Source organism: Pseudoalteromonas sp. CF6-2 (assembly GCF_021729425.1).
In the GTDB taxonomy this organism is placed as follows: Bacteria; Pseudomonadota; Gammaproteobacteria; order Enterobacterales; family Alteromonadaceae; genus Pseudoalteromonas; species Pseudoalteromonas arabiensis.
In genome coordinates this window covers 2,479,051-2,536,721 of the sequence record NZ_CP091442.1, presented here as the reverse complement: position 1 = coordinate 2,536,721, position 57,671 = coordinate 2,479,051, and the positions used below count along the sequence as shown (strand labels likewise).

At 41.5% G+C, this 57,671-nt stretch carries 60 protein-coding genes (2 of these 60 only partly in view); 49 read left to right on the top strand and 11 right to left on the bottom strand.

Going from position 1 to position 57,671, the window contains the following annotated elements; genetic code table 11:
• Positions 1-811 carry the 3' portion of a sigma-54 dependent transcriptional regulator gene (locus tag L3Q70_RS11815; RefSeq protein WP_062569719.1) on the top strand. Its footprint begins 629 nt before the window's first position, so only the last 811 of its 1,440 coding nucleotides appear in the window; its start codon lies off the left edge, out of view; the stop codon is at positions 809-811.
• Between the two features lie 113 nt (positions 812-924).
• On the opposite strand, the gene L3Q70_RS11810 is transcribed toward L3Q70_RS11815, so the two are convergent.
• On the bottom strand, positions 925-1,512 hold the full coding sequence (locus tag L3Q70_RS11810; RefSeq protein WP_237114308.1) for a DNA-3-methyladenine glycosylase I: 588 nt from the start codon (positions 1,510-1,512) through the stop codon (positions 925-927).
• Positions 1,513-1,640: 128 nt separating this feature from the next.
• Here L3Q70_RS11810 and L3Q70_RS11805 point away from each other — a divergent pair, with 128 nt between their 5' ends.
• The 31 genes from L3Q70_RS11805 (at position 1,641) to L3Q70_RS11655 (ending at position 31,636) form a co-directional block, all read left to right on the top strand.
• Positions 1,641-2,753 (top strand): ATP-binding protein, encoded by a 1,113-nt coding sequence (locus tag L3Q70_RS11805; protein WP_062569721.1) that lies wholly within the window; start codon positions 1,641-1,643, stop codon positions 2,751-2,753.
• Positions 2,750-4,156 (top strand): sigma-54 dependent transcriptional regulator, encoded by a 1,407-nt coding sequence (locus L3Q70_RS11800; protein WP_062569722.1) that lies wholly within the window; start codon positions 2,750-2,752, stop codon positions 4,154-4,156. The genes L3Q70_RS11805 and L3Q70_RS11800 overlap by 4 nt, the downstream gene beginning before the upstream one ends.
• A 167-nt stretch (positions 4,157-4,323) precedes the next feature.
• Entirely contained in the window at positions 4,324-4,656 is a 333-nt protein-coding gene (fliE, locus tag L3Q70_RS11795) for a flagellar hook-basal body complex protein FliE (protein ID WP_062569723.1), read from the top strand.
• A gap of 20 nt (positions 4,657-4,676) precedes the next feature.
• The gene (fliF, locus tag L3Q70_RS11790) at positions 4,677-6,392 is read left to right on the top strand and encodes a flagellar basal-body MS-ring/collar protein FliF (RefSeq protein WP_062569724.1); all 1,716 of its coding nucleotides are present in this window, start codon (positions 4,677-4,679) and stop codon (positions 6,390-6,392) included.
• Positions 6,385-7,422: a flagellar motor switch protein FliG gene (gene fliG, locus L3Q70_RS11785; RefSeq protein ID WP_062569725.1), complete on the top strand. Its 1,038-nt coding sequence runs from the start codon at positions 6,385-6,387 to the stop codon at positions 7,420-7,422. The genes fliF and fliG overlap by 8 nt, the downstream gene beginning before the upstream one ends.
• 3 nt (positions 7,423-7,425) lie before the next feature.
• Positions 7,426-8,244, top strand: coding sequence for a flagellar assembly protein FliH (gene fliH / locus L3Q70_RS11780; protein ID WP_062569726.1), 819 nt, complete (start codon positions 7,426-7,428; stop codon positions 8,242-8,244).
• Positions 8,245-8,262: 18 nt separating this feature from the next.
• Complete coding sequence (gene fliI, locus L3Q70_RS11775) at positions 8,263-9,594, top strand: flagellar protein export ATPase FliI (RefSeq protein ID WP_062569727.1); 1,332 nt, start codon at positions 8,263-8,265, stop codon at positions 9,592-9,594.
• Positions 9,594-10,049: a flagellar export protein FliJ gene (fliJ, locus tag L3Q70_RS11770; RefSeq protein WP_062569728.1), complete on the top strand. Its 456-nt coding sequence runs from the start codon at positions 9,594-9,596 to the stop codon at positions 10,047-10,049. Before fliI ends, fliJ begins: the two co-directional genes overlap by 1 nt.
• Positions 10,050-10,141: 92 nt before the next feature.
• On the top strand, positions 10,142-11,971 hold the full coding sequence (locus L3Q70_RS11765; protein WP_237114307.1) for a flagellar hook-length control protein FliK: 1,830 nt from the start codon (positions 10,142-10,144) through the stop codon (positions 11,969-11,971).
• A gap of 78 nt (positions 11,972-12,049) precedes the next feature.
• Entirely contained in the window at positions 12,050-12,574 is a 525-nt protein-coding gene (gene fliL / locus L3Q70_RS11760) for a flagellar basal body-associated protein FliL (protein ID WP_062569730.1), read from the top strand.
• Between the two features lie 9 nt (positions 12,575-12,583).
• On the top strand, positions 12,584-13,675 hold the full coding sequence (gene fliM, locus L3Q70_RS11755; protein WP_062569731.1) for a flagellar motor switch protein FliM: 1,092 nt from the start codon (positions 12,584-12,586) through the stop codon (positions 13,673-13,675).
• 22 nt (positions 13,676-13,697) lie between these two features.
• A complete protein-coding gene (gene fliN / locus L3Q70_RS11750) occupies positions 13,698-14,099 on the top strand; it encodes a flagellar motor switch protein FliN (RefSeq protein ID WP_062569732.1) in 402 nt (133 codons plus the stop codon).
• Complete coding sequence (gene fliO, locus L3Q70_RS11745; protein ID WP_062569733.1) at positions 14,096-14,479, top strand: flagellar biosynthetic protein FliO; 384 nt, start codon at positions 14,096-14,098, stop codon at positions 14,477-14,479. Before fliN ends, fliO begins: the two co-directional genes overlap by 4 nt.
• A 4-nt stretch (positions 14,480-14,483) precedes the next feature.
• Entirely contained in the window at positions 14,484-15,224 is a 741-nt protein-coding gene (gene fliP / locus L3Q70_RS11740; RefSeq protein ID WP_062569734.1) for a flagellar type III secretion system pore protein FliP, read from the top strand.
• A gap of 39 nt (positions 15,225-15,263) precedes the next feature.
• Complete coding sequence (gene fliQ, locus L3Q70_RS11735) at positions 15,264-15,533, top strand: flagellar biosynthesis protein FliQ (RefSeq protein ID WP_062569735.1); 270 nt, start codon at positions 15,264-15,266, stop codon at positions 15,531-15,533.
• Positions 15,534-16,313, top strand: coding sequence for a flagellar biosynthetic protein FliR (fliR, locus tag L3Q70_RS11730; RefSeq protein WP_062569736.1), 780 nt, complete (start codon positions 15,534-15,536; stop codon positions 16,311-16,313).
• Positions 16,314-16,322: 9 nt separating this feature from the next.
• Positions 16,323-17,453 carry a flagellar biosynthesis protein FlhB gene (flhB, locus tag L3Q70_RS11725; protein ID WP_062569737.1) on the top strand — a complete coding sequence of 377 codons (1,131 nt, stop codon included), beginning with the start codon at positions 16,323-16,325 and terminating at the stop codon, positions 17,451-17,453.
• Between the two features lie 71 nt (positions 17,454-17,524).
• Entirely contained in the window at positions 17,525-19,636 is a 2,112-nt protein-coding gene (gene flhA / locus L3Q70_RS11720; RefSeq protein WP_062569738.1) for a flagellar biosynthesis protein FlhA, read from the top strand.
• A 20-nt stretch (positions 19,637-19,656) separates the two neighbouring features.
• Positions 19,657-21,138: a flagellar biosynthesis protein FlhF gene (flhF, locus tag L3Q70_RS11715; RefSeq protein WP_062569739.1), complete on the top strand. Its 1,482-nt coding sequence runs from the start codon at positions 19,657-19,659 to the stop codon at positions 21,136-21,138.
• A complete protein-coding gene (locus L3Q70_RS11710) occupies positions 21,131-21,991 on the top strand; it encodes a MinD/ParA family protein (protein WP_062569740.1) in 861 nt (286 codons plus the stop codon). The genes flhF and L3Q70_RS11710 overlap by 8 nt, the downstream gene beginning before the upstream one ends.
• Before the next feature lie 26 nt (positions 21,992-22,017).
• Positions 22,018-22,728: an RNA polymerase sigma factor FliA gene (locus tag L3Q70_RS11705; protein WP_062570035.1), complete on the top strand. Its 711-nt coding sequence runs from the start codon at positions 22,018-22,020 to the stop codon at positions 22,726-22,728.
• A 40-nt stretch (positions 22,729-22,768) separates the two neighbouring features.
• A complete protein-coding gene (cheY, locus tag L3Q70_RS11700) occupies positions 22,769-23,152 on the top strand; it encodes a chemotaxis response regulator CheY (RefSeq protein ID WP_016708035.1) in 384 nt (127 codons plus the stop codon).
• A gap of 17 nt (positions 23,153-23,169) precedes the next feature.
• Positions 23,170-23,937: a protein phosphatase CheZ gene (locus L3Q70_RS11695; RefSeq protein WP_062569741.1), complete on the top strand. Its 768-nt coding sequence runs from the start codon at positions 23,170-23,172 to the stop codon at positions 23,935-23,937.
• Positions 23,938-23,952: 15 nt separating this feature from the next.
• Positions 23,953-26,235: a chemotaxis protein CheA gene (locus L3Q70_RS11690; RefSeq protein ID WP_062569742.1), complete on the top strand. Its 2,283-nt coding sequence runs from the start codon at positions 23,953-23,955 to the stop codon at positions 26,233-26,235.
• A gap of 75 nt (positions 26,236-26,310) precedes the next feature.
• Positions 26,311-27,444 carry a chemotaxis response regulator protein-glutamate methylesterase gene (locus L3Q70_RS11685; protein WP_193987618.1) on the top strand — a complete coding sequence of 378 codons (1,134 nt, stop codon included), beginning with the start codon at positions 26,311-26,313 and terminating at the stop codon, positions 27,442-27,444.
• Complete coding sequence (locus L3Q70_RS11680) at positions 27,437-28,201, top strand: flagellar motor protein (protein WP_062569744.1); 765 nt, start codon at positions 27,437-27,439, stop codon at positions 28,199-28,201. The genes L3Q70_RS11685 and L3Q70_RS11680 overlap by 8 nt, the downstream gene beginning before the upstream one ends.
• 5 nt (positions 28,202-28,206) lie before the next feature.
• Positions 28,207-29,166 carry a flagellar motor protein MotB gene (locus L3Q70_RS11675; protein WP_237114306.1) on the top strand — a complete coding sequence of 320 codons (960 nt, stop codon included), beginning with the start codon at positions 28,207-28,209 and terminating at the stop codon, positions 29,164-29,166.
• A gap of 11 nt (positions 29,167-29,177) precedes the next feature.
• On the top strand, positions 29,178-29,948 hold the full coding sequence (locus tag L3Q70_RS11670) for a ParA family protein (protein WP_237114305.1): 771 nt from the start codon (positions 29,178-29,180) through the stop codon (positions 29,946-29,948).
• Between the two features lie 2 nt (positions 29,949-29,950).
• Entirely contained in the window at positions 29,951-30,700 is a 750-nt protein-coding gene (locus L3Q70_RS11665; RefSeq protein ID WP_062569747.1) for a chemotaxis protein CheW, read from the top strand.
• Between the two features lie 21 nt (positions 30,701-30,721).
• Complete coding sequence (locus tag L3Q70_RS11660; RefSeq protein WP_058586379.1) at positions 30,722-31,219, top strand: chemotaxis protein CheW; 498 nt, start codon at positions 30,722-30,724, stop codon at positions 31,217-31,219.
• Between the two features lie 15 nt (positions 31,220-31,234).
• A complete protein-coding gene (locus L3Q70_RS11655) occupies positions 31,235-31,636 on the top strand; it encodes a DUF2802 domain-containing protein (protein WP_062569748.1) in 402 nt (133 codons plus the stop codon).
• Between the two features lie 20 nt (positions 31,637-31,656).
• Here L3Q70_RS11655 and L3Q70_RS11650 read toward each other — a convergent pair whose 3' ends face one another.
• Together L3Q70_RS11650 and L3Q70_RS11645 are read right to left on the bottom strand one after the other, a co-directional pair.
• A complete protein-coding gene (locus L3Q70_RS11650) occupies positions 31,657-31,965 on the bottom strand; it encodes an EscU/YscU/HrcU family type III secretion system export apparatus switch protein (RefSeq protein WP_062569749.1) in 309 nt (102 codons plus the stop codon).
• A 1-nt stretch (position 31,966) separates the two neighbouring features.
• Entirely contained in the window at positions 31,967-34,267 is a 2,301-nt protein-coding gene (locus L3Q70_RS11645; RefSeq protein WP_237114304.1) for a flagellar hook-length control protein FliK, read from the bottom strand.
• 102 nt (positions 34,268-34,369) lie between these two features.
• Between L3Q70_RS11645 and ccmA the strand changes: the two genes are divergently transcribed.
• From ccmA to L3Q70_RS11595, 10 genes are read left to right on the top strand one after another with little or no spacing between them, the layout of a single operon-like run.
• Positions 34,370-34,990, top strand: a complete 621-nt coding sequence (gene ccmA, locus L3Q70_RS11640; RefSeq protein WP_237114303.1) for a cytochrome c biogenesis heme-transporting ATPase CcmA — start codon at positions 34,370-34,372, stop codon at positions 34,988-34,990.
• Entirely contained in the window at positions 34,990-35,676 is a 687-nt protein-coding gene (gene ccmB / locus L3Q70_RS11635; protein ID WP_062569752.1) for a heme exporter protein CcmB, read from the top strand. The genes ccmA and ccmB overlap by 1 nt, the downstream gene beginning before the upstream one ends.
• 1 nt (position 35,677) lies before the next feature.
• Complete coding sequence (locus L3Q70_RS11630) at positions 35,678-36,415, top strand: heme ABC transporter permease (protein WP_062569753.1); 738 nt, start codon at positions 35,678-35,680, stop codon at positions 36,413-36,415.
• Between the two features lie 2 nt (positions 36,416-36,417).
• Positions 36,418-36,621, top strand: a complete 204-nt coding sequence (ccmD, locus tag L3Q70_RS11625) for a heme exporter protein CcmD (RefSeq protein ID WP_062569754.1) — start codon at positions 36,418-36,420, stop codon at positions 36,619-36,621.
• Entirely contained in the window at positions 36,618-37,097 is a 480-nt protein-coding gene (ccmE, locus tag L3Q70_RS11620) for a cytochrome c maturation protein CcmE (RefSeq protein WP_062569755.1), read from the top strand. Before ccmD ends, ccmE begins: the two co-directional genes overlap by 4 nt.
• A gap of 1 nt (position 37,098) precedes the next feature.
• Entirely contained in the window at positions 37,099-39,054 is a 1,956-nt protein-coding gene (locus L3Q70_RS11615) for a heme lyase CcmF/NrfE family subunit (RefSeq protein WP_062569756.1), read from the top strand.
• The gene (locus tag L3Q70_RS11610; protein WP_130150491.1) at positions 39,051-39,623 is read left to right on the top strand and encodes a DsbE family thiol:disulfide interchange protein; all 573 of its coding nucleotides are present in this window, start codon (positions 39,051-39,053) and stop codon (positions 39,621-39,623) included. The genes L3Q70_RS11615 and L3Q70_RS11610 overlap by 4 nt, the downstream gene beginning before the upstream one ends.
• Positions 39,620-40,081: a cytochrome c-type biogenesis protein gene (locus L3Q70_RS11605; protein ID WP_237114302.1), complete on the top strand. Its 462-nt coding sequence runs from the start codon at positions 39,620-39,622 to the stop codon at positions 40,079-40,081. Before L3Q70_RS11610 ends, L3Q70_RS11605 begins: the two co-directional genes overlap by 4 nt.
• On the top strand, positions 40,082-41,341 hold the full coding sequence (gene ccmI / locus L3Q70_RS11600; protein ID WP_237114301.1) for a c-type cytochrome biogenesis protein CcmI: 1,260 nt from the start codon (positions 40,082-40,084) through the stop codon (positions 41,339-41,341).
• A gap of 9 nt (positions 41,342-41,350) precedes the next feature.
• Complete coding sequence (locus L3Q70_RS11595) at positions 41,351-42,082, top strand: VacJ family lipoprotein (RefSeq protein ID WP_062569760.1); 732 nt, start codon at positions 41,351-41,353, stop codon at positions 42,080-42,082.
• 61 nt (positions 42,083-42,143) lie between these two features.
• Here L3Q70_RS11595 and L3Q70_RS11590 read toward each other — a convergent pair whose 3' ends face one another.
• Positions 42,144-43,367 carry an HDOD domain-containing protein gene (locus L3Q70_RS11590; RefSeq protein ID WP_062569761.1) on the bottom strand — a complete coding sequence of 408 codons (1,224 nt, stop codon included), beginning with the start codon at positions 43,365-43,367 and terminating at the stop codon, positions 42,144-42,146.
• Positions 43,368-43,742: 375 nt separating this feature from the next.
• On the opposite strand from L3Q70_RS11590, the gene putP reads away from it, so the two are divergent.
• Positions 43,743-45,254 carry a sodium/proline symporter PutP gene (gene putP, locus L3Q70_RS11585; protein WP_062569762.1) on the top strand — a complete coding sequence of 504 codons (1,512 nt, stop codon included), beginning with the start codon at positions 43,743-43,745 and terminating at the stop codon, positions 45,252-45,254.
• Between the two features lie 73 nt (positions 45,255-45,327).
• On the opposite strand, the gene L3Q70_RS11580 is transcribed toward putP, so the two are convergent.
• Positions 45,328-45,633, bottom strand: coding sequence for a YebG family protein (locus L3Q70_RS11580; RefSeq protein WP_062570036.1), 306 nt, complete (start codon positions 45,631-45,633; stop codon positions 45,328-45,330).
• Between the two features lie 249 nt (positions 45,634-45,882).
• On the opposite strand from L3Q70_RS11580, the gene L3Q70_RS11575 reads away from it, so the two are divergent.
• The gene (locus L3Q70_RS11575; RefSeq protein WP_193987611.1) at positions 45,883-46,176 is read left to right on the top strand and encodes a helix-hairpin-helix domain-containing protein; all 294 of its coding nucleotides are present in this window, start codon (positions 45,883-45,885) and stop codon (positions 46,174-46,176) included.
• 17 nt (positions 46,177-46,193) lie between these two features.
• On the opposite strand, the gene L3Q70_RS11570 is transcribed toward L3Q70_RS11575, so the two are convergent.
• From L3Q70_RS11570 to L3Q70_RS11560, 3 genes are all read right to left on the bottom strand, one after another.
• Positions 46,194-46,496 carry a DUF6170 family protein gene (locus tag L3Q70_RS11570; protein ID WP_062569764.1) on the bottom strand — a complete coding sequence of 101 codons (303 nt, stop codon included), beginning with the start codon at positions 46,494-46,496 and terminating at the stop codon, positions 46,194-46,196.
• Complete coding sequence (gene dsbB, locus L3Q70_RS11565; RefSeq protein ID WP_062569765.1) at positions 46,496-47,014, bottom strand: disulfide bond formation protein DsbB; 519 nt, start codon at positions 47,012-47,014, stop codon at positions 46,496-46,498. The genes L3Q70_RS11570 and dsbB overlap by 1 nt, the downstream gene beginning before the upstream one ends.
• 130 nt (positions 47,015-47,144) lie before the next feature.
• Entirely contained in the window at positions 47,145-48,296 is a 1,152-nt protein-coding gene (locus L3Q70_RS11560; protein ID WP_062569766.1) for a chorismate mutase, read from the bottom strand.
• 333 nt (positions 48,297-48,629) lie between these two features.
• Here L3Q70_RS11560 and L3Q70_RS11555 point away from each other — a divergent pair, with 333 nt between their 5' ends.
• Positions 48,630-51,632, top strand: a complete 3,003-nt coding sequence (locus tag L3Q70_RS11555) for an EAL domain-containing protein (protein ID WP_237114300.1) — start codon at positions 48,630-48,632, stop codon at positions 51,630-51,632.
• A gap of 704 nt (positions 51,633-52,336) precedes the next feature.
• On the opposite strand, the gene L3Q70_RS11550 is transcribed toward L3Q70_RS11555, so the two are convergent.
• Complete coding sequence (locus L3Q70_RS11550) at positions 52,337-52,666, bottom strand: stress response translation initiation inhibitor YciH (protein WP_130150501.1); 330 nt, start codon at positions 52,664-52,666, stop codon at positions 52,337-52,339.
• Between the two features lie 141 nt (positions 52,667-52,807).
• Between L3Q70_RS11550 and L3Q70_RS11545 the strand changes: the two genes are divergently transcribed.
• The 4 genes from L3Q70_RS11545 (at position 52,808) to L3Q70_RS11530 (ending at position 56,755) form a co-directional block, all read left to right on the top strand.
• Entirely contained in the window at positions 52,808-53,113 is a 306-nt protein-coding gene (locus tag L3Q70_RS11545; RefSeq protein WP_062569768.1) for an STAS domain-containing protein, read from the top strand.
• Positions 53,113-54,783, top strand: a complete 1,671-nt coding sequence (locus tag L3Q70_RS11540; RefSeq protein WP_062569769.1) for a fused response regulator/phosphatase — start codon at positions 53,113-53,115, stop codon at positions 54,781-54,783. Before L3Q70_RS11545 ends, L3Q70_RS11540 begins: the two co-directional genes overlap by 1 nt.
• 46 nt (positions 54,784-54,829) lie before the next feature.
• Positions 54,830-55,489, top strand: a complete 660-nt coding sequence (locus L3Q70_RS11535; RefSeq protein WP_062569770.1) for a GAF domain-containing protein — start codon at positions 54,830-54,832, stop codon at positions 55,487-55,489.
• 75 nt (positions 55,490-55,564) lie between these two features.
• The gene (locus L3Q70_RS11530; protein ID WP_062569771.1) at positions 55,565-56,755 is read left to right on the top strand and encodes an amino acid aminotransferase; all 1,191 of its coding nucleotides are present in this window, start codon (positions 55,565-55,567) and stop codon (positions 56,753-56,755) included.
• A gap of 75 nt (positions 56,756-56,830) precedes the next feature.
• Here the strand turns inward: L3Q70_RS11530 and L3Q70_RS11525 are convergent, their stop codons facing one another.
• Both L3Q70_RS11525 and L3Q70_RS11520 read right to left on the bottom strand, forming a co-directional pair.
• On the bottom strand, positions 56,831-57,580 hold the full coding sequence (locus tag L3Q70_RS11525) for a DUF3379 family protein (protein ID WP_062569772.1): 750 nt from the start codon (positions 57,578-57,580) through the stop codon (positions 56,831-56,833).
• Positions 57,580-57,671 carry the end of a sigma-70 family RNA polymerase sigma factor gene (locus tag L3Q70_RS11520; RefSeq protein ID WP_062569773.1) on the bottom strand. It continues 424 nt past the right edge of the window, so the window shows 92 of its 516 coding nt (coding positions 425-516); its start codon lies beyond the right edge, outside the window — the gene reads right to left on this strand; the stop codon is at positions 57,580-57,582. The genes L3Q70_RS11525 and L3Q70_RS11520 overlap by 1 nt, the downstream gene beginning before the upstream one ends.

Below are 57,671 nucleotides of genomic sequence, written 5' to 3'. Positions count from 1 at the left end.
TTCTGCACGTAAAGGTCGCTTCGAATTGGCCCAAGGTGGTACGCTCTTTTTAGATGAAATTGGTGACATGCCATTGCAAATGCAGGTGAAGTTACTACGTGTTTTACAAGAGAGAAGCTATGAGCGGGTAGGGGGGACTAAGCCTATTCAGGCTGATGTGCGCATCATTGCTGCAACCCACAGAAATCTTGAGGATATGATCGAAAAAGGGGATTTTCGTGAAGATCTTTTTTATCGCTTAAATGTATTTCCGATTGAAAACCCATCACTAAGTGAACGCGCAGACGATATTCCACTGTTATTAAAAGAGTTAATGCGCCGTGTAAACGAGCAAAGTGGCACCACAGCCAAGTTCACTGAGCGCGCGATTCAAAGTTTAAAAGAGCATGCGTGGCCTGGCAATATTCGAGAGCTGGCGAACCTTGTTGAGCGTATGGTAATCATGTTCCCTGATAAGGTCGTTGATGTACCAGACTTACCAAGCAAATACCGCTATATTGAAGTCGATGCCTATGAACCTGAATACCCTGAAGAGTTGATGGAGCGAGATGCCTTTAACGATATTTTCAGCAGTGGTTTTAGCGATTACGAGGACGAAGAGCCTGAACTTTCAGCCGCGTCAGCTGATTCAGGGTTATTACCTGAAGAAGGTATTGAGCTAAAAGAGTATTTAGCAGATTTAGAAATAAGCCTGATTAGCCAAGCCCTTGAGCGTTATGACTATGTGGTGGCACGTGCCGCTGAAATTTTAGGTGTACGCCGTACAACCCTAGTCGAAAAAATGAAAAAGTATAATCTGTCGCGAGATTAACCTGCTTTAGCTTTTCATTATTACCCCAAAAAATGTGTAGGTCATATTAGCAACACGCTGTGATAGATGACCTACTTGTTTTTATTCGCTTCAAATTAACACTAATCGTGCAATCAATACTGCGCAATTATTTCAGCTTTTCTAAAACAACCATTACTGTGATCATTAACCATACCGCATGCTTGCATATGCGCATACACGGTTGTTGGTCCTAAAAATTTAAAGCCGCGCTTTTTTAGATCTTTAGCAAAAGCGGTCGAGGCTTCTGTAATTGCAGGGTAATCCTCTCGCTTTTCAAGGTTATTCACTAGTGGTTTACCACCTACAAACTGCCATTGATAGTTTGAGAAACTACCAAATTCTCGTTGAATCTCTAAAAAGCAGTTAGCATTGTTGATTGTTGCAGCAATTTTCAAACGATTACGGATAATGCTGTCATCTTGCATTAAACGTTCTATATCGCTTTCATTCATTTTGGCGACGTCATCGACGACAAAGTTTTTAAATGCTCTGCGATAACCTTCACGCTTTTTCAAAATAGTGTACCAACTGAGTCCTGCTTGTGCAGACTCAAGAGTAATGAACTCAAAAAGACGATGATCATCGTAGACGGGTACACCCCATTCTTCATCATGATAGGCCACATAATCTTCTTTACTGATGTCGAGCCATGGGCAGCGACAAAGGTGTTCTTTTTGCATCGTTCCCTCGCAGTTGTCATTTTTTTGTCGTTGTTAAATTAACCTTTAATTTATTGAATTTAAACAATAATAAATTTGGTATGGTTTGTGCATTTACACTGTCAGACACGATTTTTGAGTAGTTAATTATGGCCTTGGCAAATGTACTAAAACCACAATTTATCACAGCTAATCAATATAACCCATGTTTACAGCAAGAAGAGTATGTGGGGGAATTAAGTGAGCTTCGCCAGCAAGCGAGTTGGCTTAGTCATTTGGTTGATACTATGCCTGCAGGTGTGGTGGTGCTAGATGGGCGCGGCATGATTGCAAAAGCAAATCAAATCGCGATAGACATGCTGGGTGAGCCATTAGAAGGTGAAAAGTGGTTTAGCGTTATTCAGCGCTCGTTTCGCCCTAAGCAAGATGATGGTCATGAGGTGTCATTAAAAGATGGTCGTTTAATCAAGCTCGATATTACAGCCCTAGCCCCTGAGCCTGGGCAACTCATCCTAATGACAGATTTGACCGAAACGCGCAGGTTGCAAAAGCGTGTAGCGCATATGCAACGTTTAAGTGCCCTTGGCAAAATGGTTGCTTCTCTTGCTCATCAAGTCAGGACGCCGCTTTCAGCAGCTATGCTATATGCTGCAAACTTAGGCTCGAAGCGATTACCTGAAGCATCGCGTGGTAATTTCCATACTAAGTTAATGTCGCGTTTAAAAGATTTAGAAACCCAAGTGAATGACATGCTTTTATTTGCTAAAAGCGGTGAGCAGCAAGTTGTTGAAAGTGTCTCGATGCAACAGCTTTTAAGTGAAGTTAAAGCGGGTGCCGATGCAATGGTTGCCCAAAATCACAGCGAGCTTGTCGTTAGTTTACCTGAGCCAGATATCGAAATTGTCGGTAATAAAACCGCACTGGCAAGTGCCGTTCAAAACCTTATTCATAATAGTATTCAAATAATTGGCAGTCAGGCACGTGTTGAGCTGAGTGCTGAGCGAGATGACAAAGATGAAAATTGCGTGCGCATAAGTGTCAGCGACAATGGCCCAGGTATTGATACTCGTTTAGCAGATAAATTATTTGAACCGTTTTTTACCACTAAAAGCCAAGGTACAGGGCTTGGACTGGCTGTAGTCAGCTCAGTCGCCAATGCCCATCAAGGGCGGGTTGAAGTATATAACAACGCACATGGTGGTGCCTGTTTTAGTTTGATCTTGCCTATTAGTGCAGAACCTATGTTAGCGGAGGCAAAATGAGTACTCATCCTATTTTAGTCGTTGAAGATGACGCAGGCCTACGAGAAGCGCTGATTGATACACTAGAAATGTCAGGTATTGATTGTATTGCTGCCGATAGTGCCGAGCAGGCGATGGTCTTGTTAAAACAAAATACCTATGCATTGGTAGTCAGTGATGTGCAAATGGGCACTATGAGTGGTCTCGACTTATTGCGCAGCATTAAATTGAATTACCCAGAGTTGCCCGTTTTGATGATGACAGCGTATGCCACCATTGATGATGCGGTTGAAGCAATGCGCCTTGGTGCTATTGACTATATGGCCAAGCCGTTTGCGCCAGAAGTGCTCCTTAATATGGTCAGTCGTTATTTACCAGAGAAAGAAAAAGAGACCGAAGGCCCGATTGTCGCAGATCCATCAAGCATAAAGCTACTTGAGCTGGCCAGTAAAGTGGCTCGCTCTGACGCCAGTGTTATGGTGCTTGGCCCAAGTGGGTCAGGTAAAGAAGTCTTAGCGCGTTATATTCACGATAAATCAAGCCGTGCTGACGCGCCTTTTGTTGCAATTAACTGCGCAGCCATCCCCGAAAACATGCTTGAGGCAACATTATTTGGTTACGAAAAAGGTGCTTTTACAGGCGCTATTCAAGCTTGCCCAGGTAAATTTGAACAGGCGCAAGGCGGCACTATTTTACTTGATGAAATCACTGAGATGGACTTAGGGCTGCAAGCAAAATTACTGCGTGTATTACAAGAGCGTGAAGTGGAGCGACTGGGTAGCCGTAAAACGATTGAACTTGATGTTCGTGTTTTGGCAACCAGCAACCGTGATCTAAAAGACGCTGTTAGTAACAATTTATTCAGAGAAGACTTATACTATCGTTTAAATGTATTCCCACTGATGTGGCGGCCACTTGCTGAGCGTCCAGGTGACATTATTATTCTGGCTGAGCATTTGATTGAACGACACTGCTTGAAAAGCAAAGAGCCAATTGCACTGATTACAGAAGGCGCAAAGCAGAAGTTACTAGCGCATGCGTGGCCTGGTAACGTACGTGAGCTTGATAATGTCATTCAACGGGCACTCATTTTATGTGATGGCAACAGTATTCATGAGAATGATATTTTCATCGAAGAGTTGTTATCACCAAGTTCAGAGCCAACCCAATCGGCTCCATCACATAATGCCCCGATTTACCAAGAGCAGCCTGTAGAGCCTCAGCTTGCGAGTATTCCTCAAGTGAACGAGCAAGGTAATTATAAAGACGAACTCAAAGATAAAGAGCATCGTATTATCTTAGAGACGCTAGCTAAATGCCAAGGCAAACGCAAAGAGGTTGCTGAGACTTTAGGAATTAGTCCTCGTACACTTAGGTATAAGTTGGCGCAAATGCGTGACCTTGGGATCGCATTACCAGCCTAATCCATATTTTTTCTTACACAAACAAGCTCACATTATCGTGAGCTTGTTTGCTGTCAAAACTCTGACAACAACAAATTAAATAATAACCAATTGTTTTTATTGGTTTTTATTTGTGGCACGCTTTGTGCATTTTACTTATTAAGTGAACTGCATCGTCAGAGAGTATTATGAAAATTCAAAACAGCGCATTATTTCAAGAAATGCAATCTATGGCTCTAGAAGCGGGCCGTAGCCAGTCAGTTAATAACTTACCAACACAAGCTCAGCCGACTTCATCAGCACAGTTTGGTGATTTACTTAGTAATGCGCTTGATAACGTTAATGGCCTACAACAAGACGCTAAGCAAAAAGTCACCGCATTAGAGATGGGAGATCGCAGTGTTTCTTTGGCAGAAGTGATGATAGCTTCGCAAAAGTCTTCAGTGGCTTTTGAGGCGACGGTACAAGTAAGAAACAAACTTGTTGAAGCATATAAAGACATTATGAACATGCCTGTTTAACTAGGTAGTGGAGAATTATTGTGGCGCAATCTAATCAATCAACTGATCTAGCCTTAGCAGGTGGTGGAGTCGATTCACCTGATACTGAGGAACAACAAGAGCAAAAGTCTGGATACTTAAGTGCCCTGAACGGTGTGGATGTACTTCGTCAGGTTACGTTAGTTATTGCATTGGCTATCTGTTTGGCAATCGCTATTTTTATCATTATTTGGGCTCGTCAGCCTGATATGCGACCGCTTGGTAAAATGCCAACGGAAGAGCTTATTCAAACTCTCGACTTTTTAGATGCTCAAAAGATTGATTATGAATTAGATGGTAATGTCATTTCGGTTGAAGAAGGCGAATACCAAAATATTAAGCTATTGATGGCTCGTGAAGGCCTTGAGCAAGCGCCAAGCTCAGGTACTGATATCATCATGCAAGATATGGGATTTGGTGTAAGCCAACGCCTTGAACGAGAACGTTTAAAACATGGCCGTGAGCAGCAGCTTGCGCGCACCATTGAAGAGCTAAAAAATGTAACTCGCGCCAAAGTACTTTTAGCTATTCCAAAAGAAAACGTATTTGCTCGTCGTGAAAAACAGCCTTCTGCTACGGTGGTGCTAACGCTTAAGCGTGGCCGCACACTTGATGGTGAAGAAGTTGACTCAGTGGTTGATATTATTGCGTCAGCTGTACAAGGGCTGTCACCTGAGCGCGTTACAGTTACCGATCAAAATGGCCGTTTACTTAACTCAGGCTCACAAAATTCACTGGCAGCTCGCTCACGTAAAGAGTATGAAATTGAGCGCAAACGTGAAGAAGAATATCTTAATAAAATCGATAGTATCCTTATCCCTGTCGTGGGGTTAGGCAACTACACAGCGCAAGTAGATTTGAATATGGACTTTAGTGCCGTTGAAGAAACTCAAAAGCGCTTTAACCCAGATTTACCTGCCGTGCGCAGTGAAACAACGTTTGAAGAAAATAACATTGGTGGTTTAGCGGTTGGTATTCCTGGTGCCTTAACAAACCAGCCGCCTGTTAACTCTGATATCCCTGAGGTAGCGGGTCAAGGTGCTGCTGGCACAGCAACTAACCCAAGTCGCTCTCACAAAGAAGCAACCCGTAATTATGAGTTAGATACAACGATTTCACATAAACGTCAGCAAACAGGGGTTATCCGTCGTATTAGTGTATCTGTTGCCGTTGACTACGTGCCTCAAGTCGGTGAAAACGGTGAAACAACAATGGTACCGCGCTCGGTTGAGGCATTGTCAAATATCCGTCGCTTATTACAAGGTGGTGTTGGCTTTGATATGCAGCGTGGTGATGCGCTAGAAGTTGTAACCGTGCCTTTTGTTCGCCAAGACACAGGAGAAGCAATCGAAATACCACTGTGGGAACAAGAGTGGTTCATGAAAATGCTACGTTTAGCGCTGGGCGCCTTGGTAATCATTGTACTAATAATTGCTGTTGTTAAACCGATGCTGAAACGCTTAATTTACCCAGATGATACACTGGAAGAATATGATGAAGATGCGCTAAGCTCAGGTATAGATATTGGTGATAGTACGCTAGATATGCTAAATAAAGACTTTGACTCGGCTGCTGTAGGATTCTCAAGTGATGGTACACTACAGCTACCAGATTTACATGGCGATGAAGATTTACTTAAAGCAGTGCGAGCACTGGTAGCAAATGAGCCTGAATTGTCTTCACAAGTAGTGAAAGCGTGGTTAACAGAAGATGACTGATCAAGAAAAACAACTACCTGCGGCGTTTGATGTCGACAAATTAGACGGCGTAGATAAAGCCGCGATACTTTTGCTGAGTTTATCAGAAGAGGATGCAGCACAAATCCTAAAACACTTAGAGCCAAAACAGGTTCAAAAAGTCGGGATGGCAATGGCTGCGCTGGATGATTTATCGCAAGCAAAAATTAGCGCTGTACATAACTTGTTTATTGAACAAATTCAAAGCTTTAGTACTATTGGTTTCCAATCTGAAGACTTTATTAAGAAAGCACTAACCGCAGCCCTAGGTGAAGATAAAGCAGCAAGCTTAATCGATCAGATTGTAATGGGCTCAGGTGCGAAAGGCCTCGATTCGTTAAAATGGATGGACTCTAAACAGGTTGCTAATATTATTCGTAATGAGCACCCGCAGATCCAGACCATTGTGTTATCTTATTTAGAGCCAGAGCAGTCTGCGGAGATCTTGTCGCAGTTCCCAGAAAAAGTGCGCCTCGATTTAACCATGCGTATTGCTAACCTTGAAGAAGTTCAACCTGCTGCACTCCAAGAATTAAACGAAATCATGGAGAAACAGTTTGCTGGTCAAGCAGGTGCACAAGCAGCTAAAATGGGTGGCTTGAAAGCCGCGGCAGATATCATGAACTACCTAGATACGAATGTTGAAGGTCAGTTGATGGATTCAATCCGTGAGCATGACGAAGAAATGTCGCAACAAATCCAAGACTTAATGTTTGTCTTCGAAAACTTAATGGATGTAGAAGATAGAGGCATTCAAGCGATTCTTCGTGAAGTGCAACAAGATGTACTGATGAAAGCAATCAAAGGTACCGACGAAGCACTGAAAGAAAAGATCCTAAGCAATATGTCAAAACGTGCCGCAGAACTGCTTGCTGATGACTTAGAAGCAATGGGGCCTGTGCGTATTAGTGAAGTAGAAACGGCACAAAAAGAAATTCTGTCAACAGCACGTCGCTTAGCAGATTCAGGTGAAATTATGCTTGGTGGCGGTGGTGGAGAGGAGTTCCTGTAAATTATGGATAAACCATCACTTCACCGAGGTAAACCTGTTCACGCCAGTGAAGCGGTTGATGAACTTTTAGAAAATTGGCCAATTCCTGATGTTGAACAAGATACTCGCAAGTATGCGGGACGCTCTACTGCATTTGGCACGCCTTTAGCTGATTTATATCGTAAAGAGCAAGAAAAAGCACCCGCAAAGGAAGAGCCTGAAGAGCCAGAAATACCCGCATTAACAATGGCTGAGCTTGAAAAAATTCGTCAAGATGCGTTTGAGGAAGGTTTAAAGCAAGGCCATGAGCAAGGCTATATTGATGGCTTCGAAAAAGGTGTAGGTGAAGGAAAAGAAGCCGGCTACAAAGAAGGTGTAGAGTTAGGTAAAACCCAAGGCCAAGAAGAAGTTAAGCCTATAATTGAAGAGCAACTCACGATATTACGTGGCTTACTTGATAGCCTATCAAATCCTTTATCACAAGTGGATGAAAGCGCTGAAAAACAGCTCGTGCAACTGGCTGTGATGTTAAGTGAGTCACTGATTTATCAAGAAATTAAAACCTCGCCAGATATTGTTTTACATGCCTTAAAACAGGCGATAGATGCGCTAGGTGACGAACAAACAAAAGTACGTATTCACTTACACCCTGATGATATTAAACTCGTCACAGAAGGTTATGGTGAACAAACTGTTGCAGACAATCACTGGCAGTTAGTGGCAGAACCGACCCTTGAACGCGGCGGATGTGAAGTTAAAACACCTCAGTCATCGATAGATATGACCGTAAAAACCCGCGTCAAAGAAACATTGGAAAACTTTTTGCATAACAGTGGTATCTAACCACTTTTTAGGCTCAGTATGAGTAGTCAAACACCCCTTGGCGAACGTTTAAAGCGTTATGAAAAGCACATAAAAGTCAGTAAGCCTGCTGTCGCAGGCATTTTGACGCGCGTTGTCGGTTTAACTCTCGAAGCGAAAGGTCTTCGCGCACCGGTTGGTAGCCAGTGCAAAATTGAAACAATCAATGGTTATGTTGACGCTGAGGTTGTTGGTTTTAATGATCAAACCTTATATTTAATGCCAAATGATCATATTTCCGGCGTGTTACCTGGCGCACGGGTTATTCCCCAAGTTAACGAAACAGGCTTGCCTGTGGGTATGAGTCTACTCGGTCGTGTTATTGATGGTCTTGGTCGTCCACTTGACGGCTTAGGTGCAATTAAGGCTGAGCATTACCTGAAGTTTGCACAAAACGCGATTAACCCTCTTGCCAGACGTCCAATTAGCCAGCCAATGGATGTTGGGGTGCGGGCGATCAATTCCGTTATCACTGTTGGACAAGGTCAGCGTATGGGCTTATTTGCAGGCTCAGGTGTGGGTAAGTCAGTGTTACTGGGTATGATGACCAGAGGCTCAGAAGCCGATGTCATCGTAGTTGGTTTAGTGGGAGAACGTGGCCGTGAGGTAAAAGAATTTATTGAAGAAATTCTTGGTGTTGAAGGGCGTAAACGTTCTGTTGTTGTTGCTGCACCTGCTGATGCATCACCGCTTATGCGTTTAAAAGGCTGTGAAAGTGCCGTCACAATTGCCGAATATTTTCGTGATCAAGGTCTCAATGTGTTACTGCTGCTTGATTCAGTGACTCGTTACGCGATGGCGCAGCGTGAAATCGCGCTCGCTGTAGGTGAGCCTCCGGCAACAAAAGGTTATCCGCCTTCCGTATTTGCAAAATTACCCGCATTAGTTGAGCGTGCTGGTAACGGTGGTGAAGGGCAAGGTTCTATTACTGCATTTTTTACTGTGCTGAGCGAGGGGGATGACATGCAAGACCCTATTGCCGATTCTGCCCGTGCTATTTTGGATGGTCACATCGTGTTATCGCGAGACTTAGCTGATAGTGGTCATTATCCTGCCATCGATATTGAAAAGTCTATTTCACGGGTTATGCCTCAAGTTGTCTCAGAGCCGCACATGCAACAAGCAAGAGTGCTTAAACAAGTCTATTCTATGTACCAGCAGAATAAAGACATGATTACGCTGGGAGCTTATCAAAAAGGAACAGATCCTATGCTTGATCAAGCAATTAATATGATGCCAGCAGTGAATCAGTTTTTACAACAAGGCATGAAGGATGTGATCAGCTATGACGATGGCTTACAAGGCCTAGCACAACTGTTAGGACAAGCATAATGGCTAAAAATAAACTTGATTTATTACTAAAGCTTGAGAACGATAAAGAAGAATCACTGCGTATGGATTACTTAAAAGCACAGCAGCACTTGCAAAGTAACCAACAAAAGCTACAAGGCTTAAATAACTTTCGTCTTGAATACTCACAGCAGTTGCATACTAAAGGGCGTTCAGGGTTATCAAGCGCAGGCTTTAGCCAGTACCACTCGTTTATTGCCAAAATAGAAGAAGCGATTCGTCAACAGGCAAGCACCGTGAATACTGCAAAGCAAGTTGTTGCGCAGCGAAAAACTCTGTGGTTAAAACAGCAAGTTAAAGCAAAAGCGGTTGCTAAGCTTATCGAAAAACAGGCAATTAAGCAGGCCGCGGCAGTCGCTAAAAGTGAGCAAAAAATGCTGGACGAGTTCGCTTCAAATCAATTCTATCAACGCCAGTTGAAAAATCCGACACTGTAATTTTTTAGGCATATAATTTGCATTTGTACTTGCTAGTAACATTTATTTTGGCACTTACGGCGGCAAATTGCCCCTTTATACTCAGGTGAATTATGGCGATCAGTGAAATTAATTTGCAAGTAAAAACAGAGCAAGGTACTGGTTTTTCAAGTAAAGAAACAGATTCTTCAGAGCAATCATCAGATGTAAGCTTTTTATCAACGCTTACACAAGCTCATGATGCGGCAAATGAAACCACCAGTAAGGATCGTCAAAGTGAACCTGTCAAACAAGTGGATGATTCAAAGCCGTCAGAAACAGCCGAAGATGAGCCAAAAAGCGAAGACAACACATTATTATCGCAAATTAATGCATCGCAAGCGATGAGTACCCACGTTAACGTCATCAATAACGCAGAAGCTGAGCAGCCAGCGAGTGCTGCTAATACACAAATTGCTAAACCTGATGGAACGCCAGTAAAAGACACGACTTCTGTTGCCAGCTTAATCGAAAAATCAAAAGTCGCGACAGCTGTTAATAACGAATTGAACGCCGCTAATTTACCGCCAAAAGATAAAGTTGAACCGGTGGTGGGTAAAGTTGCAGCTCAAAGTGATACGGTAATAGATAAGCAACTTAACATTGATGAGTTAAAAGTTGCTATGCAAAGTGAGCCAAAAGTGGCAGCAGAATTAACGAAAGCTGCGAACATTAGTGATGAACAAACAGTCCGTTTACTCGCTCAGCTACAAAAAGGAGATGGTCAAGCCGTCAGTCAATTAGCTAAAGAGCTTGCTTTATCACCAGAACAACAAGCCAAGTTGGAGCAGCAAGTAGCTGAATTAAAAGCGAGCGGCGAACTCAAAAACAGTGATATCAAAGCGATTAAATCACTGCTTAGTGAAGTATTGAACACTCACTCTAGTAATAACCCAGTTAAGCGTGACAATGCTTTACAAAACAATGAGCAAGTACTTGCAAATGAAAGTAAAGATACGACTAGTAAATTACCTCAATCAATAGAAAAACAAATAAGCGCACTGACTAAAAGTGAGCAACAAGTTTTATTGAATAAAGTGAATGAGCAGTTACACACATTGCCTGAAGATTCTGAGCAATATAACAAGTTATCCGCAGTGCAAGCACGTCTAACTGAGGCTGTAAATCATTCAGATAAGAGCGCCGCCACCACAAGCTATGCGGCGGTGCAGTCAAATAAAGACAGCACTTCGCGTTCAGAACTGGCATCAGCTAAGCCATCTGTTGATATGACTGCAGAGGCTGAACCACTAAGTGAAGCTGAGATCTTAGCTGTGAAGGAAGCAGCTAAAGAGCCTGCATCTGCACGTGTTGTGCAATTATTCAATCAATTAGCAACACAGACAACGACAGCACAAACCAGTGCCTATGAACTTGCAGCGCAGCAGCACGAACAAGCACTTGAGCTACAAAATATACAAACACAATCGGTACAACAGACGAGCAGTAAAACGGTGAGTGTTGACTCAGGCGTCATGCAAGCGATAAATATTGTAAAAAGTGACGCTGCTAAAATGTTGCAAGAGCGAGTCAGTGCACTATTAAATATCAATAATAAAGAAGCAGAAATTCGCCTCGACCCACCGGAAATGGGCAGTATGCACATTCGTATTCGCAGTGATGCAGAGCAAGCACAAATTAACTTTGTGGTTCAAAACCAGCAAGCGAAAGAAGCGCTTGAGCAATCAATGCCACGCCTGCGCGAAATGTTGGCGCAGCAAGGTATTGAGCTTGGTGAAAGTAGTATTCAACAAGGTGAATCTGGAGCGCAGCAAGACCCACAGCAAGGGCAAGGGAATCTAGCGGGTAATCAACATGAAGAAGAAAGTCAGACTAGCACTGCTGCAACAAATGTCGAAACTTCTCGACAACAATCTTCATCATCAATAGATTACTATGCTTAAGTCCTGCTATTATAAGAAATAAATTAGTTACAGTATGTACTGCTTAAATAATATGCTGTAATCGTGAAGGAAGTGATAATGGCTGAAGATGTAAATTTAGAAATAGAAGATACCGGTAAAAGTAAGAAAAAGTTGATCATCATTATAGCCGTCGTTGCTATTGTGGTGGCAGCTGGCGCAGGTTATTTTCTATTTTCGGGTGATGATGCGCCCGCTGAGTCACTTGCCGATGAAACAACCGTAGCAAATAATGCTGCAGCACCTTCAAGCTCTGCAGAAGTGGGCTCTGCGCTCTATGTCGCGATGCCACGTCCATTTGTGTTCAATGTACCTGGTGCTAGTCGAGATCGTATAGTGCAAATAAAAGTGCAGCTTTTAGTGCGCGGCGAAGTCAATGAAGAAACAGCTAAAAAGCACATTCCTTTGATTGAGAGCACTTTATTAAGTGTACTTTCTACCACAACCGCCGACGAGTTGGGTACTAGCGAAGGGAAAGAAACGGTGCGAGTAGCTGCACTTGAAAAAGTTCAATCTGCATTAAACGATGTTGAGGGCAGTAAAGTGATTGAGCGGGTATTGTTTACCGGCTTTGTGATGCAATAAGGGGTCAGCGTGAGCGATTTACTATCCCAAGACGAAATTGATGCGCTATTACATGGTGTCGATGAAGTCGAAGAGGAAGATATTGGCGAAAGTGGTGATTCGGACAGTAGTACGCTTCAGTATGACTTTTCATCACAAGATCGTATTGTCCGTGGTCGTATGCCGACCTTGGAAATCGTCAACGAGCGCTTTGCAAGGCATATGCGGATCAGCTTATTTAACATGATGCGCCGTACCGCCGAAGTGTCTATCAACGGCGTGCAAATGATCAAGTTTGGCGAATACATCCATACTTTGTTTGTACCGACAAGTTTGAATATGGTGCGTTTTCGTCCCCTCAAGGGAACGGGGTTAATTACCATGGAAGCACGCTTAGTGTTTATTTTGGTAGATAACTTTTTTGGTGGAGACGGCCGCTATCATGCCAAAATAGAGGGCCGTGAATTTACCCCTACTGAACGTCGTATCGTACAAATGCTACTTAAAATAATCTTCGAAGATTATAAAGAAGCATGGGCACCTGTTATGGATGTGTCATTTGAATACCTAGACTCTGAAGTTAACCCCGCAATGGCAAACATCGTGAGCCCAACAGAGGTTGTGGTAATTAGCTCATTTCATATTGAGCTAGACGGTGGTGGCGGTGATTTTCATATTGCACTGCCTTATTCAATGCTTGAGCCGATTCGTGAGCTACTTGATGCCGGTGTACAATCTGATACTGAAGATACAGATTTACGTTGGAGTAAAGCATTACGTGATGAAATCATGGATGTTGAAGTTGATTTATCGACCCAACTACTTGAAGTCGATTTATCACTTGAACAAATAATGGAGCTTAAAGCAGGCGATATTATACCGGTTGAAATGCCGGAACATATCACAGTGTTTATTGAAGAGTTGCCAACCTTTAGGGCGAAAATGGGTCGCTCAAGGGATAATGTGGCACTTCAAATCAGCGAAAAAATTAAACGTCCTGAATCAGTTAAGTCGGAACTACATGTGTTTACAAAAGGTGGTAAAAAACTTGATTCAGATGCAGAATTAGCAGAACTAGAAGATGATTTGCACCTATCTGAAGGTGTTGATTTAGACTGGTAGTCGATTTATAAGGTTAAATATAATGAGTGATGATCAAGATACAATGGACGAATGGGCTGCGGCATTAGCCGAAGCTGAGGAAGCCGAAAATGGCACAGGTGAAGCTGCTGTCGCGGAACTTGATGAGCTTAAAGATGAAAAGCATGAACTGTCTGGCGAAGAAAAACGCAAGCTTGATACTATTTTAGATATTCCGGTTACTATTTCTATGGAAGTAGGGCGCTCTAAAATAAATATCCGTAACTTACTACAACTCAACCAAGGTTCAGTTGTTGAGTTAGACCGTGTTGCCGGTGAACCTCTTGATGTGTTAGTGAATGGCACCTTGATAGCGCACGGTGAGGTGGTCGTTGTTAATGATAAATTTGGTATTCGTCTTACAGATGTAATTAGCCAAGTTGAGCGAATTAAAAAACTACGATGATTACTTTAGCAGCACTAACAAGTGTAACCAGCACTGCAATGCCTACAGCATCACCGACGGCAGATATTCTGTCTATGGTGATGTCGCTATTTTTAGTACTTGTGGTTATTGTTGTACTTGCCTTTTTTGTCAAAAAACTTAACCCTAATCTAACCAACAGTGATGAGTTTAAGGTGATTCGTAGTTTACCGCTTGGTTCGCGAGAGCGTCTAATGGTGGTAGAGATAGATAACAGCCAGCACTTAATTGGTGTGACGCCTCATAGTATAAATTACCTACATAAGCTCGAAACACCGCTCAAAGAAAAGGAATTGCCTGAACTAGCAAAACGATTTGGCAGTTTACTTAACACTCAATCATCTCTAAATAAAAAGAACTAACGCTATGATCAAGTGGCTACTTATTTTAGCAAGTGTACTGTTTTTACCTTCTGTTCATGCTGAGGGTATCGAAGCACTCACCATTACAACGAATCCAGATGGCTCGCAAGATTACTCTGTAACCTTACAAGTCCTTGCAATTATGACTGCGCTGAGCTTCATTCCTGCCGCAGTTATTATGATGACCTCATTTACTCGTATTATTGTTGTGCTCGCTATTTTGCGTCAAGCAATTGGTTTACAACAAACGCCCTCTAATCAAATATTACTTGGTATGTCGCTATTTTTAAGCATTTTCATCATGGCACCAATTTATCAACAGGTAAATGAGCGGGCAATCGAGCCATATTTGAATGAGCAAGTGACGTCAGTACAGGCATTAGAGCTTGCAAAAGAGCCTATGAAAGCGTTTATGCTTTCCCAAGTACGTATTAAAGATCTTGAGACTTTTGCAAAGATCGCAGGTCACGATAAGCTTGACTCTCCAGAAGACACCCCGCTAATCGTGCTTATTCCTGCGTTTGTAACAAGTGAACTACAAACCGCATTTATTATCGGTTTTATGTTCTTTATACCGTTTCTCATCGTCGATTTGGTGGTTGCATCAGTACTCATGGCAATGGGTATGATGATGTTGTCGCCAATGATTGTATCTTTACCCTTTAAAATTATGCTGTTTGTTTTAGTCGATGGTTGGAGTCTTGTGATGGGGACCCTTGCAAAGAGCTTTGGTCTAGGGGTCTAGCGATGCTTAATGTGACCAATAGCAACTAGGAGCGATACGATGGAACCAGAAATCTTTGTTGATATTCTCAGTGGCGCACTTTTCTTAGTGATTAAATTAGTCTCGGCAATCGTTGTACCTGGTTTATTAGTGGGACTGGTTGTGGCTGTTTTCCAAGCGGCTACATCAATTAATGAGCAAACGTTAAGCTTTTTACCGCGTTTATTGATAACAATTAGCGCATTAATAATTGGTGGACATTGGTTTACTCAAGAGTTGATGGATTACTTTAATGGTTTAGTGTTATCAATTCCAGAGATTGCAGGGTAAATGGAATTTCCATTTGCAGTGGTCATTCAGTGGTTAAGTGACTTCTTACTACCACTGGTGCGCATTAGCTCCATGATTATGATAATGGCGGGCTTGGGCGCAAAAAACGTTCCTGCACGTATAAAATTAGGTTTGGCGGTAGTTATAACCTTAGTAGCCGTGCCTGTATTACCTCCGACGAGTTTTACTAACTTGTTTTCGTTTGAAATGATACTGGTCGTTATTCAACAAATGTTGATTGGTGTTGCTATTGGCTTTGCATCTGTTTTGCTGCTCAATACCTTTGTGCTGGCAGGGCAAATATTGGCAATGCAAACCGGTCTTGGTTTTGCGTCAGTCGTTGACCCTTCAAATGGTTTAAGCGTACCTGCTGTGGGTCAATTTTATCTCATATTAGCAACGTTATTGTTTTTTGTGTTCAATGGGCATTTGATGATGATTCAAATGGTCATCCACAGTTTTCAAGTTTTACCAATTGATGGTAGCTGGTGGTCAGTGGACCATTACTGGGATATCGTCACTTGGGGTGGCTGGATGTTCACCACAGCCCTCGTTTTAGCCTTGGCGCCATTGACTGCTATGCTAGTCATTAACATGTCGTTTGGGGTGATGACACGTGCAGCACCACAGCTTAATATTTTCTCAATTGGTTTTCCGTTCACCTTAGTGGCCGGTCTTGTGATCATTTGGGCGACGCTGGGTAACTTTATGACCCAGTTCGAGTTCCAGTGGCTGAAAATGGTTGAGTTGATGTGTAGCCTTGTTGGTTGTACCCCTTAGGAGCGCACTATGGCTGAAGATTCAGGTCAAGAAAAAACCGAAGAACCCACCAGTAAAAAAATAGAAGACGCGAAGAAAAAAGGTCAAGTAGCTCGTTCGAAAGAGCTTGGTACAATGTTTGTTCTCATGTTTTCTGCTATTTCGCTGCTTTTGTACGGGCCAGAAATTGGTAAAGGCTTGTATAACGTGATGGGGCGATTGCTTAGCTTAAATCGTAATGAAACCTATGACACCACAAAAATGTTCTCGGTTTGGGGGGTTGTGGGTGATGCCTTGCTCTTTCCTATGGCGATGTTTGTTTTTATCATCGTTATTGCTGCTTTTATTGGTAATACCTTATTGGGGGGCTTTAATTTTAGTTGGAAAGCCGCTGCGCCTAAAGCCAACAAAATGTCTCCAGCTAAAGGCATAAAACGTATGCTAGGCCCACAAGCGGGGGTTGAATTGGTGAAGTCGCTGTTAAAATTTGCGGTTGTGGCTGGTTTTGCAGTGTTTTTAATTAATACCTTTTTCGATGAGATACTGCATCTGAGTATAGAAAGTGCGCCTGGTAATATTATCCACTCCCTTGAGATTTTATCGTGGATGTTTTTAGGACTGACATGTACTTTAATTGTTATTGCAGCTATCGATGCGCCTTACCAAAGTCATAAGCATCATAAAGAGCTAAAAATGACGCTTCAAGAAGTCAAAGATGAGTATAAAAACTCAGAAGGTGACCCACAAATAAAAGCACGTATTCGTCGTACGCAACGAGAAATGTCGCAACGACGGATGATGCAAGATGTGCCTGATGCGGATGTTATTGTAACCAACCCGACTCACTACTCTGTTGCCATTAAATATGACACAGCAAAAGCAGGGGCGCCTATCGTACTTGCTAAAGGCCTTGATGAACTTGCTATGCAGATTCGTAAAGTGGGTAAGGGTAATGATGTCCCTATCGTTGAGTCGCCAGTACTGACGCGTGCGCTTTATCATACGACAGAAGTTGGGCAGCAGATACCCGATCAACTGTTCACCGCGGTTGCCCAAGTACTTGCCTATGTATTTCAGCTAAAACGCTTCAAAAAAGGCCGTGGTAAACGCCCAATCCCTCTGAATAAAAAACTGCCAATACCTGATGATTATAAATATTAGCGAGTCGCTTTATAACTTGGAATAGTTATTGCAAATTCCGTATAGTGTCAATTTTTTGAAATTGTTGAATTATGGAATTTAAAGCGGTATTACAACAACTTAATAAAGATAAAAAAGAGTATGCTAAAGGTGTGGGTACACCATTACTAGTGTTAGCTGCGCTAGGTATGGTGATTTTACCACTGCCACCTTTTCTTTTAGATATTCTTTTTTCGTTTAATATCGCGCTCGCACTTGTGGTACTTCTGGTCACGGTTTATACCATGAAGCCACTTGAGTTTGGTATGTTTCCAGCCGTATTGTTAATCGCCACGATTATGCGCCTTGCACTCAATGTTGCCAGTACCCGTGTTGTGCTACTTGAAGGTCACAACGGTGGTGACGCAGCAGGTAAGGTTATCGAAGCATTTGGCTCGGTGGTGATAGGTGGTAACTATGCCGTAGGTTTAGTGGTCTTCCTTATCCTTATTATCATTAACTTTGTTGTTATCACCAAAGGGGCAGGCCGTATTTCTGAAGTGTCAGCACGTTTCACCCTAGATGCAATGCCAGGTAAACAAATGGCGATTGACGCCGATTTAAATGCCGGTTTTATCAGTGCAGAACAAGCGCGTGAGCGCCGTGATGAAGTAACCCGTGAAGCTGATTTTTACGGTTCAATGGACGGTGCAAGTAAGTTCGTTAAAGGCGATGCCATCGCCGGTATCGTGATACTTGTAATCAATATTGTTGGTGGTTTATTTGTTGGTATGATCCAGCACGACTTAAGCTTTAGTCGAGCGATGGAGGTTTATACTCTGCTAACGATTGGTGATGGCCTAGTAGCGCAATTACCATCACTGTTACTTTCAATTGGTACGGCGATTGTTGTGACGCGTCAAAATGAGTCGCACAACATGGGGGAGCAGTTTAAAACTCAGTTAGGTAACGAAAAATCTTTATATATTGCATCGGGCATTCTAATCACCATGGGTTTAGTGCCAGGTATGCCGCATATCGCATTCTTAAGCTTAGGTGCATTGCTTGGCTATCTTGCATATTTCACGCAAAAACAAAAAGCAAAAGCCGAAGCCGAGCAAGCAGAAATCGAAGCAAATGGCGGAGCACCAGGCACCGGTGTTGCTAATAAACAAGAGCAAAAAGAGCTGGGCTGGGATGATGTTCAGCAAGTAGATGTTATTGGTCTAGAGGTTGGTTATCGTTTAATTCCACTTGTGGACCAATCACAAGGCGGAGAACTACTTAATCGCATTAAAGGCGTGCGTAAAAAGCTATCTCAAGAACTTGGTTTCTTAGTACCTCCTGTGCATATTCGCGATAACTTAGAGCTCGATCCAAATGCCTATCGCATCACGATGATGGGTGTATCAAGTGGTGAAGGTGAATTAAAGCACGGTGATGAGCTGGCAATTAACCCAGGTCAAGTATTTGGCCCAATCAAAGGTGTTGAGACAAAAGATCCTGCATTTGGCCTTGATGCAGTATGGATCAAGCCAGATCAAAAAGACGAAGCCCAATCTCTTGGTTATACGGTTGTTGATTCTGCGACTGTGGTTGCTACACACATCAGTCAGTTGCTAACGAACAGCGCAGCCTTGCTACTTGGTCACGAAGAAGTGCAAAACTTATTAGACATGCTAGCGAAGAGCCACCCACGTCTTGTTGAAGGTTTGGTGCCTGACGTTCTACCACTCACAACCGTTGTAAAAGTACTACAAAATTTACTTAATGAAGGGGTGGCAATTCGCGATATGCGCTCGATTGTTCAAACCCTTGTTGAATATGGCCCACGTAGCCAAGACCCTGATGTACTAACAGCTGCAGTACGAATTTCACTGCGTAGACTTATCGTTCAAGACGCTGTTGGTATGTCTTCTGAGATCCCTGTCATAACCTTGGCGCCTGAGTTGGAACAGATGTTGCATCAGTCACTTCAAAATGCAGGTGACGAAGGTGCCGGAATAGAACCAAGCCTTGCAGAGCGACTTCAGCAATCATTGAATGAAGCGCATCAAAACCAAGAAATGGCCGGTGAACCTTCAATACTGTTAACGTCAGGAATGTTACGTACTGTGTTATCTCGTTTTGTTAAGTACACGATTCCAGGTTTAAGGGTCATGTCTTATCAAGAGGTACCAGACGAAAGACAGATTAAGATTGTCAGCTCAGTAGGCCAACAATAGGATAGTAAAGGGGTTGAACCATGAAAATTAAACGTTTTTTTGCTAAAGATATGCGCACTGCACTTAAAGAAGTGAAAGATGAATTAGGTGTTGATGCGGTTATTATGTCAAATAAAAAGCTCGCTAACGGTGTTGAAATTGTTGCAGCTGTAGATTATGACAAGGCAGCCCCTAAAGCTGAAGCAGCGCCCGTAGCAGTGCAATCAAAACCTGCGCCACAGCCTAATTTTGTTAAGCCTGAGCCAATGCGTGCTAAACCTGAGCCGCAAGCACAAGTTGCCGATAGCCTACAAGCGTTACTTGAGCGCCAAGCCCCACGCCCTCGTTCGCCTGAGCTTGCATCTATGTTTAGCCAATCTGGTATCGATACGAGCGAACACTATCAACCTAAAGAGCCTAGTTTTCAACAGCAACAACCTGAGTATGCTCAAAAGCCACGCTACCAAGAACAAGCTGCACCTCGCATGCAAACGCAAGCCCATAGCCTAGGTTTTGATGATGACTTAGATGCAGGCTTTGATGATTTAGATTCACCGGTAGAACAGAAAAACTCTGCGCCTGCTAACCAATCAGAAATGGCGACAATGCGTGAAGAAATGAATGCGATTCGTCAATTACTCGAACATCAAGTATCGGGCTTAATGCAGCAAGATATGGCACGTCGTGATCCAACTCGTGCGTGTATGATTGACCGTTTAGCGGGGATGGGAATTGAGCGTGATGTTGCTGAGCAAATGGCGTGTTTTATTCCAGACGATGTTTCACGTCAACAAGCTTGGCAAGCACTCCTGCAAATGGTTGAAAACCAAATGCACACCACCAATAACGAAATCTTACGTCAAGGCGGCGTGTTTGCACTTGTTGGGCCTACAGGGGTTGGTAAAACAACCACCGTTGCTAAGCTTGCTGCGTTAGGAGCCCAAAAATACGGTGCCGACAAAGTTGCATTAATTACGACGGATACATACCGGATTGGTGCCTACGAACAACTTGCTACCTATGGCCGTATTATTGGCTGTGGTGTTAAACAAGTAAAAGATGCAAATGAATTGGCTGAAGTGCTATACCATTTACGTAATAAGCGACTAGTATTAATAGACACAGCGGGAATGAGCCAACGTGATTTACGCTTGACTGAGCAGCTTAATACACTAATGCGTAATCAGCGAGTTGATATTCGTAGTTACTTAGTATTAAGTGCTACAGCACAAATAAATGTGTTGCAAGAAACCGTAAGACACTTTAAAAAGGTGCAACTAAGTGGTTGTATATTCACTAAGTTGGATGAATCGCTAAGTTTAGGTGAGATTATCAGCATAGCGATTCAAAATCGTCTTCCGATAGGGTATCTTACTAATGGTCAGCGAGTTCCAGAGGATATTCGTGTTGCAAATGCCGAAAAACTAGTGAAAAAGGCTGAGCAATTGTATTTAAAACGAGCAAAAGCACAACATTCACGACGTCAAGCAGTAGCGTCGAGCACAGTAGGGATGTATGATTAACACAGTATTAGATCAAGCAAGCGGCCTGCGCAAAATGAATCAAAATAATAATAGTGGCGTTAAAGTTATCGCTGTGACTGGTGGCAAAGGTGGTGTGGGTAAAACCAATGTTTCACTAAATACCGCTATTGCACTCGGTCAGCAAGGAAATCGAGTATTAGTACTTGATGCCGATTTGGGATTGGCAAATTGTGACGTCATGCTTGGCCTTCGTGTTGAACGTAACTTATCTCATGTTTTATCTGGCGAATGTGAGCTAGATGAAATCCTTGTTGAAGGCCCTGCGGGGATTAAAATAGTCCCTGCAACCTCTGGTTCGCAGAGCATGGTGGAACTAAGCCCTTCTGAGCATGCCGGCCTTATCCGCGCTTTTAGCGAGTTAAATACAGAGTTTGATATCTTAATTGTTGATACCGCCGCGGGTATTTCCGACATGGTATTAAGCTTTTCACGTGCAGCACAAGATGTCGTTGTGGTTGTATGTGATGAACCTACCTCCATAACCGACGCCTATGCACTTATTAAAGTACTGAGCCGTGAACATGGTGTATATAAATTTAAAATTGTTGCCAATATGGTCCGCAGTATGCGTGAAGGCCAAGAATTGTTTGCTAAACTATCAAAAGTAACCGATCGTTTCTTGGATGTATCTATGGAATTAGTTGCAACAATACCGTATGACGAAAATATGCGTAAATCGACTCGACGCCAAAAAGTGATTGTTGAGTTGTTTCCTAGTTCGCCAGCAGCAGTCGCATTTAAAACATTAGCAACAAAAGCAGTTAAGTGGCCAATACCGAATCAACCATCCGGTCATTTAGAATTTTTTATTGAAAAACTAGTAAACGGCTAACTATGACAACATCGGTGAATAAAGCGATGGGATATCAATCAGCAAACAATTTGAATGCGATTGTCGAAAAGCATGCCTCTTTAGTCAAAAAAGTGGCATGCCATTTAATTGCTCGTTTACCCGCCAGTGTTCAATTAGACGATTTAATTCAATCAGGCATGATTGGCCTTATAGAAGCATCAAAAAACTTTGATGCAGGCAAAGGAGCGAGCTTTGAAACCTTCGCTGGTATACGCATTCGCGGTGCGATGCTTGATGAAATTCGTCGCGGGGATTGGGCGCCTCGCTCTGTTCACCGAAATGCACGCCTCGTTGCTGAAACCATAGCCGCACTAGAAAGTACTTTAAATCGAGAACCCAAAGATACAGAAGTTGCTGAAAAACTTGATATTACGCTCGATGAGTACCATCATATCTTACATGATGTAAATTCTAGTAAAGTTCTGGGTATTGAGGATTTAGGTGTTGATGAAGACGTTATTACACCTATGGGGCAAGATTTAGCACTAGACAAACCGTTTAATAACGTTAAAAATGAACGGTTTAACCAATCTCTATTAACGGCTATTCAATCGTTACCGGAAAGAGATGCACTTGTTTTATCTTTGTATTACAACGATGAAATGAATTTAAAAGAAATAGGGCACATACTCGACGTAAGTGAATCGCGTGTGAGTCAAATACATGGTCAGGCGATGATTAAGCTCAAAGCAAAAATCAATGACTGGATTAATTAGTAGTAAGTAAATATAGGTTCAAACCTCACCGGAGGATGTTTTGGATAAAAACATGAAAATTCTTGTTGTTGATGATTTTTCTACAATGAGACGTATCATTAAAAACCTGTTAAGGGATTTAGGTTTCACCAATGTGCAGGAAGCTGATGATGGTTCAACAGCATTACCAATGCTACAAAATCAAGAATTTGATTTTGTTGTCACCGATTGGAACATGCCAGGTATGCAAGGTATTGATTTATTGAGAGCTATTCGTGCCGACGACAGCCTAAAGCATATTCCAGTGCTCATGGTGACAGCTGAAGCGAAAAAAGAACAAATTGTTGCTGCTGCTCAAGCGGGTGTAAATGGTTATATCGTTAAACCATTCACTGCTGCGACACTGAAAACCAAATTGGAAAAAGTGTTTGAACGTTTAGGTTAATCTAAGGGGAGAGGCTTATGTCAGCACTTGCTGCGCCTCAAATAAGTTTAGAGCAAGCTCGTCAACTTGTTGAGTATCTTGAAAATGGTGAACAAGAAAAAGCGGATAAGCTAATACTTGACACAGCATCAAAAGAACAATCAGAGCTGTTTGCAGAAATTGGTAAATTAACGCGACAACTTCATGAAGCGCTAAAAAACTTTGATCTCGATACGCGTTTAACTGGCTTAACAACGGAAGCAATACCCGATGCTAAACAGCGCTTAAATTATGTCATGGAAATGACAGAAAGCGCCGCTAATAAGACCATGGATGCAGTGGAAGCAAGTTTGCCAATTGCTCAGCAACTTGCAGACGATATAGCGACGATAAAACCTACGTGGGATCGTTTGATGAATCGAGAAATTGAGCTCGGTGAATTTAAATCGCTATGTCATAGCTTAGATAAGTTTATGAACAGCTCGCAAACTAAAACAGATGAGTTACAAGGCTTGATGACGAATGTGCTGATGGCACAAGATTATCAAGACTTAACAGGGCAAGTTATACGCCGAGTCATCGAATTAGTACGCGAAGTAGAAGACAGTTTAATCAATCTTTTAACTGTGTTTGGCAGTCAAGAAGATGGTCATCAAAAACAAGAAAAACAGGCCATAGAACAAGCACCTGCACAAAGCGATACGCTTGCAGGTCCTGAAGGGCCAATTATTGATAAAGAGTCTCGCGATGATGTTGTCTCAGGACAAGATGAAGTTGATGATCTATTATCAAGTCTGGGCTTCTAAGAGGAGAGTAGCTGCATGAGCTTTGAAGTCGATGAAGATATTTTACAGGATTTCCTAGTTGAAGCTGGAGAAATCTTAGAGCTTTTGTCAGAGCAATTAGTCGAACTGGAAAATAACCCAGAAGATAAAGATTTATTAAATGCCATTTTTAGGGGCTTCCATACCGTAAAAGGTGGGGCTGGCTTCTTAAGCATGACAGAACTTGTTGATGCATGTCATGGCGCCGAAAATGTCTTTGATTTATTACGACAAGGCGGGCGTACTGTTACATCTGAATTAATGGATGTTATTTTACAGGCACTCGATACAATAAATGAGATGTTTACGACCATCCAGAACCGTGAGCAACCAGAGCCTGCGGATCCTGCCCTCCTTGAAGCCCTTCACAAATTAAGTCATCCACCGAGCGCAGAAGAACTTGCTGGTGAAGACACATCAATTACAGAGGGTGTCAGTGCGGCACCAGAAGAGCCCGTTGTTGAAGAGCCTATCATTGATAGCCCAGAAGTAACTGCTGATGTGGCAACGGATAACGTTGATGAAGACGACCCGTTTGCATTTGATATGTTGTTTGATGGTGGTTTGGCTGATACCCAGCCTGAAGCACAAAATATTGATGAAATTACTGAAGACGAATTTGAAAGCTTACTTGATGAACTCCATGGTAAAGGGCAAAGCCCAGCAGCCGTAGAGGCAGAAAAAGTAAGTAATAATAGTGATGATATCACTGATGATGAATTTGATAGCTTATTAGATGAACTGCACGGAGTAGGTAGCTTTGGTGAAGTAAAATCAACTAGCACACCAGAACAAGTGCCGACTGAAAAGCCTGTCAGTACAGTATCAGCGCCTGCTGGTAGTGAGAGTGACGATGAAATTAGTGATGATGAATTTGAAGCATTGCTGGATGAGTTACATGGTAAAGGAACAGCGCCTAAGTCACTAGAGTCTTCATCACCAGCACAGCCTACAGAGCCAAAAGCGCCAGAAGTAGCTAAAGCTGAGCCTAGTAAACCAGTGCCGCAAGCAAAACCAGCAACCCCTGCGCCAGCAAAAGCGGCTCAACCAGCCCCTGTTGCAGCTAAAGCAGAACCTAAGCCAAGTGCCGCTGCGAAAAAAGCACCTGCACCACAGGCAGAAACGACGGTACGTGTTGATACTAAACGTCTTGACGAGATTATGAACATGGTTGGTGAACTGGTGCTTGTTCGTAACCGTTTAGTTAGTCTTGCTAATAATACCAACAGTGAATCTATGGGTAAGGCTATCTCGAATTTAGATGTTGTCACAGCAGACTTACAAGGTGCTGTGATGAAGACACGCATGCAGCCAATCAAGAAAGTATTCGGCCGCTTCCCTCGCGTTGTTCGTGACTTAGCTCGTAGCTTGAAAAAAGATATTAATCTGCTGTTGGTGGGTGAAGATACCGATTTAGATAAAAACTTAGTTGAAGCCCTTGCTGATCCACTTGTGCATTTGGTTCGTAACTCAGTTGACCATGGTATTGAAATGCCTGATGTGCGTGAGGCCGCAGGTAAACCTCGTACAGGGACTGTGACGCTATCAGCATCACAAGAAGGCGATCATATCTTACTTACCATCCGTGATGATGGTGCCGGTATGGACGCCGAGAAATTGAAAAAGATAGCAATCAGTAAAGGTGTTATTGACCATGACCAAGCTAGCAGACTCTCTGATACAGAGGCCTACAATTTAATTTTTGCTCCTGGCTTCTCAACGAAAGAAGAGATTTCTGATATTTCGGGCCGTGGTGTGGGTATGGATGTGGTGAAAACCAAGATCACCCAACTAAATGGCTCAGTTAATATTCAGTCAGAACTCGGAGTCGGTACTGTACTTGAAATTAAAGTACCGCTTACATTGGCTATTCTTCCAACATTAATGGTTATTGTTGGAGAACAAACATTTGCGTTACCACTTGCAGGTGTTAGTGAAATTTTTCACCTTGACCTAACTAAGACGAATGTGGTCGATGGGCAACTGACGATTATTGTTCGCCAGAAAGCCATTCCACTCTTTTACCTCGAACATTGGTTAGTGAAAGGTGCAAATAGCCAAGAACGCAAAGCCGAAGGACATGTTGTTATTGTTCAAATAGGTACGAAACAGGTAGGCTTTGTTGTTGACTCGTTGATAGGTCAAGAAGAAGTCGTTATTAAGCCGCTTGATGCTTTATTACAAGGTACACCAGGCATGGCGGGTGCGACGATTACCTCTGATGGTGGGATTGCACTTATTTTAGATGTGCCAAGCATGCTAAAACATTACGTTGGCTAGCATTATTTAAACTCACTATTTTAAGTGCGCGTGGATACAGCGCACTTACACTGAACACATAACAAGAGAGTGCCAATGGCAGTCAAAGTATTAGTTGTCGATGATTCGAGCTTTTTTCGCCGTCGTGTCAGCGAAATTTTAGAGCAAGATAGTAATATCCAAGTTGTAGGCTTTGCCGTGAATGGCCGAGAAGCTGTTGATAAGGCAAAAGAGCTTAGACCTGATGTCATTACTATGGATGTTGAAATGCCCGTTCTTGATGGTATTAGTGCCGTTAAAGAGATCATGGCTGCTACACCAACACCTATTTTAATGTTTTCTTCATTAACTCGTGATGGTGCAACAGCAACACTTGATGCGCTTGATGCGGGGGCTTTGGACTTTTTACCGAAAAAGTTTGAAGATATTGCCCGAAATAACGAAGATGCAATCGCACTTTTACAAAATAAAGTAAAAGAAATTGGTCGCCGTCGCATTTCACGTTTTACACGTCCTGCTCCGCCACCTCGCACAGCATCTACAACATCTACAAGCACCAGAAGCGGTGGTATTGTTCAGCCTGATCGTAGTTTCAGCCGCCCAGCACCAGCTCCGGCTTCATCGACGAACAATGTGCGAGCTTCAGGCAAACAGTACCAAGTTGTTGCAATTGGTACATCAACAGGCGGCCCTGTTGCTTTACAAACCATATTAACTCAACTGCCAGCTAATTTTCCGCACCCTATTTTACTTATTCAGCATATGCCTGCTGCATTTACACCTGCTTTTGCTGCGCGACTAAATGGTCTGTGTAAAATTAAAGTGAAAGAAGCGCAACAAGGCGACAGGTTAATGCCAGGTACCGCTTATTTAGCACCTGGTGGTCAGCAAATGCTGGTAGAAGGACGTGGAAGTTCTCGAACGTTACGCGTTTTTGAAGATGATAGTCCTCGCATTACATACAAACCGAGTGTGGATGTAACATTTGCAAGCACTGCTAAAGCATTTGGTGGTGATGTATTGGCGGTTGTGCTTACTGGTATGGGGGCTGATGGTCGAGATGGTGCCCGCATGCTAAAACAAGCTGGTGCGACTATATGGGCGCAAGATGAAAAAACCAGTGTTGTTTATGGTATGCCGCAAGCCGTTGCTAATGCAGGCCTTGCAAGTGAGAGCTTAGCGCTTAATGACGTTGCTGCACGGTTAACACGAGAGACTGGGTGTGGATAAACTGTCGTTTCTTGGTTTAATCGTCGCTGTTAGCGCTATTGCTTTTGGTTATGCACTTGAAGGTGGGGTGGTAAGCGCTCTATTTAATGGCCCAGCGCTGATTATCGTGCTAGGTGGTACCTTAGGCGCTGTAATGTTACAAACACCAAGCAGTGTATTTTCTAAAACAGTAAAAATTAGCCATTGGGTATTTTTCCCCCCTTACCACGATATTGATGCTGCGATTGAGCAGGTGAAGCGTTGGTCTCAAAAGGCACGCCAAGAGGGGTACCTTTCGCTTGAGAATGAGGCCTTAGCGCATGATGATCCCTATGCGGTAAAGGGGCTAAGCATGTTAGTTGATGGAGCTGGTGAAACGAAGCTTAGGGATACACTTGAAATTGACTTAATGCTCGAGCGTGAAAGATTAATGGAAGTGAGCCGTGTATATGAAGCCATGGGGGGATACAGTCCAACCATTGGTATCTTAGGTGCGGTACTTGGGCTTATTCAAGCAATGCAATTTATAACCGATCCTGAAAAGCTTGGAGCAGGGGTCGCGACAGCGTTTATTGCGACAATTTATGGTGTTGGTTTAGCAAACTTACTCTTTTTACCAATGGCAAACAAACTAAAGCAACAAATTGAACAAAAAATGCTGTACCACGAGTTACTTGCAGAGGGAATTATTGCTATTGCCCAAGGTGAGAGCCCATTAAATATTGAACTCAAACTTGAGGCGTATCGTGTAGAGCGTCCAAGCTTAGCTGGCGAGTAACTCTTATGATGCGCCGTCGCATGCGTCATAAAATTCAAAAAAGCCAACATACAGAGCGTTGGCTTGTTTCTTATGCCGATTACATGACCATTATGTTTGCGTTTTTTGTGGTGATGTATGCAATCGCTATTAGCAAGAATGAAGATTTCCAAGTTTTATCTGATTCACTAGAGCAAGTGTTTGATAAATCAGCACGTACTCATCAGCAGGCTGGAACTGGGGTACAGGGTACGGGGATTTTAACAGACCGTGTCACGCCTGAAAGCGAGGTTTTATATGGTGAAAGTATCCTCAAAGAAGAGCAAGGGCCTAAGTTAATTGATGGGCAAGCCGATACCAGTAATATCGAAAAAAAGCATTTAGGAAAACCGCTAGATAGTCTACTTAGCAAACTGCAATCTGCTTTAATTGATGAGATCCGTAATGGTGAGGCTAGCCTTGAGCTTAATCAAGACTGGCTGATAATTGAATTGAGTTCAGGCATGTTGTTTTCGTCGGGCAGTGCTGTTGCTCAACAACGTGCTAAACAAGTTGTTGCATTAGTTAAAGATATTATTGCTCCTGTAGATAATTATATTCGCGTAAGAGGTTATACCGATAACGAAGGTATTCGTAATGAAATGTTTCGATCTAACTGGGAACTGTCAGTCGCACGCGCAACATCAGTATTGGTTGAGCTTGAAGAGTTGGGGATAAACCCTGCTCGCATGGCCATTGAGGGCTATGGTCAGTATTCACCCTTTTCCAGTAATGACACAGAACAAGGGCGTGCAGAAAATCGTAAAGTCGTTGTGGCACTTTCTAAATATGGTTTACCAGAACAAGCACAGCAGGCTACCAATGAACAAGCTAAACCCAGTGTAAACGAGAGTACAGAAATTGAGTTGCCAAGCAATGACAACACGATTAAAGTGATTCAATTACCTCACGGTGGCATTCGAATTACCACGCGCAATGAACAATAACAAGGTGTGATGTGAAAATTTGGACAGTAGCGAATCAGAAAGGCGGAGTAGGGAAAACCACAACCGCTGTTAGTCTTGCTGGCACGCTTGCATTACAAGGGAAACGGGTATTATTGATAGATACCGATCCACATGCTTCATTAACTTATTATTTTGGTATCGATTCAGAAGAGTTAGAGATTAGCGTCTACGATATTTTTGCCCGTGGCAACAGTATGGCCAGCGAAGAAATCTTACAAGCACTTTGCCCGTCAACACTTGAAAACCTTGATATTTTACCTGCAACCATGGCTATTGCGACCCTCGATAGAAGTATGGGCAATAAGAATGGTATGGGTCTTATACTAAAAAAAGCGCTGGCAAAAATTAGCGAACATTATGACTATGCAATTATCGACTGTCCGCCTGTATTAGGTGTATTAATGGTTAATGCCTTAGCTGCCAGCGAACGTATTTTAGTGCCAGTACAAACAGAGTTTTTGGCTCTCAAAGGTCTTGATCGTATGATGCGCACTATGGAGTTGATGCAAACATCGCAATCTAAACAATATCAGTATACGATTATACCAACAATGTACGACAAACGGACTAAAGCATCCCTTGAAGCCTATAAAAATCTTCAGGATAATTACAAAGATAAAGTGTGGTCGGGAGTCATCCCCGTTGATACCAAGTTTAGAGATGCAAGTTTGGCACAGCAAGTACCTATTCAGTTTTGTCCTCGATCACGAGGGGTATTTGCGTATCGCGCATTACTCGATTATTTAGTTGCACAAGGTTAAAGATGAGTAGCAAACACTTATTTGCCAACGAAAAAGTGATGACCCAATACTTGGGGGCATTACTGTGTGAGGAAGAACCAGAACAGCAAAACCTTGAACCTGTGGCTAAGTTACTCGAACAAGTAAATGAGTCAAAAGGTGACCCATTACCTCTAGAAGTAGAGCAAAAAGTAGAAACACCTGTTGTTGAACCTATTAAAGAGCTTGAGAAAACCGAGAACCAAGCTAATATCAAAGATATAGTCGAACAAAAACAGACTGAGATTGTTGCTAAAACCTCGTCTGAGCGACAAGAAGACTATTTTGATGGTGAATTTCAAGCATTGTTTTTTGAGGTCGCAGGCTTAACTTTAGCTGTTCCTTTGAAAGCATTAGGGGGCATTCATCAACTAACAGAGGTTAATCAGTTATTTGGCAAACCTAAGTGGTTTAAAGGTGTGATGCTAAATCGTGATGAAAAACTGAATGTAGTGGATACAGCACGTTGGGTGATGCCTGAAAAGTATGATGAAAAATTAGAACAGTCACTCGATTATCAATATTTAATCACCTTAGGTGACAGCCAATGGGGATTATTGGCTGAGAAGCTCGTAAATAATATTACACTTCGCGAAGAAGATGTAAAATGGCGAGCAAAATCAGGCAAGCGGCCTTGGCTTGCTGGCGTTATCAAAGAGAAAATGTGCGCCTTGATTGACGTTGAAAATTTATACCAATTGCTAGAGCAGGGCTTAGACAGCCGTGAGCAGTAACTATTTTTACGGAGTAATAGCATGAGTGAAGAAAGACTACTGTCAGCGAATAAAAATGCTGATAGCAACGATGAAGTGTTACAGTGGGTAACCTTTAAACTTGAAGAAGAAACGTACGGCATTAACGTAATGCAAGTACAAGAAGTACTTCGCTATACCGAAATTGCTCCTGTTCCAGGTGCGCCCTCTTATGTGCTTGGAATTATTAACCTGCGTGGTAATGTTGTGACTGTAATCGACACCCGTGCACGTTTTGGTTTAATGGGCGCTGAGGTAACGGATAATTCTCGAATTGTCATTATTGAAGCGGAAAAGCAAGTTATCGGTATCTTGGTTGATAGCGTTGCTGAAGTTGTGTATCTACGTAGCTCTGAAATTGACAGTGCGCCGAATATTGGCACAGAAGAAAGTGCTAAGTTTATTCAAGGTGTATCAAACCGTGATGGTGAGTTACTGATCTTGGTTGATCTTAATAAACTTTTAAATGACGAAGAGTGGGATGAGCTGAGCGCATTATAAACGCTCAGAATTTATATGCTGTTATACTCTTTGTTTGGAGCCTCAATCTTACTATTTTTGGTATGCTTGGGGCTTATTTTTGTTAATAACAACAAGCACGCTACGGCGTTAAAAGCAAAGCAACAACAAGTGCAAGATGCTCAGCAACAGTTGAGTATTTTACGCAGTGAAGTGGCTGAAATGCGAGCTGGCATGCTAAGTATTGGCAAAAGATTGGTTGCTGTTGAAGATAAAAATCAAGAACTTGAACAACTTCAAGATGCACAAAAATATGATGACCCCAATGCGAAAATTTACTCGCGTGCGGTAAAAATGGTAGAACTTGGTGCCGACTTGGAGGAGATTATTCGCGAGTGTGAATTACCCAGAGCTGAGGCTGAGTTACTCATGTCATTACATAAACAAAAGGGCGCTTAATTAGCGCCTTTTCTCTTTATTTAAGCCTGAATGTTCAGCTTTCCTTGAAAGTCCTGCCAGCCAGGGGGAAATTTTCCTCTTAACACATATGAAAAAGCAATAAGCTCAGCGATTACGTAGTAAAGTTCCTTAGGTATTTCTTCACCTAACTCAAGATGTGCAAGTGTTTTTGCTAAATCAGCATCTTGATGAATTAAAATACCTTTTTCTTCAGCCAGTTTTACTATTTCATCAGCAAGCTCGCCAAATCCTTTCGTTGTTACTTTTGGTGAATTGCCTACCTCATACAGTAGCCCTATGGCGGATTTATGTTTGCGGTCATCTTTCATATTAAACCTTTACATTAATGATTGCATGAGACTGGTAAAATGCATGGTGTGTGGGCACGCCTTGTTTTAAGTTTAGTTCAGCGATATTTAAACCGTGACTGGCGAGTTTGTGGCGTAACGTTTCTAAATGTGGGTGAGCTAATGCAGTTACATCTTGTGATGATGCTAATAATTGACATTCAACGGCTTTATCCATTATTTCAGCAGTGACTTGTAGCTGACCAAGCTCAGCATAGTCAAAGTTAAGCCTCACGAACCATACATCCTTATTTTCTAATTTATTTTTGCTCGGTTTTTTATAATGACCTAGGCTAATTTCAGTTTGCCCAATTTCTGGCGGTAATTTCATTGGTAAAAAGAATTGCGCTAAAGGGTTAGCGTCTTGCTGCTGGTTTATCGGGGTTGTTTGTACCTGTGATAAGCTCGATTTCAATTGGCCAATTTCATTAGCAAGAGTTTGGAGATTAGTTTGCTGTAACTGCTCAAGCATTTTGTTACTGTCGATGGCTTTAAAGTTTGGTACTAATACTTGCAATAGCGCATCAAGCCCATGTTGGTTGTTAAAACCTATTGCTGTGGGGGACTGACTAATTATAGGCGCGGCGAGGGTTGTAACTGCGAGCTGCTCAAGTCCTTGATTAAAGCTAGCCTGTAGGTTCTGTGGCGATAATGATGCAGGCCTTAAAATACTCAACAGCTCACGCTCGATAGTTACTGGAAGTGTATTTTGAGCAGAGATCATTCTGTTGAATGCTTGATTCACCAATCGGTTTAAGTCTATTGATGGCGTGTTATTACTTTGGCTAAGCTGATTTAGTTTTTCACTTAATTGAACAGGCACAGTGGTACTAATAAGTTGCTTACTCTCACCTTGAGGTATTAATGTTGCGACGAGCTTAGCCTCAAGTGGCTGCATTAATTGTAAGGGCCGCGCTAAATTTGGCTCTTTAGATGCTAAAAACGCTGCATTAGCATTGCTGTTATTCGTTGCAGTTTTGCTGTGTTGTAATAGTTCGGTATTTGTAGTGAGTGCTGCTAAACCTGCTTTTACCTGTTGAAAAAGCTGAACCATCGGCGGCGAATTATTATAGTGCGTGGGTAGCATGACTTGCGCTGCGGTCATCGGTACTTTTGAAGATGTATTTGCCCACGGAGCTTGTAGTTCAGCCAATTTAATAATATCTATTTTTTTTGTATTAAAGCCAAGCTCTGCCACAGATAAAGTGCTTTTCAATAAAGTTGAGTTTAAATTTGCTGTATGTTTTTGAGTTGCTGGCAGTTTTTCAAAATACCGTACTGCATCGCTTATACGTGTTTTTAAATCAGCAAAACTGTCTTTTAACCAAGAGCGTATTGGAGAATTAGTTGAGCTTAAAGGCTGTGCCAATGACAGAACAGTACTTTTATTTGGTTGCTCTTTAAGTAATTGATGAAATGTGTCGGTTAAAGAGTTTTTTAAAATGAACTGCTCATTGATAGGTTTACTTACCAGCTTTAATCCATTACGTATTACCTGTGGGGTTAGTTTAATGTCTTGAGCGTTTTGCTGTAGCTGAGTTAGTAACTGTTTACTTTCATTCGTGGGAAGATCTTTTAATTGCAGTTTCATCGATGCCATTGCTTTGTTTGCAATGGTAACCTGTAGCTGCTTCGCAGATAAATTGAGTGCGAGTTCAGGTGCTAATTTAGCTAAGATTTCTGCCACTTTTTGCTGGCTAACAGTTTGTTGATGTAGCGAGTCACCATAACGGTTCAAAATATTTAATGTAAACTCAGCGTGTTTAGTCGTTGCAGGTAAAATAACTGCTTGTAGAGGTGCTTCTGATTTCAAAAGTGTGCTGAGTGTGTTGTTTAACATAAACTCGGCTTTTAAAGTCGGTATGCTTAAAGTCGGTTTATTGCTCGGAATTGTCGCAGGAAGTATTGCTGTTGTTTGACTGTCGCCTTGCGCTAAAAGGTTTAAAAGAGCTTGCAACTGAGGAGCTTTACTTAATGTCAGACTAACCGGTGTCGGTGTGATGCTAAGCTGCTTACCATCATGATTCAACGAAACGTTAGCTGATGCATACTTAGCTAATTGGTAATTCGTTTGCTGGGTAGATAAACGTAACGTTTGCCACGAATCATCGAGTAATACATCCATTTGCACTGAGTGTTTGCTAATAACAATATTACGGGCACTTAGAGTTTGTTCACCAAGTGCTTGTATCGCTTCGTTTGATGAATTTTGCGCAACGCGACTGACTCCTGTGCTCTCAAGGTTTAGTTGTGTAGTTAGCGTTAACGGGCTCTGTTTATTCATTATTTTAGATCAAATATAAGTTAATCGTTGTAAAGCAATATTCGTATTACCCTATCATTATGGTAGACTATCGCCTAATTTTGGGTATAGAGAATCGTCATCTTGTTACACATTAAGTCCGTCACCTGCATCAAACAAGATCGTTGTTTGTTTGCGGATCTTAATTTCAGCTTGAAATCGGGACAAATTATGCAGTTAGCTGGTCCAAACGGGGCTGGTAAAACATCATTATTGCGCATTATCGCAGGTTTCGCTACGGCGGATGAAGGTGATGTTTTGTTCCAAGAGCGATCGATTGCCAAATACTATGACGAGTATGCACAAGAGCTGTTATTTATTGGCCACAAAACCGGTGTAAATACGCAGCTTACTGCACTTGAGAATGTCGCTTTTTGGCTAAAAATAAATGGCTACGATACGCACCACGATTTATACCCTATTTTAGCTAAAATAGGTTTGGTTGGCCTAGAAGATGTGCCAGTACGTATGCTCTCAGCAGGGCAACAACGTCGGGTTGCTTTGGTAAGGCTTTGGTTAAATAACGCTAAACTTTGGATTCTTGATGAACCATTTACAGCCCTTGATAAAAGCGGTGTTGCATTTTTACAAGAGCGCTTTGTTGAGCACCTAAATGCAGGTGGGGCGATTTTACTAACCACCCACCAAGACTTAACCACCCATTTTAGTGATCTAAAAACAGTGACCTTGGAGTATCGCCACTGATGGTAAAGCAGCATTCTTATTGGCAACTATTCTCTGCGGTTTTTTTTAAAGATCTTAAATTAGCGTTTCGTCAGCGAGCTGAAATCGTTAATCCTATTTTATTTTTTCTTATCGTTATTACACTTTTCCCGTTAGCTATCGGGCCTGAACCGGGTCTACTAGCACGCATGGCTCCTGGCATTATTTGGGTTGCTGCCTTGCTTTCAACTATGTTGGGCTTAGATAAATTATTTCGTGATGATTATCACGACGGCACACTAGAACAGCTGATTGCATCGTCATATCCGTTACCATTAACGGTGCTTGCTAAAGTGGCGGCACACTGGGTGATCACTGGATTACCATTGGTGCTGATGACACCTGTATTTGCTTTATTATTGAATTTAGAAAGTTCAGCGCTTTTGGCAACGGTGCTTACTCTTTTATTGGGTACACCTTTGCTTAGCTTTATAGGTGCAATTGGCGCTGGACTGACTGTGGGGTTACAAAAAGGCGGCATTTTGATGAGTTTGCTTGTTTTGCCTTTGTATATCCCCGTACTAATTTTTGCAACCTCGGCTATTGATACCAGCTCTATGGAGCTTGCCTATAGCGGACAGCTTGCAATCCTTGGTGCCATGCTAATCGTAGCGATTATAGCGGCACCAATTGCCATATCGTCAGCATTGAAAGTGAGTGTAAGTTAATATGTGGAAGTGGTTACATCCCTACGCAAAAGCAGATCGTGCTTACCAATTGTGTAACACCTTACTGCCTTATTTCGCCGTTCTTACGGTGGTTTGTATGATTGTTGGATGGGTCTGGGGGCTTGCTTATGCGCCAGCAGATTATCAACAAAAAGACAGCTATCGAATTATTTTTATCCATGTGCCTTCAGCTATTTTGTCTATGGGTGCGTATTCTTCTATGGCGATCGCAGCTGTGATCGCACTAGTATGGCAGCTACGTAATGCAGAACTTGCAGTGATTGCAATTGCACCTGTTGGGGCGTGTGTGACAGCAATTGCCTTGATCACCGGTGCTGCATGGGGGAAACCTATGTGGGGTGCTTGGTGGGTGTGGGATGCGCGTTTAACATCAGAGCTTATCCTATTATTTTTATATTTGGGGGTATTATCGCTTTATCATGCCTTCGAAGATAAAAAATCGGCAGGGCGTGCCGCGTGTATTCTAGCAATTGTTGGTGTGATTAATCTGCCAATTATTCATTTTTCGGTAGAGTGGTGGAATACACTTCACCAAGGCGCGACAATCACTAAGTTTGATACTAAAGCCATCGATCCTAGTATGTTTTGGCCGCTTATGGTGAACATAGTTGCCTTTGCTGGTTTTGTAGGTACAGTGACATTAATTCGTCTTAAAAACGAAATATTACAACGTGAAAAGCACCGCCCATGGGTGCGTCAGATGCTTGAGCGAGGTTAATCATGCAGTTTGATTCTTTTGCTGATTTTATTGCCATGGGAGGCTATGGCTTTTATGTATGGTTGTCTTTTGGCACCTGTGCATTAATTTTACTTGGTATTTTATTTAGTTCGTTAAACGATACGAAACGTATTTTCTCTTCAGTTAAGCAACAAGTGCAACGTGAAGAGCGCATTAAAAAAGCGAAACAAGGGGCAGATCAATGAATCCAAGACGTAAAAAACGTTTATTAGCTGTTGTAGCCATTATTTTTGGTGTGGGTGCAACCATAGGTTTAGTGCTCTATGCGCTGCAAGAAAACATCAATTTATTTTATACCCCTAGTGAATTAGTTGACGGTAAAGGTCCGAATAAAGAGAAGCCACACGTTGGACAAAAACTACGTATTGGTGGCATGGTTGTGCCAGGTTCTGTAGTACGCGATGAATCAAGTTTAAAGGTGAGTTTTAAGCTAATTGATACCGGTCCAATGGTGACTATAAATTACCAAGGCATCTTGCCGGATTTATTCCGTGAGGGGCAAGGGATTGTTGCGCAGGGCGTACTTGTTAAAGCGAATGAAATTGATGCCTTTGAGGTACTTGCCAAACATGATGAAGAGTACATGCCAGCGGAAGTTGCAGAAGCAGTGAAAGGTATTAAGCATGAAAAACCGACCTATAACTTAGATAACGGCAATTAATATGATCCCAGAACTCGGTTATTTTTCTTTAACACTGGCCATGGTGCTCAGTGTTTTATTATGTATTTTTCCTATTTGGGGAGCACATACTGGTAATTTACGCTTGATGCGTGCTGCTCCTTCGCTAGCAATTGGTCAATTTGTGTTTGTACTTTTGTCTTTTGCAGCGCTTATTTATGCCAGTTTAACCGATGATTTTACCGTTTCGTATGTCGCTTATCACTCAAGTAGTACTTTACCTTGGTACTATAAAATCACCTCAACCTGGGGTGGTCATGAAGGCGCTATTTTACTTTGGCTTGTAATGCAAGCAGGTTGGACAGCGGTTGTTGCTATGCGCTCTAAGTCACTACCATGGGTTTTGCGTGCTCGTGTACTGGGTGTGCTAGGCTTTTTGGGTGTTGGCTTTATGCTTTACACCTTGCTGATGTCGAGCCCATTTGAGCGCTTGTTACCTTACTTCCCCGTAGAAGGTCGTGATTTAAATCCATTACTGCAAGACCCTGGTATGATTATTCACCCGCCATTGCTTTATATGGGCTACGTGGGTCTGTCTGTGTCGTTTTCATTCGCCATCGCTGCGCTGCTAACAGGTAAACTTGATAATACTTGGGCTAAGTGGTCTCGTCCTTGGACTATGACGGCATGGGGTTTTTTAACATTAGGTATTACTATTGGTAGCTGGTGGGCTTACTCTGAGCTTGGCTGGGGTGGCTGGTGGTTCTGGGATCCAGTTGAAAACGCATCATTAATGCCATGGCTGGTGGCAACTGCGTTGTTGCACTCACTATCAACCACAGAAAAGCGGGGGGTATTTAAGTCATGGACCGTATTACTCGCTATTGCTGCATTCTCTTTAAGCTTACTCGGTACGTTTATTGTTCGTTCAGGCATTATTGTTTCTGTGCATGCGTTTGCGTCAGATCCTAACCGCGGTATGTTTATTTTAGCTTTCTTAGCTATTGTCGTCGGTGGTGGTTTATCGCTTTACGCATTACGCGTTTCACAGGTTAAAAGTGAAGGCCGTTATAAGTTCGCTTCCCGTGAAGTGGCACTTTGGTTAAATAATATTTTCTTAGTGGTCGCTACGTTAATTGTATTATTAGGTACGTTATTACCAATGATTCATAAAGAGCTTGGCTTGGGTAGTATCTCGATTGGTGAACCGTTTTTCAACAAGATGTTTGCTATCTTACTCGTGCCATTTGCTATCCTAATGGGCATCGGGCCTTTGCTTCGCTGGAAGCAAAATAAATGGTCGATGCTACAAAATAAATTAGCCTTATCAGCCATTGTGAGTATTGTCGCAACTGCTGCGTGGTTGTATTCGAGCTACGACGTAATTGCGCCTCTGACTTTTATCGCTACGGCACTTGCTGTTTGGATTTTTGTGACAACTTTAGTTGATTTAGCAGCTAAAGTGACCATTCATAAAACACTGGCTGAGGGCTTCAAACGTTTAGGTTTAAGTTATTGGGCTATGGTACTCGGTCATGTCGGTTTAGCGTTCGTGATTGCAGGTGTTACATTAACGTCTGCTTATTCAGTTGAACGTGATGTCTCAATGAAGCCTGGTGATAAAGTGGCACTTAATGAGTATCAATATCGTTTTGATGGCGTTAAAAGCATTCGTGGTGCTAACTATAGCGGTCACGCAGGTGTCGTTACGGTACTTAAAAATGACAAGCAAGTAACTGTGTTACATGCTGAAAAACGCCGTTATGACATTGGCATGCAGTTTATGACAGAAGCCGCGGTCGATGCAGGTTTTACCCGTGACTTGTATTTAGCACTTGGTGAGCAATTAAGCCAAGGAGCATGGTCATTGCGTATTTATCATAAACCGTATGTCCGTTGGATGTGGCTCGGTGGTATTTTAATCTCCATTGCAGGTTTCCTTGTACTAGGTGATAAACGTTATCGTCAAAAATCAACAAAAGAGGAGGCTATGGCATGAACCGCAAGCTATTAGCGTTAGCCCCTTTACTGGTGTTTGTTTTACTGTGTGTGTTCTTGTATCAGGGTTTGTTTGCCAACCCTCGTGAACTACAAACTGGGCGTATTGGTCACACAATGCCGGCTTTTAACCTTCCAGACTTAATGGATGAATCTAAGCGTTGGACTGATGCCGATTTAAAAGGTGAAGTTTACCTGCTTAATGTGTGGGGCACGTGGTGCCCAACTTGTTTAGCTGAGTTAGGTTACCTAACAGAACTCAGAGAGCAAGGTGTGAAAATTATTGGCTTGTATTATGAGCAAGGGTATGACCCTGACTTTGATGGGCAGTTTGATATCAACGCATTGCGCGAAGATGTAACAAGCATGCTTAATCGCGCTGGTGACCCGTATCAGTTTAATATTTTAGATTTAAAACGCACCTTAGCACTAGATTTAGGTGTATCGGGGGCACCAGAAACCTTCTTAGTCGATAAGCAAGGCACTATTTTGCTACATCATACCGGTGATATAAACCCGCGAGTATGGCGTTCGAAGTTTGCACCTTTGATGCAGGAGTTACAGCAATGAGATTAATTATTTTTTTAGCAAGCTTGTTAATGACTTTCAGCGTATTCGCACAGCAGGATAAGTATCAGTTTGACAATGACGAGCAAGCAGTGCGCTTCAGTGAGTTAACAAAAGAGCTACGCTGCCCAAAATGCCAAAACCAAAATATTGCCGATTCTGATGCTGTCGTCGCTAAAGATCTACGAGACAAAGTATTAGCACTTGTGAAGGATGGCAAAACCAAGGATGAAGTTATTGAATATATGATTGATCGTTATGGTTACTTTGTTCATTACGATCCGCCTGTTACACCTGCAACTTTAGTGCTTTGGGTGTTGCCAGTTTTGATAGTTGTGCTTGGTTTTGGCTTTATTGTGATTCGACAAAGAAAAGCCTCGGTGAAGCAAACATGGACTCATGAGGACGAAGCGTTACTTGCTAAGTTAATTAAACAAAATCAACGTCAGGAGCAAAGCTAAATGGCATTAATGTGGGCTTTATTTGTTTTACTCACACTGATTGCATTGCTATTTGTTGTGGTACCCTTTTTTAAACGCGAAAAAATTCAACGTCTTGATCACAATGCAAACTCGGAATTGATCCGTATCTATCATCAACGTTTAGAAGAGTTAAACGCTGACCTTGAAAATCAGCGGATAGATGCGCAAATGTATGAGGAATCTGTTGTTGAGCAAAAGCGACGCTTATTAAACGAGTTATCGCCTGAAAAAGCGTTAAATAGCTCAGGTAACAATCGCATATTTGCCTTGACGGGGGCTGGTTTTTTAATTGCATTAACCGTTATTTTTTATAGCTTCACAGGCAGCCAGCAACAAATAAAAGGCTGGCATGATGCCATGGCAAACTTAAAGTCATATGGTGAACGTGCTGTAATGCAGGATAAAGAGCCATTGACTCCAAATGAGCTACAAGCATTTGCACTTGCGCTGCGTACTAAGTTAGACAGAAGCGGCGATGATGAAGTTGCGTGGATGTTGCTAGGGCGTGTGGCTATGTCGTTGAATGAATATGACATGGCAATGCAATCATTTGATAAAGTGCTAAAGATGAACCCAGATAACAAGCAGGTGCTAATAAGCTATGCACAAGTTTTGTTAATTGAGGGGAGTGATGCAAATATGTCGCGTGCTGCGACAATGCTGTCGAAGGTTCTTAAATCAGAACCAACTAATGTTGATGCGATCTCGTTATTGGCATTAATTGCTTATGAGCGTAAAGATTGGCTACAAGCTAAAACGGCATTTGAAGTATTACTGGCTAGTATGCAAAAAAATGATCCTCGTTATAGCATGATAGCGCAGCGAATTGCTGAAATAGATGCGAAAATGGGCAGTGAAGAGGTTACTGATAACACACAAGCTGAAATAGCAAACAGTGAAATAAAAGTCACCGTTGATTTAGCCAGTGAGTTAAAAACACAGCTTCCGGATGATGGCACATTATTTGTTTTTGCAAAAGCAGCGAGTGGCCCACCTATGCCATTAGCGGTTGTTAAAATGACAGAGTATAGCTTTCCACTAGAGGTAACACTCAGTGACAGCAATGCCATGGTTGAAGGATTAACGCTTTCTAGTACAGATAAAATTATCTTAACGGCGCGTTTATCAAAAGATGCAACTGTGGTACCTTCTAGCGGCGAATTAGAAGGTAAGTCAGATATTTTAGAGCGTGCTGAAGTTAAAGAGTACGCATTGCTGATTAATGAATTGATACCGTAAGGACAGTCGATGTTTAAGCACAGTTTATTTTTTATTTTTTTTGCGGTGCTCGCAGGATGCGCACAAGTACCTGATGAAAAACTGGATGACCGTGACCCTTTGCAGTCATTTAACCGCCCCATGTATGACTTTAATATGGACGTATTAGATGCTTATATCCTTCGTCCTGCGGCTGTTGGTTATGTCACTGTGACCCCCGTGCCAGTTAGGCGCAGCATCGTGAATTTTACAGATAATATAACCGCGCCGACGGATATGGTGAATGCTGGCTTACAAGGCAAGCCGGGTAACATGAGTATCAGCCTAGCGCGTTTTTTAGTAAACTCGACGGTAGGCTTATTTGGTTTTTTTGATGTCGCATCATCGCTTGGCTTAGAAATAGTTGATGAGGATTTTGGGCAGACCTTAGGTGTATGGGGAGTCGGTGACGGTGCTTATCTTATGTTGCCCGGTATGGGACCAACTACAGCAAGAAACCTAACCGGTGATGTGGTCGATAATATTGTTTTACCTGAGATTGCACTCACCACCCCACAAACAATACTTGTTTTTGCATTAAAGGCTGTAGAGGCGAGGGCATCATTAATACCTCAAGAAAGTTTATTAAATGAGTCGCTAGATCCCTATATCTTTATGAAAGATATTTATTTTCAGCGTCAACTTTATGAGCTATATGATGGTAATCCGCCAATTGAAGAAGAGCCTGATGATTTTGATGAGGACTTCTTAGAAAATCTTTAACACTCCCTCAGAATAAAAAATGCCAGCGTTTGCTGGCATTTTTTATTCGCTACATGTTTTTCTAATCACCAAACACTGACATTTGTTCATTGGCCCAGTTAACAGCGTCATGATAAGCATCGGGCACCTCTTCAGGGGCTAGACCCAGCTCGTGTTGAATATCTTTAGCGCCCTGCCAGTTTGCCTGCTCATATTGCTTTACAAGGCGTAAGTAAACGGCAAGTTGCCCTTCTTCATCGAGCAATGCGGCTTTTATGTCATTACTTAATGGGAGCTTTTTCATCACGCTCGGCATATCTTCATCTAAGATAGCATCCATTAATGACATCATGCCCGTTAAAAATGCCATGCCAGTATCACGTAGCTGACCGTGACTAATGGCAAGTAATTCGGTAAAGCGAGCTCGCGTTAATGATAGTCGAATTAGCTCAGCAGGTTTATCTGCGGCAACTTGTGCAGCAAATAACAGCGATAAGAATCGTTTTATCTCTTCGTTGCCTAATACAATAAGGGCTTGCTTGATGGTGCTAATTTCTGCACGGCGCTTAAATGCCGCAGAGTTTGAGTAGCGTAGTAGCTTGTATGATAGGTTAACGTCTCGCTCGAAAACTTCAGTGATTTTTTTCAGGTTTACATCAACGCTTGAGGTTTCATACAGAAGCTCTGCAAGTGCCATTTCTGAGGGGGGAAGAGTTTTACTTTGTACCATCTCTGGCTTTGAAAAGAAAAAGCCTTGAAAGTAGCTAAAGCCCATATCAACAGCAAGTTGATATTTCTCATATGTTTCAACCTTTTCCGCTAAAAGTTGGATCTGAGGGAAAGGTTTGATTGCTTCTATGACTTCTTGTATAGATTCCTTTGTACAGGTTAAAAAGTCGATTTTAATAATATCAATAAAAGGGTAAAAATGACGCCAAACAGGTTGATGAATATAATCATCAAGCGCAAGGGTATAGCCTTTTTCTTTTAAGTCTTTGACTACGGCTAAAAGGCGTTTTCCAGGTTGGATTGTTTCGAGAATTTCTACAACAATCTGGTCTTTACCAAGCAGTAGTGGGTAGCCTTTTTGTAACGTTTCTAGCGTAAAGTTGATATAGGCAGGTTTATTGTCGGTTAAATCATCAAGGCCAAAGTTAAATTGGCTGCCTTCTATGAGCCGAGAAGTCGCTTCATCACCATCAATCTCAGGAAACACGTTATCTACACCATCTCTAAAGAGAAGCTCATAGCCTACAAGTTTCTTTTCTTTATCTAGAATTGGTTGGCGCGCAGCGTAAAAGTACATATTTGAAGCAAATCCACATCAGTTAAATCATTTTTCCCCGCAATATATTGCATTGCGTTTGAAATAGCATTAGTTAAAAGAGCTGAAACGGGGAAAGTTGTTTTATTATTTCATTTTAGATCCTAAGACTAGGATAAATCGTAATAGAATTCTATTACTTGCGTCTAAATAATAGAAAAATTGTTAGCAAAGTGTTTATTGCGTCAAAGCCGTTACCCATCGGCTAGATTGGAGTTGGAGGGTAGAAGCATGATATAGTCGTGAGTGATATCGGTTTTTACCCCAATAATGTCTTAAAATTAAATGGCTTGCGAGTCATTATTCGGATTAAAAGCCAACATTAATCAATAATTGGAGGCTAATTTGGAAACAGGAATGATAATTTCGTTAGCATTGTACTTCATCGTAATGTTGGGGATTGGGCTTTATGCTTACAAACAATCAACAGATGATGTATCGGGATACATGCTAGGTGGTCGTAATCTATCACCAAGTGTCGCTGCGCTATCAGCAGGTGCATCAGATATGAGTGGTTGGTTACTGATGGGTCTGCCAGGTGCAATGTACTTGTTTGGTTTAAGTAAGGTATGGATCGCAATAGGTTTGGTACTTGGTGCTTGGGCAAACTATTTTCTCGTCGCACCACGTTTGCGCGTGTATACAGAGAAAGCGAATGATTCAATCACCATTCCAGACTATTTTGCAAATCGCTTCGATGATAATAAAAATGTTCTGCGCGTAATTTCAGCTATTGTTATTATCGTATTCTTCACTTTATACACCTCATCAGGAGTTGTTGCGGGTGGCAAGCTGTTCGAAAATTCATTCAATATGAGTTACGAGATGGGCTTGTATATCACAACGGGTGTGGTTGTTCTTTATACATTATTCGGTGGTTTTTTAGCAGTTAGTTTAACTGACTTCGTGCAAGGTTGTATCATGTTCGTGTCGCTGCTTGCAGTACCGATAGCGACCTATACTATGCTTGACCAGCCGTTTATGGATACGTTAGCAAATGCTCGCTATGACTTATTATTAAGCTCACCGAAAGAATCAGAAATTCATGCACTTAATATGATGGACTGGTTTGCAGGTGGCTCAACAATTGCCATCATCTCGGCAATGGCGTGGGGACTCGGTTATTTTGGTCAGCCACATATCATTGTACGCTTTATGTCTGTTCGCTCAGTGAAAGATATGCCTACTATGCGCCGTGTGGGTATGTCGTGGATGACATTATCGGCAATTGGTGCTGTGCTAACTGGTCTATTTGGTGCCGCTTATATGCTGGAAAACCAAATGCCAATTGATGACAAAGAAACGATTTTCTTAGTGCTGTCTGAGCTTATTTTCCACCCACTGATTGCTGGCTTCTTACTTGCTGCTATTCTTGCGGCGATTATGAGTACTATTTCGTCGCAGCTATTGGTGTGTTCAAGCTCACTGACAGAAGATTTCTATAAAATATATCTTAACCGCAGTGCGTCTCAAAAAGAGCTTGTTTTAGTTGGTCGTATTAGTGTTATTTTGGTTGCGTTGTTTGCTATCTACTTAGCTTATGACCGCGACAGTTCAATTCTTGACCTAGTCAGTAATGCATGGGCAGGTTTTGGTGCTGCATTTGGGCCACTTGTTTTATTCAGCCTTTACTGGAAACGTATGAACCTTCAGGGAGCTATAGCGGGTATGGTTGTGGGTGCTGCGACAGTTCTATTTTGGATTTATGCACCCGTTACGATTGATGGGCAAAAATTAAGTGCAATTATCTATGAGATAGTGCCTGGGTTTATTCTATCAAGTATTGCGATAGTCGCTGTGAGTTTAAGTACAGCAGAACCTAAAGAAGAAATTACTAAATTATTTGATGACGTTGAGGCATCATTGTAATTTTTAATTAAACACTTTTGATTAAATACAAAAAGGGCAACATAGAGTTGCCCTTTTTATTGGATTTTTATTTTTAACCGGCTGCTTTTTCTTTTATATCTGCCACATTGTCGGTGGCTGATTTTGCTTTTTTAGGTTTTACAGGGGCCTCTTTAGCACCTTTCAAAACAGCCATAAATTGGTCTTTTTCTTTTGCCATCTCAAGTGCAAGAGATTCAATTTGTTGCTCACTAAGTGGTACGTCAACTTTCTCAAGCATCATTTCTAGTGATTCAGCAATGTCGAGCATTTTGTCATATGCGTCAGCTTCTTTTTTAGTAGTAAACGTCATTCGCTCGACTCCGTTTCTTTCTACAACATATTTAACAACAACAGCCATGATTTCTCCTGCATTTAAGCGTGGCATTTGTAGCGTAGCAACGCCACTTTGATTACTGTTTTTATATACAGTAATCGTTTGTGGCGGAATTTGCAAGTTTGATAAGTCTATTTTTTGTGGTGATTATTTGACATTGCGGTTGGTTTTAGGTTTATTTAATGATGTCACCATTATAGAAACGGTAGGGATGCAATAAGCGTTAGGTGACAATTAACTTAACTATCCATAATGGATATCACGGAGGAAAATATGAAACTATTATCAAGTCTCTTTCTATCAATAGGCTTAACTTTATTGCCCACTTTACCTATTAGCGCAGCTGAAGATAAAGGAGCTGAGCAAGTTAAACAGCAAAAGGTGAATATAAATAAAGCCAGTGTTGAGCAACTCACTTTGCTTCCTGGCGTGGGTGAGTCAAAAGCCAAAGCGATTATAGAACACCGAACTCAGCAGGGGCCTTTTAAATCATTAGAACAACTCAAAGATGTAAAAGGGATCGGTGAAAAGGTGTTCTCGCAGTTAGAAGGAAAAATTATTCTTTAAATAAGTAAGCAGGGCGGTTATTCGCCCTGTTTAAACTCTTTAATTGCTACTTGTAAATGAGGGAGCGCAAACATGTTTTCTATCGGTGTTGTTATGAGTGGATAGCTCAGACCAGCTAGTAGCAGCCAAGGCACAAGCGACCAGCCCTGAAAATAAGCTAAACCTAAAAACAGGGGCGCTAAAAAAACAAGTTTACATACCGATAAAATGATCTTCTGTATAGGACTTAAATGCGCAAGTGCAAGAGCAATAATTTGCTGACGTTGTCTTACTTTAAACTCTTTTAAAGCAGGAATTTGACTAGAAAAAAAATACAACATTACAACGACTTTTTAATTACTAAACGACTCGCTACAACAGCGATAAAAACAAGCGAATAGGCTGCAAAAATAACTTCCATCCACGCAGGCATACTCATTGACGCAAATTGCCAATCTATGTTTCCACAATCACCTGTTGCAGCAAAGAAGCTTGGGATCCATTCGTGTAGAGGCATGAAGCTTGGAAAGTTTGGTTCAAATGCACAGCTAAATGCAAACGGGTCTGTATTGTTTTGCATCGCGATGTGTTCTTTGGCAATAAAGTAGCCCCAAATTGAAGATATTCCCCAAGTAACAAATGCGATAAGTCTACATAGGGTACTTTGTGGGTTGATTGCGCCGACAATGCCTGCGCCAAGAAGGCCAAGCATAGCAAAACGTTGGTAAATACACATTATGCAGGGCTCAAGTCCCATATTATATTGAAAGAACAGTGCTGTTATTTCAAACACAAATGCGGTTAAAGCGAGTAAAACCCAAGGTGTTCTTTTGCTTGCTAATTCAGCTAACCAATTCATGAAAAATCCAATTTTGAAGTGTTTTCAAGATTATGCTTAGGGAGTGCCTTAGGTGCAAGTGTCTGCGGTGAATATTCGTAACAAAAAAGGAGCTTGCTAGCTCCTTTTGGTGTTACGATTAGTTTTTACGTTAAACGCTGACAGCTTGTAAAGACTCGCTTTGGTAGCAGCCTAGAATACGAATATACTGGGTGTGCTCTTTCAGCTCTTCGAGTGCTTGCTTGACATGTAAATCATCTAGGTTAGCCTCTAAGTCTACATAAAAAACCTCTTCCCACGGGTTACCGGGTACAGGACGAGATTCAAGTTTTACAAGGTTTATTTGATGATGCTTAAATACCATTAACGCATCAGCTAATGAACCAGCTTGTTGCTTGGTTGCCATGATCAAGCTTGTTTTTGTTGGTATTTGTTTAGAAACCTGTAGTGGTTTACGGGCAACAACGATAAAACGGCTATGGTTTTCACTTTGATTAGCCAGCCCTGTTTTTACAACCTCTAGACCAACATTTTTCCCTGCTTGAGCTGAGCCGATTGCTGCGCTGTTGGGCGTATCTAATGCTGATTGCAGTGCATGGAAAGTTGAATCACATGTTTCATGTTGAATATCACCGAGCCCTTGTACAAAGCGGCTACATTGGGCGAAAGGTTGTGGGTGAGCATAGATTTTATTTATGTGAGACAGTTCTGTGTCTGGCAGGGCAAGCAAACAATGCTCAACACTGTGGGTCACTTCACCCACAATAGATACTTGCGCATGTTGTAAGAGATCAAATACCTCATTAATACTACCAGAGCTAGTATTTTCAATGGGGAGTAAGCCGAAGTCAGCTTGTCCATTTTCAACGTTCCCTGTAATTTGTTCAAAGCTTGAACAGCCAATTTCTATTACCTTTCCTGGACGTCGGCTAAAGTATTTATGGCAAGCCAATTGACTATATGAACCTTGACCGCCCAAGTAAGCGACGCGGTGTGTTTCGCTCATTGCATCGGGGTTGAGGCTTTTTTGTAGCATCGCTTGTTGGTTAAGTACAGAGTCCTCAAGAATGGTTTGAAATACATTGTTAATGTAATAGGCATCTAAACCAAGCGACTTTCCGTAACCAATTAGCTTTTCAAGCAACGCTTGTTCACGTGCTTCATCGCGGATTGGTTTATTGTTGGCAATTTTATATTCAACCACGCTGTGGCTAATACGGCGTCGTTTTGCTAGTAAGACAAGTAAGTCAGAATCTATTTCATTTATATCATGTCTTAATGCATTCAATGTATCAATGCTCATATTGGTTTCCTCATTCCAAAACAGTGCACAAACAAAAAAGCCTCCCAAGTGGGAGGCTTTAGCTATTCGGTGAAATTATCTCGCAAACAGTTAAGCCTCCTCTATCTATAGAAGCTAAAAAAAGAAAAGTAAGTGCGAGCGTTAATTTGTTTCATTCAGTTAATGTAAGAAGTGTGGTTTATAAAGTCAACCGCATATTGTACGTAATTTGCAAATCATCGGCTAAGTAAGGAAAATTCATTAATCTTCATAAAAAATTTATAAATCTAAAAATGAATCTGGTATATTTGCCTTTGGAGAACAAATAATAACAATTATTAATAAGGTAGCCTAGTGGTGTATCGACGCCCGCCATCTCGTTTTGGTGTGAATTCGTTAAGTATGAAGTTATCGCTGCTGATTTCTGCAATTTGTTTGATTGCAGGTATATGTGCAGCCGCTTTGATGCTTAAGTCAGAAGAAAAACAGCTTGTTTTTGAAGAACATGAGCTTTTAAAGCATTCGAGTGAACGCTTAAGTCGTCAATTCGACCGTTTAATAAAAACAAAAATCAACATTGCAGAGCAAGCAAATAATGTCGTTAGCAGCCAGCTGTTAAATAGTGAGTCTCATATACTCAGTAAACACAGTGCTGATATTAACTATGCTGTTGATGGTAGTGTTCGCAGCACCTCAGAAGATGGCTTATCCGCTGCCTTTATCCCAGAAGAAAACTATTCAGAATTCTACAAGCAATTGATCAATGACTCAGAGTCGTTATGGAAAATTGTTTCACCCACGCTTATTCAAGATTTTTTTAACTTTTATTTAGTTACAAAAGATAACTTTATTCGTATTGCACCACCTAACTGGGCACTTAATGTGCCTAGCGATTTTGATTTCACAAAAGGTGAAACTTTTAATTACGCTCAGAATGTGCTCAACCCGAGTAGAGAAGCGGTGTGGTCAAAAGTGTATTACGACACTATTTGGCATAAATGGGTGGTGAGTGTACTTGTTCCCGTTTATCGAGATAATGAATTTTTTGGTGTTACAGGCAGTGATATTGCGCTTGAAACCTTATTGGCTCAACTGCCGATAGGAGATCGTGAGCAACACCTATTAGTATTCGATGCAAAAGGGCAGTTACTCGCCCACCCTGATCTAGAAAAATCAATGCTAGAAGAATATGGTCGAGAAGGTAAAGTGTTACGAACTGAGGATTTTGTTAACCCTGACTTACAAAAACTCATCGCAGAAACAATTCGCCTAAAATTACCTGAGTCAGCTAATTCATTTGTTCAAAATGACGAAACACACATTATTAATATTCGTAAAGTTGAGCATTTAAACTGGTATATCGGAATTTACAAAAAACGTTCTTCCGCATTATCTGCGTTAGAAGAGTTAAAAGTGAAGTTCTTTGGTTTGTTTATTCTATACGCTATTTTAGTTGCGTTATTGTTGCATCAAGCATTGTATCAACTGGTACTTCGCCGTATCCATTCATTAGTAAATGCGGTCGTAAGTTTTGGCAAAGGTCAGCTACAAACTGAGTTTCCAAAGGCTAATAAAGACGAAATTGGCACGCTAAATGGCTCTTTTAGAGACATGGCTATTGAAATTAGAAAGCTGATTGATGGATTAAACCAGCGCATAAGTGAAAAAGAGATAGCAGAGAAAGCTGCAAATAGACTGTCAAAAGCGGTGGCATTTTCTGGAACCGGTGTGGTTATTACCAATCAAAACTTTGAGATTGAATATGTTAACCCCAAGATGGTTGAAATGACTGGATTTGAAGAACGTCATTTTATGGGGTCATCACTTTTAAGTATTATTTCGCAGGAAATGGCCATTTTAGTCGATGATATTGATGTTGATCTTCGAAGTCGTAATTATTGGCGTGGTGACACATTACTGCAAGGAAATGAACGTCAGTCAGTGTGGGTGTCGCTAAGTATTTCGCCTATTCGTGAAGATGCCGGAGAAATCACCAGCTATGTTGCCTCAGCACAAGATATATCGTTTGTAAAAGAGAGTCAGCGAAAAATGGAGCAGCTGGCATATTTTGATACGCTCACCGGCCTTGCTAATCGTACATTTTTTAGAATGCAGTTACGCAAGTCGATGGCACTTGCAGAGCGTGGTCATTATGCGTTTGCCTTATTCTATTTTGACTTAGATGAATTTAAACGTATTAACGATACACTTGGCCATGATGCGGGCGATCAATTATTAGTAGAAGTAGCAAACCGTTTGAAAAAACGTTTGCGCACCGAAGATACCATTGCTCGCCTTGGTGGTGATGAATTCGCGGTCCTATTAAGTGGTATAGAACACCAAACTCATGCTATGGAAGTGGCTAATACGATTCAAAAGACACTGAATGAGCCAATTAAACTCGGCAATAATGAAGTGATCATTAGTGGTAGTATAGGCATCACGATGGCGCCTTTTGACAGCCAAGAGGAAGATCAGCTGTTAAAGCATGCAGACCTTGCAATGTATGAAGCAAAAGCCAAAGGCAGAAACACCTATCACTTTTATAGCCAAGAGCTAAATGCCGCTGCCAATGAACGTTTATTCATCGAAAATGAGCTACGCACAGGCATTCGCGACAAGCAATTTGTTATTTATTATCAGCCACAAGTCGATAGTCGAAATCAACATGTTGTTGGTTACGAAGCGTTGATTAGATGGTTCCACCCAACTGAGGGAATGATCCCTCCAACAAAGTTTATTCCGATTGCTGAAGCAACAGGGCTTATTGTTGAACTAGGGGCGTGGGTATTACAAGAAGCGTGTGAATTTGCTGCACGGCTAGAAAGAAAAAATTTAAAGAATAACATTTCAATAAATCTCTCGGCGCGCCAATTTAAAGACGCTAACCTAGTACTTACCTTAGATAAAATCATCAAACAAACAGGTGTTGAACCCAAACGCTTACATTTAGAGTTAACTGAGAGCATGTTAATGGGGCATGTTGAAGCCGCCATATTACAATTACATCAGTTAAAGGCATTGGGTGTATCAATCTCTATTGATGATTTTGGGACAGGCTACTCCTCACTCAGCTATTTGAAACGCTTCCCTGTTGATATTTTGAAAGTGGATCGCTCGTTTGTAAAAGATATTCCTGATGACTCAAATGATATGGAAATTACAGCAGCGATTATTGCAATGGCACAAAAGCTTAAACTCAATGTGGTAGCAGAGGGTGTTGAGACGATTGAACAGATTGAGTTTTTACAAAACAATAACTGTTATATTGTACAAGGTTACTACTACAGCCCACCAGTTAGCGAGGCTGATTTACCTGCGTTGTTTGAGCGTTTAGAACAAACAGATAAAATATAGTAGCTTATATTTTATCTGCTCTTTTGGTAAATTTAGTTAGGACTTCATCTGGCTGGCGGCTATCTGTGAAGGGCAGTGTTAAAACTTATCAGGTAAAGCGATTTTGTTATACTCAGTTTTTAGTAACTTTATCTGATATTCAGGAAAATGGGTAAGTTACGCACTGTTAAATTGCTAGATATTCAAGGAAAATTTGAGTTTGATTAATCTTTTAAAATTCATAAGCGTTATTTTACAGTGTTTTTTGTTTTTATCGATTTTTAACCTTTTATCTAGTTACTATTTAGCTTATGTAGAGCTACCTACAAACGATCCCAAATTAATAGCTAGTCACATTTCATCAGGTGTCGTTATTTCTCTGATTCAAGTTGTCCCAGCTCTAATTGGCTTATTGCTTAGTATTTGGCTTTTAGATAAAGCTAATACATCTAAGTCATTTAGAAAGTGTTGCAAATATTTGGCCTTCTTATGGTTACTGTTTTTCCCAATTGGTACATTCTTAGGTGTTAAACAGTTAAAAAGATTTAAGAATACCTAGCAAGGCGTTTTAAAAAGTTGGGCACTGTAATGCTTTCTCTTTAAAATCTTACTAATTTACTCGGGAATGCTTTAATGCTCTTAATGGCACATTTGCGATGCTAGATTTGATTTGAGCCTGACTAATCTCGTTAAAGCCTATTCAGATAAAATAAAAAGGGGCATTTTTAGCCCCCTGCAATTTTCACCTTGAACTTAAGGCCTTCAAGAATCGCTTTGAGCTTTTCTCTATCATCGCCTTGCACCTCAATAATGCCATCTTTCACAGCACCGCCTTGGCCCATCTTACTTTTAATTGTCTTAGCAAGCTTTTTCAGGTCATGCTCTTGGCTATCAATGCCAACCACTAACATGACACCTTTGCCTTTACGGCCTTTTGTTTGACGTTCAATTCGTAAAAAACCATCTTTAAAGATTTTACCTTGGATTGATTTTTCCTCTTTAGGCTGTTCAATACGGCCTGTAGCGGTTGAATATACTAGATTATTATCACTCATTTTAGATCTCACTTTAAATGAAGCTTGTATGCTGTAAATCATAACAAATTTCCCTCTAAGTGTTTTAATTTTTGGCTTATTTCTCCTAAGCAGTTATATTTAGATTAGTCTTCGGAGAGATTTGATTAATAGGAGTTTATTATGAGTTTGACGCGCAGCACCTCTGCTGATGGCGCTATCTTAACCGTACAAATCAAAGGAAAATTTGATTTTAATCTGGTTCAATCTTTTCGTCAGGCTTACGCTGACCTAAATGATAATATCAATAAAGTGGTTATTGATCTGAGAGAAACAGATTATATGGATAGCTCGGCACTTGGTATGCTTCTTAATATGAAGAAAAACCTTACCGGTAAAGTGGATAATATCCAAATTAGTAATTGCCAACCACAGCTAAAGAAAATCCTGCAAATCTCTCGTTTTGATAAAAAGTTTGATATTGATTGATGCTTAATATTCTAGTGGTAGATGATCTTGCTTTAAATCGTCGACTCTTAACCGTTATGTTGGAGCATCAAGGTTATCAAGTTCATACTGCTGAGAACGGCCTTGTTGCGCTGCAAATACTCGAAAAGCACACTATTGATATTGTGCTCCTAGACGTTGTTATGCCTGTTATGGATGGTTTTGAAACCGCAGCTATTATTAAAGAGCGTTTTAGCCAAGTTTACCTACCCATTATTTTTATCACCTCGCTTGAAAATGAAGAAAGCTTTGAGAGGTGCCTTGCTGTAGGTGGAGACGACTTTCTCCATAAGCCATTTCAAGAGGTTATTCTTAACGCTAAAATTAAAGCCCACTGCCGTATAAGAAATTTAAGTCAAAAAGCACGAGAGCAAAACCTACAGTTAGAATATCATCAGAATCAAGTTGAACGTGAGCATGAGATAGTCGAGCATATCTTCAATAACGCGTTAGAAAATCAATATACATTTACGCAGCATTTAGATTTTCATTTATCTCCAGCGGCTATGTTTAATGGCGACATGTTCCTTGTTGCGCAAAGCCCTATTGGTAGTCTGTATTGTATGTTGGGTGATTTTACGGGGCATGGCCTAGCGGCTGCTGTGGGGGCGTTACCTGTTTCTCGGGTGTTTTATACCATGGTTAACAAAGGCATGTCGGTTAGCGACATTGCAGCGGAAATAAATGCCGTATTGAGTAACTTATTACCTGGTCACATGTTTTGTGCGGCTACTATTATTGAGTTAAGTAATTCAGGAAAAAGCTTGTCAGCATGGTTAGGCGGGCTACCTGATACCTATGTAATTGATCAGCAAGGTCAAATATTACGCACATTAGAGTCCCAACACATGGCATTAGGAATTTTAGAAGAAGATGAATTTGAGCGGGGTCTCATCCATATAGAAGTCAACGAAACAATGCGGCTTGTAATGGCAACCGATGGCATAATAGAGACCGTTAACTTACATGATGAGTTTTTTGGTGAGCATCAGTTCATTGAAGCATTAAGTTCAAAAGAAAATATTAATACTCAGGAGCTAATAGAAATTGTAAACCAGTTTTCCCAAGGTCATGAACAGCAAGATGATTTAAGTTTAGTGCTATTAAACTGTTTACCGGCGCCAGAGCCTGAGCAAGAGGTTGAGCCTTTTTCACCTTTACCCTTTAATTTTTCACTGAGTTTAAATTCAAAACAAATAAAAAGTACAGATCCCGTTCTAGAAGTGGTCGATGTAATATCTAAAGTAGCGGGTTTGAATGCGCACCGTGCGAATATCTTTTTAATCCTCTCCGAGGCTTACAATAATGCGCTTGATCACGGCGTATTAGGGCTCGATTCTGAGATAAAAAATCAAGATGACGGCTTTTTAATTTATTACCAAGAACGTGAGCAGGCATTAGAAAAACTGACTGATGCACTTATTATTATTGATATTCGTTATTGCCCAGATACCCTGGCTCTTTATTTCACTATTTGCGACTCTGGCAATGGTTTTGCGAATAAAAGTGACGGCCAGCATAACCTGCAACGAGAGCATGGCCGTGGGTTGTCTTTACTGAGTGAAGTAGCGTCAAATGTAGCTTTTAATGCGTCTGGAAACCAAGTTGAAATTTGTTACCAATTATCCATAAACAGTGCTGGCTCTGATTGAAAGCCCATGTTATGCTCTCTAGCATTATAGATGTTTGGATGGCTAAATGATTTCTACATACTTATCTGTCGCTCAGCTTGATTTATCAGAGACTTTAGTGGCAGAGCAATTATCAAACCTAGAGCAATATCTTGCACAGTCACAGTTACCTGAAGTACGTTGGCAGTACCAAATTCCTGAGCTTGGGGAGGGTGGGGCGTGTAGTTTGTTTGGTTACTTGCAAGATGAACCGTTTAAATTAAACGACTATATTGCTGATGATGCTACAAATACTGAAAAGTTAGCAAGGCTTCAGCAAATCATCGATTATGTTGTCCAACAAACGCAAGTGGATTGGTTTGGTATTTATCAATCAACCGACACTGACGAAGGTGCTCAGCTATTAAAACTCGTTTACCACGGCGCACCAAGTCGCCCATTGTTTCCGCTCACTGAAGATTTTGCAAAAGGCAGTAACAATGTTCAAGTTGCTTTATCTAAAAAAGGTCGTGTGATTAATAATGTTGCAGATTATTTAGCGCAAGGTGGTGAATATTATACGTGCGATCCTAAAGTAAAAGCCGAAACGTGTTTACCAATTTTATCTAGTGAAAATACCTGTTTAGGCATTATTGATGCAGAAGCATTTAGTAATGATTTCTTTGATCAGCAAACCCTTGCTTTACTTGCAGCTTGTTGTATTAAAATTCCTCAACTATTGGTCTAATTTTACTAGTAATCAGGCTCGGTTTTTATGTTAAGCTAGTGGCAACGCTAACCCCCTATATAAAAGAGATAGTCAATGTTCTCAGAATTAAAACCATTACCAACAGATCCTATTCTTGGCCTAATGGCGGCCTTTAAACAAGATACAAACCCAAAGAAAATTGATTTGGGTGTAGGTGTTTATAAGGATGAGCAAGGCAATACGCCAGTTCTTAAAGCGGTTAAAAAAGCGGAAGCGTTTCGTTTAGAAAACGAAACCAGTAAATCGTACATTGGCTTGGCGGGTAACTTAGATTACTGCCAAAAAATGGAAAACTTATTACTGGGTGAGCATCCTGCGTTATTAGCAAACCGTGTTCGCACAGCACAAGCACCAGGTGGTACAGGTGCACTTCGTGTTGCAGCCGAATTTATTAAGCGTTGCAACAAAGATGCAACTGTATGGGTTACAACACCAACGTGGGCAAACCACATCAGCTTATTTGAAGCGGCTGGTTTAACAGTAAAAGAATACCCTTACTACGATTACGAAAATAAAGATCTTTTATTTGATGACATGCTAAGCACGCTTAAGCAAGTGCCTAAAGGTGATGTTGTGTTGTTCCACGCATGTTGTCATAACCCGAGTGGTATGGATTTAAATGCTGAGCAATGGAGCACAGTGGCAGATCTTGCAGTTGAAGTTGGTTTTACACCACTGGTTGATATTGCATACCAAGGTTTTGGTTCAAGCTTAGAAGAAGACGCAGCGGGTCTTCGTAAATTAGCAGCAGCGGTTGATGAGCTGATCATTTGTTCTTCTTGTTCGAAAAACTTTGGTTTATACCGTGAGCGTATCGGCGCATGTTCAATCATTGCTAAAGACGCCGCAACTGCAGATATCTCTAACTCTGTATTGTTAAGTGTTGTACGTAGTATCTATTCAATGCCGCCAGCACACGGTGCTGATATAGTTAGCACTATTTTAGGTAGCGCTGAGCTTACGCAAATGTGGCATGACGAGCTTGATGAAATGCGTAGTCGTATTAATGGCTTACGTACTCTAATCAAAGAAAGCTTAGCAGCGAGAGGCATTGAGCAAGACTTCTCATTTATTGACCGTCAAAATGGTATGTTCTCATTCCTAGGTATTAATAAAGAGCAAATCGAGCGCTTACAAAAAGACTACTCTATCTACATTGTTGGCTCTAGTCGTGTAAACGTTGCTGGTATCAGCGATGCAAACATTGACTACTTTGCAAATGCAGTAGCAGACGTTTGTAAGTAACCAGCTGTATAGTGATAAAAAAACCGCATCATTTTGATATGATGCGGTTTTTTTGTATCTGCTATTTTAACTCACCTAATGAAGCCAGCGTATAGCACTGGTCACCATATTATTGTAACGCTCTAATGGTGCACCTATGCTAGCGATTAAAATTGTATCGGCTTTTTCTCCACGACTTATGTGGCCTGCAAAACGCTCATCGCTAAAGTCATCAGAACCAGAGCCAAAAGGCTGCTCCTCTGAAGGTACAATAAATACGGTCATTGGGCCAAAGTCAGACTCAAATACCAAGTGCAATCCTTTTTGACCTTTAAAATCACAAAACATCAAGTACGTGACTTTGCCTGGAAGCTCATCTAAGTGGCCGCCAATGGTGGCAAATTTTTCATTAACGTACTCTAAGTCAATTGCTTTATGTTTATCTAAAGATCCAATTTCATAGTATAAGTGTGCTAAAGCATGCTCTCCAACACTATATAATGAATGCTGTTTAGTAGTAACAAAAAACACGCTTATAGCAACTAAGAATGATGCTGCAGCCGCTAAATAAAAGCGATTAAATGCAAAGCGTGATTTAGCTTCAACAACATTATCATTTTGTTGCTGTTCAACATGCTCTTCAGATGCATAGGTCTGTTCAATAATGCGCGCAGCTAAATCGTCTGGCACAGGTACATTTAAAGCAGCGTTTAGTTCGTCGTCAAATGCACGAACATCGTCAATAAATGCTTGTTTATCATCGTCCTGCTCGGCAAACGCTTCAAGTTCCTTATCAATAGTGCTTGGCTCGGCGAGGATGCGGCGGCGAAACTCGAGTTCATCCATTATTTTGATGCTCCTCTAAGTTGGTCATCATCACTGCTTAAAGCCTCTTTAAGCTGGTTTCTGGCACGAAATAATCGTGTCATAACGGTAT

Excerpts from the sequence above, each read along its gene's own strand:
- L3Q70_RS11810 (WP_237114308.1), bottom strand. The coding sequence starts at position 1,512 with ATGCAAAAAGAACACCTTTGTCGCTGCCCATGGCTCGACATCAGTAAA.
- L3Q70_RS11805 (WP_062569721.1), top strand. The coding sequence starts at position 1,641 with ATGGCCTTGGCAAATGTACTAAAACCACAATTTATCACAGCTAATCAA.
- L3Q70_RS11800 (WP_062569722.1), top strand. The coding sequence starts at position 2,750 with ATGAGTACTCATCCTATTTTAGTCGTTGAAGATGACGCAGGCCTACGA.
- fliE (WP_062569723.1), top strand. The coding sequence starts at position 4,324 with ATGAAAATTCAAAACAGCGCATTATTTCAAGAAATGCAATCTATGGCT.
- fliG (WP_062569725.1), top strand. The coding sequence starts at position 6,385 with ATGACTGATCAAGAAAAACAACTACCTGCGGCGTTTGATGTCGACAAA.
- fliH (WP_062569726.1), top strand. The coding sequence starts at position 7,426 with ATGGATAAACCATCACTTCACCGAGGTAAACCTGTTCACGCCAGTGAA.
- fliI (WP_062569727.1), top strand. The coding sequence starts at position 8,263 with ATGAGTAGTCAAACACCCCTTGGCGAACGTTTAAAGCGTTATGAAAAG.
- fliJ (WP_062569728.1), top strand. The coding sequence starts at position 9,594 with ATGGCTAAAAATAAACTTGATTTATTACTAAAGCTTGAGAACGATAAA.
- L3Q70_RS11765 (WP_237114307.1), top strand. The coding sequence starts at position 10,142 with ATGGCGATCAGTGAAATTAATTTGCAAGTAAAAACAGAGCAAGGTACT.
- fliL (WP_062569730.1), top strand. The coding sequence starts at position 12,050 with ATGGCTGAAGATGTAAATTTAGAAATAGAAGATACCGGTAAAAGTAAG.
- fliN (WP_062569732.1), top strand. The coding sequence starts at position 13,698 with ATGAGTGATGATCAAGATACAATGGACGAATGGGCTGCGGCATTAGCC.
- fliO (WP_062569733.1), top strand. The coding sequence starts at position 14,096 with ATGATTACTTTAGCAGCACTAACAAGTGTAACCAGCACTGCAATGCCT.
- fliP (WP_062569734.1), top strand. The coding sequence starts at position 14,484 with ATGATCAAGTGGCTACTTATTTTAGCAAGTGTACTGTTTTTACCTTCT.
- fliQ (WP_062569735.1), top strand. The coding sequence starts at position 15,264 with ATGGAACCAGAAATCTTTGTTGATATTCTCAGTGGCGCACTTTTCTTA.
- fliR (WP_062569736.1), top strand. The coding sequence starts at position 15,534 with ATGGAATTTCCATTTGCAGTGGTCATTCAGTGGTTAAGTGACTTCTTA.
- flhB (WP_062569737.1), top strand. The coding sequence starts at position 16,323 with ATGGCTGAAGATTCAGGTCAAGAAAAAACCGAAGAACCCACCAGTAAA.
- flhA (WP_062569738.1), top strand. The coding sequence starts at position 17,525 with ATGGAATTTAAAGCGGTATTACAACAACTTAATAAAGATAAAAAAGAG.
- flhF (WP_062569739.1), top strand. The coding sequence starts at position 19,657 with ATGAAAATTAAACGTTTTTTTGCTAAAGATATGCGCACTGCACTTAAA.
- L3Q70_RS11710 (WP_062569740.1), top strand. The coding sequence starts at position 21,131 with ATGATTAACACAGTATTAGATCAAGCAAGCGGCCTGCGCAAAATGAAT.
- L3Q70_RS11705 (WP_062570035.1), top strand. The coding sequence starts at position 22,018 with ATGGGATATCAATCAGCAAACAATTTGAATGCGATTGTCGAAAAGCAT.
- L3Q70_RS11695 (WP_062569741.1), top strand. The coding sequence starts at position 23,170 with ATGTCAGCACTTGCTGCGCCTCAAATAAGTTTAGAGCAAGCTCGTCAA.
- L3Q70_RS11690 (WP_062569742.1), top strand. The coding sequence starts at position 23,953 with ATGAGCTTTGAAGTCGATGAAGATATTTTACAGGATTTCCTAGTTGAA.
- L3Q70_RS11685 (WP_193987618.1), top strand. The coding sequence starts at position 26,311 with ATGGCAGTCAAAGTATTAGTTGTCGATGATTCGAGCTTTTTTCGCCGT.
- L3Q70_RS11675 (WP_237114306.1), top strand. The coding sequence starts at position 28,207 with ATGATGCGCCGTCGCATGCGTCATAAAATTCAAAAAAGCCAACATACA.
- L3Q70_RS11665 (WP_062569747.1), top strand. The coding sequence starts at position 29,951 with ATGAGTAGCAAACACTTATTTGCCAACGAAAAAGTGATGACCCAATAC.
- L3Q70_RS11660 (WP_058586379.1), top strand. The coding sequence starts at position 30,722 with ATGAGTGAAGAAAGACTACTGTCAGCGAATAAAAATGCTGATAGCAAC.
- L3Q70_RS11655 (WP_062569748.1), top strand. The coding sequence starts at position 31,235 with ATGCTGTTATACTCTTTGTTTGGAGCCTCAATCTTACTATTTTTGGTA.
- L3Q70_RS11650 (WP_062569749.1), bottom strand. The coding sequence starts at position 31,965 with ATGAAAGATGACCGCAAACATAAATCCGCCATAGGGCTACTGTATGAG.
- L3Q70_RS11645 (WP_237114304.1), bottom strand. The coding sequence starts at position 34,267 with ATGAATAAACAGAGCCCGTTAACGCTAACTACACAACTAAACCTTGAG.
- ccmB (WP_062569752.1), top strand. The coding sequence starts at position 34,990 with ATGGTAAAGCAGCATTCTTATTGGCAACTATTCTCTGCGGTTTTTTTT.
- L3Q70_RS11630 (WP_062569753.1), top strand. The coding sequence starts at position 35,678 with ATGTGGAAGTGGTTACATCCCTACGCAAAAGCAGATCGTGCTTACCAA.
- ccmD (WP_062569754.1), top strand. The coding sequence starts at position 36,418 with ATGCAGTTTGATTCTTTTGCTGATTTTATTGCCATGGGAGGCTATGGC.
- ccmE (WP_062569755.1), top strand. The coding sequence starts at position 36,618 with ATGAATCCAAGACGTAAAAAACGTTTATTAGCTGTTGTAGCCATTATT.
- L3Q70_RS11615 (WP_062569756.1), top strand. The coding sequence starts at position 37,099 with ATGATCCCAGAACTCGGTTATTTTTCTTTAACACTGGCCATGGTGCTC.
- L3Q70_RS11610 (WP_130150491.1), top strand. The coding sequence starts at position 39,051 with ATGAACCGCAAGCTATTAGCGTTAGCCCCTTTACTGGTGTTTGTTTTA.
- L3Q70_RS11605 (WP_237114302.1), top strand. The coding sequence starts at position 39,620 with ATGAGATTAATTATTTTTTTAGCAAGCTTGTTAATGACTTTCAGCGTA.
- ccmI (WP_237114301.1), top strand. The coding sequence starts at position 40,082 with ATGGCATTAATGTGGGCTTTATTTGTTTTACTCACACTGATTGCATTG.
- L3Q70_RS11595 (WP_062569760.1), top strand. The coding sequence starts at position 41,351 with ATGTTTAAGCACAGTTTATTTTTTATTTTTTTTGCGGTGCTCGCAGGA.
- L3Q70_RS11590 (WP_062569761.1), bottom strand. The coding sequence starts at position 43,367 with ATGTACTTTTACGCTGCGCGCCAACCAATTCTAGATAAAGAAAAGAAA.
- putP (WP_062569762.1), top strand. The coding sequence starts at position 43,743 with ATGATAATTTCGTTAGCATTGTACTTCATCGTAATGTTGGGGATTGGG.
- L3Q70_RS11580 (WP_062570036.1), bottom strand. The coding sequence starts at position 45,633 with ATGGCTGTTGTTGTTAAATATGTTGTAGAAAGAAACGGAGTCGAGCGA.
- L3Q70_RS11575 (WP_193987611.1), top strand. The coding sequence starts at position 45,883 with ATGAAACTATTATCAAGTCTCTTTCTATCAATAGGCTTAACTTTATTG.
- L3Q70_RS11570 (WP_062569764.1), bottom strand. The coding sequence starts at position 46,496 with ATGTTGTATTTTTTTTCTAGTCAAATTCCTGCTTTAAAAGAGTTTAAA.
- dsbB (WP_062569765.1), bottom strand. The coding sequence starts at position 47,014 with ATGAATTGGTTAGCTGAATTAGCAAGCAAAAGAACACCTTGGGTTTTA.
- L3Q70_RS11560 (WP_062569766.1), bottom strand. The coding sequence starts at position 48,296 with ATGAGCATTGATACATTGAATGCATTAAGACATGATATAAATGAAATA.
- L3Q70_RS11550 (WP_130150501.1), bottom strand. The coding sequence starts at position 52,666 with ATGAGTGATAATAATCTAGTATATTCAACCGCTACAGGCCGTATTGAA.
- L3Q70_RS11545 (WP_062569768.1), top strand. The coding sequence starts at position 52,808 with ATGAGTTTGACGCGCAGCACCTCTGCTGATGGCGCTATCTTAACCGTA.
- L3Q70_RS11540 (WP_062569769.1), top strand. The coding sequence starts at position 53,113 with ATGCTTAATATTCTAGTGGTAGATGATCTTGCTTTAAATCGTCGACTC.
- L3Q70_RS11535 (WP_062569770.1), top strand. The coding sequence starts at position 54,830 with ATGATTTCTACATACTTATCTGTCGCTCAGCTTGATTTATCAGAGACT.
- L3Q70_RS11530 (WP_062569771.1), top strand. The coding sequence starts at position 55,565 with ATGTTCTCAGAATTAAAACCATTACCAACAGATCCTATTCTTGGCCTA.
- L3Q70_RS11525 (WP_062569772.1), bottom strand. The coding sequence starts at position 57,580 with ATGGATGAACTCGAGTTTCGCCGCCGCATCCTCGCCGAGCCAAGCACT.